The following is a 57671-nucleotide window of genomic DNA, read 5'->3' as shown; positions in this document are numbered from 1 at the left end:
GCACAGTTGATAAATCGGCTAAAGTGACAATAGTCGGCGTTGACTGATTAGCGTTGACCGTGGCACCTTGTTCTGTAGTTACTGATACTACCGTACCATCCATAGGGGCACGAATAGTAGTATAGCCTAAGTTTTCAGAGGCGGTATCGAGATCGGTTTGTGACTTCTGTAGTCCGGCTTGGTCGCTGGCAATATTGGATTGTGCGGTGATTAAAGAGGCTTTAGCATTATCAATAGCCGCTTGAGCGACGATGACATCGGCTTCGGCAGAAGATACTTTGACTGCTGCCGAGTCATAATCTTGCTGAGAAATAGCATCGATAGCTACTAAAGACTTTAAGCGGCCGAAGTCCACACGGGCTTGTTTGAGGGCCACTTGCTTACGAGTAAGGTCAGCATAAGCACTATCTAAGCTGGCTTGACGACTGCCATATTCCGCCTGCGCACTTTGCAGACCTGCACGGCTTTGCGCTAACGAAGCTTGCTGATTGGAAAGGTTGTTTTTTTGCGTCACTTGATCAATCTGAGCAATCAAGTCGCCTTTTTTGACTTCATCGCCAACTTTGACATATAACTTAGTCACTTCCCCAGATACCTGAGCACCTACATCAACGGTATTTAACGCCTTCACCTTACCTGAGGCCATGACGTTATTCTCGACATCGCCTAGCTTAGCCGTTGCGGTGATGTAATTGGGGGTTTCTTCTTTGGGTTTAAATTTGCTATATGCTAGTGCCCCTAAGGCGACTAGGATAAGGGCAATGATGCCCCATTTAATAGCAGACTTCTTACTAAGTTTGCGCATTATGACAATCCAATTTCAATCGACTAAAATATAGTTATAGTAAAGGCTTAGCTACTAAAAGTGAATGGTAATTAGTTTGCGAAAGGTTAAGCAGGTAGATAGGAGGGCAAAGCACTAAAAGGCAGTAAAAGTTATTAACAGTAACTGGGACAAACTTGCCCGCTTTTATCTATTGGCAAATAGTGTTTGGCCGGATAATTGCAGTGCAGCTTGCAATAAAAGCTCCCAAGCAGGTTGACGTATTAGACCTTTGATCGCCTGATCACAGCGATAAAGTAAGTCAGGCCATTGGGCGGTTTGCGCGGTGGTTTGGCGACGGCAGGCCTGCTGGTATAAGCCCTGTTTACTACGCCAGATACCTAATGCTTGTGGGTCTTGTCCATCCATTAATGCCATAATCTGACGCATATCTTTACTGATCGCCCATAGCACTAACGTAGTCGGTTCGTCAGTAGCCTTAAGCTGCAATATAATCTTGGTAACTTGTCTAAGGTCGCCGGCGAGCATCGCATCAGATAGATCAAAGACGCTAAACTGTGCGTCGCTCACTAGCGCGGCTTGTAAGTCAGCAATATCTAACGCTAAGGGTTTTGCCTCAGGGCTAGTATTGTTAGAGCTAAGCTCAGGCATAGAGCTTTTATCAGCATCATTACCAGAGTGATGGTCTGGTTGCGGCTGTTGCTTAGGGTTAAAAGCGCTCAATGTCGGCGCAAACAGATAAGACAAGCGCCATAAAGTCTGATAAGCGCTGAGTAAATGATGCTCAGTATGCGACATCAGTAGCTGCCAAGCATCTTGTGATAAGCGTAAACCAAACTGCTGTGCTTGAACCTGTAACAACTGCTGACGTTGGCGCTCATCATATAAATTACAATCAATAATGTGGCCGTATTGGGCAAAAGGTGCGAACCATTTGCTGCTTTGCGCACGTTTATCCTGTTTAGGCGTTAACCATAATAAACTATGACTATGTGCGCCCGTTTGGGCATCAATGGCGAAGCGTTCTAACTCAGTGATGATAGCTTTGTCCGGTTTATGATTGCCAGTGACAATCAAGGCGCTAGCATCGTCGAATAACGATAAGCTACTCAGTTCTGAAAGGACCTCTTGCCAGCTTTTTACTGATATCAGCTCAATACGTTTAATGGCATAATTTTGTGCACGCCAATGCGGTCGTAGCGCGTCGATTAACCACTGCTGTAATAATGCCTCATCACCTTGCGCTAGCCACAAGCCGGCTACTGCAACAGTAGGCTGCAGTAACTTAGGATAAGCTTGGGTAAAAGTCTCTTGCATAAGGTATAGGCTATTTAGTTCAGCAGGTTGGTTTGTTGAGCACGGTATCTTGGTGGTATTTAGTCTAGCGTTAGCATAGCTATCGGGCAACTATAACTATGCTGAGCATTTATCAACCAAAACTAAAAAGCTAAGGTTTTGGCGCAATAATCTTTGCGCTAGAATTTGCAGTGGGTTGACGCACCATCGAAGACGAGTTACTGGCACTGTTAGGCGCTATTTTTGGTAGGCTAATAGCCACATACTGATCAGTAATACGACGAGCTAAGCTGTCATATAGCCAACCACGGATTTGAGTGCCTTGCTGATCATCGGTACTGACCGAGGCCTCATTATACTGATAGCTGCGTTCAACTTGGATAGGACTGGTCAAAGTCACAGGTTGACCGTTTTTCATAGTCTGATAAGTAACGTCGGCAGATAATACTAGGCGAATCTCTGTCAATACCCCGACCAACTCATAATTTTTAAAACGCAAGTTATCGATTTTGATACTGGCAATCTGCTCTGCATCAGTATTAGCAGCAGCGCTATTAGCTGCACTCTCGATCATAGTAATGCCATCGACCACATCGACGCCTAAAGCTTCTAAGCGTCTAGTCAGTGGCAGCTTCAAAGGGAATGAGATGCGATTGTCTTCGACAATGATAGCTGTCTTAGCAACCTCAAAGCGCAAAGGCGCATCGTAACCCCGTAGATGAAAACCGCAGCCAGTCAGTAAACTGGCGCTACCGAGTACGGTAACCATTGGCAGGCTTGCCAGCAGCATAACTGCAAGCTTATTTACTGCCGATGGTTTGGTTGATGACTGATACGCCATAATCGCTATCCTTATTTAGTCTAAAAAGGCTTAGTAAGCCTAACCTACAACGACGATGTTAACTAGCTTATTAGGCACGACGATTTCTTTTTTGATCTCACCAGTGATGAATTTTGCCACGCTATCTATAGCTCGTGCTTGTGCTTTGAGCTGTTCAGGATCACCGTTAGGGGCGACTTCCATTTTGCCGCGCATCTTACCGTTAACCTGTACGATCATAGTAATAGTGTCTTGCACTAAAGCGCTAGCATCGACAGTAGGATAAGCCAAGTTTTGGGTATCCAAGCCTAAAGCTTCAAGTAGATGTTCACCGACGTGTGGCGCATATACCGAAAGCATGATTAACAAGTCCAAGAGCGCTGCATGCTTGACTTGTAAGTCTTGTTCGCCACTAGCCTTAAAGCTACTGAGCTCGTTAGCCAACTCCATAAGACTCGATACTGGAGTGTTCAATGCCAAGCGCTCGCCCAAGTCATTATCGATTTTCGCGATAGTTTCATGAGTTTTGCGACGTAAGTCCTTAGCCGCTTTACTTAAGTCGTCAGTATTTAGCGCTGTGCTATTTAAGACGGTTGGATCTATATTGGCATCAGTTAACGCCTGCATATGTTCAGTTGCGATACGCCAAACTTTTTTAACAAAGTTATAAGGACCTTTAAGGGCGTCATCTGACCATTCAAGGGTTTGATCAGCAGGAGCGGTAAATAGGGTATATAACCGAACCGTATCAGCACCGTATTGATCAATAGTGGTCTGTGGATCAACGCCGTTATTCTTGGACTTTGACATTTTTTCAATTTTGCCAATAGTCACTGGTTGGCCGTCAGCTTTTAGTATGGCTTTGATTGGCTGCCCACGTTCGTCATAATCGATATCGATATCGTGCGGGAAGTAGTAAGTGGTACTAGCATCAGCATTAACCCGATAAAAAGTACCGGCCAATACCATGCCTTGAGTCATCAGGTTTTTAAAGGGCTCATCACCAGATACTAAGTTTTCATCACGCATCAGCTTATGGAAGAAGCGTGCGTACAATAAATGCATGACCGCATGTTCAACACCGCCGACATACTGATCTACAGGCAGCCATTTGTTAGCAGCCGACTTGTTGACCATGTTTTGACTGTCATTAGGACTAGCAAAGCGTGCATAGTACCAACTAGACTCAACAAAAGTATCAAAAGTATCAGTCTCACGCTCAGCAGGATTACCACATTTAGGGCAGCTAGTATTGACAAACTCTGGAATGTTTTTGAGAGGATTACCGCGACCATCAGGCACTACGTCCGTTGGCAGTACTACTGGCAAGTCTTTCTCTTCAACAGGCACCGTACCACAATGCTCACAGTTGACCATAGGGATAGGGCAGCCCCAATAGCGCTGGCGTGACACACCCCAATCACGCAGACGATATTGAATTTTTTTATTAGCTAGACCTAGGGGTTCGAGCTGTTTGAGCATAGCTGCAAAGGACTGCTCAAAATTCATGCCATCGAACTCACCGGAGTTGACTAAGGTATTGCGTTCGGTATAAGCAAGATTGACTTCAGTGTTATCAGCTGCGGCTTGAGCTTTAAGCTTATCAGCGTAGCCGTCTGGCATCTCAATGACTTGCTTGATTGGCAAATCATACTTAATAGCGAATTCGTAATCGCGCTCGTCATGAGCTGGCACTGCCATCACCGCACCTGAGCCGTAGCTCATTAGTACATAGTTGGCCACCCAAACAGGTACTTTTTTGCCCGTTAGAGGATGCAAAACAGTAAGGCCTGTATCCATACCAATCTTTTCAGCTTTGGCAAGGTCCGCTTCTGCAACTGAGCCTTTTTTACATAAAGCACAAAATTCAGCAATCAATTCATTATGCTCAGCCGCATATTGCGCTAAAGGATGTTCAGCGGCGACTGCCACATAAGTAACACCCATCAAAGTATCAGGACGAGTGGTAAATACATCCAAAGTATTGTCTTGAGCTTCAAGCTCATAAGGAAAATGCACTTCCATACCAGCACTACGACCAATCCAGTTACGCTGCATGGTCAGTACTTCTGAGGGCCAATGACCTTCTAGCTGATCCAAATCGTCGAGAAGCTCGTCGGCATAGTCAGTAATATTAAAGTAATACATCGGAATATCACGTTTTTCAACTGCAGCGCCACTACGCCAGCCTTTACCATCGATAACTTGCTCATTAGCTAAGACCGTATTGTCGACCGGATCCCAATTGACAGTAGCAAGCTTTTTATAAACTAAGCCTTTTTTGTACAATTGTAAGAATAGCCATTGCTCCCACTGATAATAATCTGGGCTACAAGTTGCAAGTTCACGCGACCAGTCAACAGATAAGCCTAGCAATTTGAGCTGGGCACGCATGTTATCGATATTAGCGTAGGTCCATGCCGCTGGAGACATCTGATTGGCAATCGCGGCGTTCTCAGCGGGCAAGCCAAAGCCATCCCAGCCCATTGGCTGCATAACTTCAAAGCCTTTCAGGCGATAATAGCGGCTTAGGACGTCAGAAATCGTATAGTTACGTACATGGCCCATATGCAGCTTACCGCTGGGGTATGGGAACATCGACAGCATATAGCGACTTGGTTTGTCGCTAGGCTCATTGCTAACTTCAAAGCGTTTGTCAGCCGCCCATTTGGCTTGCTGCGTCGCTTCGATAAGCTGTGGCTGATAGAGGGTGCTGTCAGTAACCAGATCATTGACAGGATTATTGATATTATTAGTATTGGCTTGGTCAGAGGTCACAGCGTTGTTCATAGTTGGCTCAAGAGTAAAGGTTTTAATAAGAAAAATGGATTAATTTAGATAGGGTAGAATAGCTTAAATCGGGCAAAATTGCGATGGGGCAAAGTAATTTTGCCGAACTATTAAAGCGATAGATGCGGCAATCTCTAACTATTAATGATAAATCGATGACTAGGAACACTAATGACTATTACTATCTACGGTATCAAATCCTGCGACACTATGAAAAAAGCGCTCACTAAACTTGATGAGCTCGGGGTTAGCTACGACTTCCATGACTATAAGAAACAAGGCATCGACAAAGATAGCGTACAACGTTGGGTCGATGCTTTGGGTATAGATAAGGTGTTGAATAAGCGTGGAACGACATGGCGCAAATTAAGCGATGAGCAAAAACAATCAGCTGATGCTGAAGTAGATAGGGCTATTAATTTGCTGCTAGAGCATACTAGTATGATTAAGCGCCCGATAGTAGAAGGTAGCTATAAACAACTGCCTGTTTTGCTTTGTGGTTTTGAACAACAAATTTTTAACACAACCTTTGATTAATAACACAATCTTTGCATAAACCCACATTAGGTTTAGTGTATTCTTACTATATTCTATATTGCTCATTAACTAATCTTCACTATCAGTTCTTTATTAATAAGTTTTTATTAATCAAAAGGGGACGTTTATGAAAAAGTTATTACTAGTGACTGCGCTAGTCACAGCACCGTTTATGGCTGTGTCTATCAATGCGCAAGCTGCTGATACTTCTACCAAAATAACTTTTGTTAAAGATAGTTATTGTGGTAGCTTTTCCGGTAATATCAAAAACGGTAAGGAGTTCCGTGTATGGTTGCTACCGGAGCAAAACTTAGTCATTCGTAATATTGGCGATGATCAAGTTAGCGTAGCTTATGTCACAGGGCCTAATGGTCGCTTAGATGGTGATCGCTATGATAAGGAGACTTCTTATTTTACTGAACGTAAAGGTAATCACAAGATAAAAGTTTATGGTAACAGTAGCTATAGCTCTGTTGAGTTCTGTGCTTATTAAGTCGCTAAAAATGATAAAGATTTATTTATAAGTGCTGTTTTTACTAATGCTTTTTTAATAGTAAGCCCAAGCTTAGAGGATACTAAGCTTGGGCTTAAGTGTTTTTAGCGCTAGTGTTTTAGCGTTTTTTGAGTGGCAACAGGAAGCTAGCTTAGCGCTAAGCTTAGATCACTACTAATCAAAGTACCCACGCCTTCGTTAGTGAAAATCTCTAATAAAGTCGCATGAGGGACACGACCGTCAACGATAACCGCACTCTTCACCCCACCACGTACTGCATCTAGGGCACATTGGATCTTAGGAATCATGCCGCCTGATATAGTACCGTCTTCAATCAGCATATCTACAGTCTGTGGGGTTAAGCCGGTGACTACTTCGCCATCGCGACCTAATACACCCTTAATATTAGTCAATAACATTAGCTTCTCAGCTTGCAAAAACTCAGCTACTTTACCAGCGACTAAATCAGCGTTGATATTATAAGTATTGCCTTCGCTATCAACGCCAAGAGGGGCAATAACAGGAATAAAGTTAGAAGAGATCAGTAGTTCGATCACGTCTTTATTAACGCTAACCACGTCACCGACATAACCTAAGTCTACTGGCACCGCAACACCGTCTTCTCCTATTTTTTCCATCAGCATTTTTTTAGCTTGAATAAGATTGGCGTCTTTACCGGTCAAGCCTATAGCTTGTCCGCCATGCTTATTGATTAAGCTGACGATAGACTTATTAACCCCACCGCCCAATACCATCTCGACGATATCCATAGTGCTCTTGTCAGTAACGCGCATACCATCGATACGTTCAGATTTACGCCCCAGCTCTTGGAGTAGGTTATCGACTTGCGGCCCACCGCCATGCACTACCACTGGATGTAGTCCGACTGTTTTTAATAGTACGATGTCGCGAGCAAATGAGCTTTCAAGCTCAGGATCAGTCATCGCATTGCCACCGTATTTGACAACGATTAACTTACCAACATAACGTTGGATATAAGGCAGTGCTGTGGTCAGTACTTCAGCGGTGATCTTGGCATCATCTAGATTAAGCGACATGATAAGCTCCTAAAATAGGGTTTTAAGATTGTAATTAATTACACAGGAATAGCTTAAAAAAGCTTTAAGCAAATAGATTTAGTAAAGACGTCAAAAATCTAAGGTTAACAAGGCTTTTAAAGGATCAGCTTGAGCGAAGGTTAACAAGGCTTTTAAAGGATCAGCTTGAGCGAAGACCACTATTAAACAGCTATCAAACCTTTATCAAATAACTATCAAATAGCTATCAAACCATTATCAGAAAAACAGCTTAAAGAACTAAGCCAGTAATAGTAGCGACTTTACTGCGTTTATGGACTTTTTATCGAAGTTATTCAGGTTGAATAGCCGCTATTTGATCTGCCATATCTTCATCGAACAAGCGACATAGAGCTACTAGACGGGTTTGCACTGCTAGGAGCTCATCCATAGTGTCGCCTGCAAAGCGCACGGTCAGACTGTTACTAGTGTTGGATCGGCGTACTACCCCAAAACCATGCGCAAAGTCTAAGCGCACGCCATCTATACGAGATAATAAAGTGCCTGCTGGCAATAACTGCTGCGCTTCTGTGACGGTCTTTAAGATAGGCGGCTCAGGATTAAAGCACTTACAAGATATCGACTGAGTAAATAATGCCGTCTGAGTTAGGAGTTGATCGCCTGTATTATCAGCGACTACATGCTGTAGATACTGACAGTACTCGACTAAATGTTCAATAAAGGTACAGCTGTTAGTATTAGCATCGTTAAAAGGCAGATAGTGATCAGCGCTACTAATAAGTACAGGCAGGTTTTTAGTGATGTCAGTCAACTGATAAGGGGCTACTAGGGCTCTAGGCTCACCCCATACATCAGTGCTTAGGGGCGCAGCATAACTCAAGCTATCAGCGTCCATTAATTTGGCTAAAGCTGCAAGAGTAGGCGCAGTATGAGTTAACCAATGCAACAAGCGTAGAGCTGCATACATCGCATCATCGTAAGCTATAAAGTAACCATCATTAAATATAAAGTGGCCTGATAGCTCGCCGGCAAATATAGTCGGTTGAGTAGCCGTTTGTAGCTGCTGCCTTAATAAGCTGCTACCCGTTCTAGTCATAATAGGGGTAGCACCAAGCTTACTCAGCAAGCGAGGCAAATGATGTGAGCACTTTATATCGAATAGAACTTCAGGTGCTGCTGCTGTAGCGCCAGCTTTGACAGGACATTCAGTGACGGCTACTTGCGCTAGTAAGTATAATAAATGATCAGCGTTGATAACTTTGCCGCTATTATCAACGATCATTAGTCGATCGCCATCACCGTCAAAAGCTAAGCCGATATCCGCTTGATTAACCATCACTGTCTGTTGTAACTCAGCCAAGCGATTAGGCTCAGTAGGATCAGGATTACCTATAGGAAAACAGCCATCGGGTCTATCGTTAAGCATAATAACCCGCTGACAAAAGCGCTCGAATAAAGGCTGAGCGATATTACTAGTTGCCCCATTCATACAGTCAATAACTAAAGTCAAATCTAACTTAGCTTGGCTTATAGGCTTAATCAGCGCTAGAGACTGATGCTTCTTAATAAGGTTGCTATCAGTGCAAGGGCGATCGATTTTACGGTCATTAATTTTACTATTGCCAATAGAGTGCTCATTAGCATAACACTGATCAATAGTATTAAAGACTTGTACGATAGCCTCAATATAAGTAGTAGCAATCAGCTCAGCTGGCAAGTCAGTGCTGATAGCAGTATCAGTATCAGTATCAGTACCGATAATAGCCCCAATATCATTGCTCTTAGGGCTACCAGCGGATTCATAGTTGAAATGCGAGTTAGAGTCTAAGGTTAACGAAATATTTAGAGCGTTGCTATAGTTATGAGGCCTATTTTTGTTAAGCTCAAAGCTATGCAACTGCTGATACAGCGCTTGAATTTCTAGGCTGCTAGGAGAAGTATTAGCCACTAGCCATTTGATACCTAAAATGTTTTTGTGCGAATGACTAGCAGTGACCATAATGCCATGGCCATCATACTTTTGTGCCCAAAAGGCCATCATCGGGGTAGTAATCAGTCCCAAATTAATAACCGTTAGCCCTCGTTGACGTAAGATGTCGGCTAGCATGTGCGCTATAGTGTCACTACCTAAGCGTACGTCAAAGCCGATGACTATAGTTTTAGCCGTGGTTTCAGCCGTAGTTTCAGTAGTATAAGCCTGATTATTTTGAGACGAATTAGTTTGAGTCTTATTAGTAATAGAGGCTTTAATAAAGCGCTCATAATAGCTTCGAGAATGATAGAGGTCGGCAAAAACCTCGCCCAATGCGGCTATAAAATCAATAGTAAAGTACTGGCGCTCACCACGGATGTCATAAGCTCGGAATAAGGGCTGTTGGGCAGTAAAAGCAGGTGAATTTGGCATGTTTTTACTTCCTTATCCTAGTGACAGCCAATATTAGCAATAGCTAACATCAGGTATTATTGACGGCCTGAATGACCAAAACCACCAGCACCGCGTGCGCTTTGGTCACTAAATTCAGTGACTACTTCGAACTCAGGGCGAGCCACCGGCACTACTATATACTGAGCCATACGTTCAGCAGGATTGAGTAAAAAATCCTCGCCACTACGATTCCAAATACTTACCATTAGCTCGCCTTGATAATCAGCATCAATAAGACCTACTAAGTTACCTAAGACAATACCATGTTTATGACCAAGACCTGAGCGTGGCAAAATCATGCCGGCATAGTTAGGATCAGAGATATAAACTGCTAAGCCCGTACCGATTAAGTGCGTGCTGCCAGCCTTGATAGTTAGCGGCTCATCAATACAAGCGCGTAAATCAATACCTGCCGAGCCATCAGTAGCTCGTGTCGGTAAAGAGAATGCTGGATCTTCAATAACTTTAGGGTTTAGAACTTTAACTTGTACCGCTTGCATAACCTTCTCACTTAACAATTTAACAGGGTTTATAAAATTTTGTTTGTCGATTATTTTTATTTTAAGCAAATAGTGAAAAACGGTTCTTAATTTATAGTTTTTAGCTTCAAATTTCAACTATTCGCTAAAGGATCAGAATACTAGCTAAACCCAAAAATGACATAAAGCCGACAATATCAGTCACTGTAGTCAAAATGACAGAAGCGGATAGCGCAGGATCGATATTCATGTTTTTAAGCATCAGAGGAATGGCAATCCCTGAAGCATTCGCTGCGGTCATATTGATGGCAATAGCACAGCCAATTACGGCGGTAATCTTCGCATCCTGAAACCACAGCTGAGCAATTATTGCCATAACTAGCGCCCAAACAATACCGTTGATAGCGCCAACCCACAGCTCTTTGTTGAATAGCCACCAGCGGTTGGAACCACCGATTTGACCCATAGCCATACCACGAATAACGATAGTTAAAGTCTGTGATCCGGCAATGCCGCCCATGCTTGCCACTACCGGCATTAGTATTGCCAGCGCTACTACTTTCGCCAGCACTTCTTCAAACTGACCGATAACCGCAGCCGCTAGTAAAGCGGTACATAAGTTAATCCCTAGCCAAATACTACGACTTTTAGCACTAGTTAGAATAGGCGCAAACAGCTCTTCGTCTTGACTGACACCCGCAAGGTTACGCATAGTACTATCGACATCATCTTGAATAATCTCTGAGATATCTTCACCATTTAGCTGTCCAACCAGTTCGCCATGACTGTTGATCACTGGCGCAAAGCGAATGTCTTCTGAGCGAAAAATCGCCGCTGCATCTTGGATGTCTAAACGATCGTTAATCGTCACTGCATTATCGACGAGACTAGATACTAAAGTGCTTTGATCATGTTTGATTAAATCAGCTAAGCTCAATAGTCCCAGTAGTTGTTTACTTTTATCAACCACTAATAACTCTTGGCTCTGATCATCAAGTAAGCGTGTATCGCTGCGTAGCCATTGCTGTACTTGCGCAAGACTGCTGTCGTCTTGTACCTGAATGATATCAGGATCCATATAGCTGCCAACTTCCCAGTCCTCATAAGTATCCAGCTTATTGACTTGAATGCGGATATCTTCGTCCAAAGTTGCCATCACTGAGGTACGCACTTTCTCAGTAACGGTGTCTAATAGCTCTGAGATATCTTGCGCATCAAGATCCTGCGCAAGTAGCGATATCTCCTGTGAAGAGATATTCTCTAACAAAGGCTGACGGGTATCGAACTCTAATTCTGCTAATACTTGGCCTTTGATTTTTGCCGCAACTTGTTCCCAGATTAGCTGACGACTCGGTGAGGGAAACGACTCCAATAAGTTGGCAATCTCATACTCGGACTGCTTTAATAAAAAATCACTAATGGCTGCAAAATCGTCATTAGCCACTAAGTCCTGCAAGTACAGCAGCTTGTACTCAGCGCTATACTCAAGTGGGTTATAGTCTGGCTGCAATGTTGGTATGCGGTCAGGGCTAGAATTAGGCACGGACATAAATATTCCAAAAATGGTAAAAGCTATAACCGTTCACAATTAAAGCTATTGCTAAGCAAAAAGGCGGCGACTAACCCGCTGATAATTAAAAATAAGCAAGAAAAGCGCCAAAGGAGCAGTAAAGCCAAAGTTGCGCTAGTTGTCAGTATAGTTTGCCAGCACACTCTGTAAGCACAGTATCGCTATCAGCAATAGAACAGGGCAAAATTTGATTACTGACACTAGTATGACAAGGTTTAGTTCATACTCCACTAGGGTTCAATGGACTCTTAATGCGCTAACTGATAGGTACCTAACGTCGGCTTAACTATCGATTACCTAACAAGGCACGGATATTGGCTAAATATTCATCAGCAACGGCTTCTGGATCTTTACTGGCTTTTTTCTTCTTAGCCTTGGCAGGCCAGTCGATATGATCCTCCGGTAGCTCATCTAAGAATCTAGACTCTGAGGTAACTCGCATCTGTCCCCCTGAACGGCGCTGAGTCGCTAAGGTCAAGGTCAGCTCTCGACGCGCACGGGTTATCCCTACGTACATCAAGCGTCGCTCTTCATCTACAGTCTCGCTCAGAATAGAGTTGCGATGCGGTAACATCTCTTCTTCTAGACCCATGATATAGACATAGTTAAACTCTAGGCCTTTGGCTGCATGCAGAGTCATTAGGTTCACTTTATTAGTGTTCTCTTCTTCTTGCTGCTGCTCAAGCATATCTAACAATACCAGTTTACGAATAATAGTATCAATAGTACGGTCTTCATCTGACTCAGCGCGATTAATAAGCGACTGGATACTGGTATAGAGGATCTCAATATTATCTAAACGATTTTTCTCTTGCTGCGGGGTCTTGGCCTCTGAGCGTACTACATCGACGTAGCCAGTCTCGTCAATCATCTGTTTGACTAAAGGTACTGGATCAGGATGCTGATCGAGCTCACGGGTATAATGCTCAATAAAATCACCGAACTCTTTAAGAGTGCCATAAGCTTTGCTAGGCAATACATGACTAAGACCAGCATGAGTACAAGAGGCCAGTAGCGAGATACTATGCTCTTGTGCAAACAGTCCAAGTTTCTCAAGGGTTGCCGGCCCCATACCCCGCTTAGGGGTATTGATAATACGTAAAAAAGCACTATCATCTTCAGGGTTTAAAATCAGACGCAGATAGCCCATGATGTCTTTGATCTCGCTACGAGCGAAAAAGGACTGACCCCCAGATAACTTATAAGGTATTTGTAGTTGACGTAAATTAGCCTCTAACATCCGCGCCTGAAAGTTACTGCGATAGAGCACGGCATAATCTTCCCACTCATTGCCGTAGCGCAGTTTATGAGTAGCAATCTCCTTAGCAACTCGTTCCGCTTCATCGTCATCATTGCGACAGTTGATGATACGAATCTTTTCGCCTTGCCCTTTATCTGACCAGAGTTTCTTTTCAAATAAATGCTCGTTATTGGTAATCACGGCATTAGCAGAGGTCAGAATCCGGCTGGTTGAGCGGTAGTTTTGCTCAAGCATGACTATTTTTAATTTGGGAAAGTCTTCTTTGAGCAGCGCCATGTTTTCAGGTTTAGCCCCACGCCAAGCGTAGATAGATTGGTCATCATCGCCTACTACCGTAAAGCGCCCTTGCGGCCCAACCAGATACTTAATCATTTCGTACTGAGCGGTATTAGTATCTTGATACTCATCGACTAGTAAATAACGAATACGGTTTTGCCATTTATCACGCAGCTCTCTGTTTTCACGGAGTATCTTAGTCGGCAAAACGATTAAGTCATCGAAATCAACAGCGTTATAAGCGCGCAAATTACGATCATAAAGGGCATATAAAGTGGCAAAGATCATGTCTTCTGGATCGGTTAAGGTTTCCATCGCCTTATCAGGTTCAACTAAATCGTTTTTCCAATCAGATATCATTTTTATGGCTTTGCCAACCAGCTCACGACTCTCAGCGCCACTCAAGTTATCGCGCATCATCAGCTCCATCAGCAAGCGCTTACTATCGTCGCTGTCCATAATGGAGAAGTTACCTTTGAGCGGCGTATGTATAAGCTCATAACGCAAAAACTGTAAACCAAACTGATGAAAAGTTGACACGGTTAGGCCACGGGTCTTTTCGCTAGGCAACAACTTGCTCACTCGCGCTTTCATTTCACGAGCAGCTTTATTAGTAAAAGTTACCGCAGTGATACGCTCAGCTGGCATGTTGCATTCTTCGATAAGATAAGCAATCTTACGGGTAATCACTGAAGTTTTGCCTGAGCCTGCGCCGGCTAGTACTAGCAGCGGACCAGAGACATAGAGCATGGCTTCTTGTTGTTTGGGATTTAGTTGACTCATAGCGAAACCTTTGGGACAAATAGGGCAAAAGCAAAAGAGGGCTAGACTTTAAATATCTGTGTAATATTAAAAAGATTAAGTCTAATAAAAGCAGTAAAATATATATAAATGGCTTTATAAGTGACTAAAATTAGGTGAGTTATTATAAAGCAAAAATAATACTTAGGGGGAGTAGATAGATAATGAGCCGATATGCAGGACTGTGTAGCTTTTGCAAATTTTTGCCCAGTTAATAGCGAGGCTAACGGCTAACCACTTGGCTAATTGTAGATAATAGTCTGAGCATTTTTCAAAATACAGCCCGTTAAAATACAGTTAATTAAAATACTGCTAATTAAAATACAGCGCGTTAAAATGCACCAACTGAACGGCGTCAATTGGTGCCATAGTAACTAAGCAAGATTGTTATAACTAATGAATTTAAGCGTTATTCAATTGACGAGCGGCTTCAAGAGCAAAATAAGTCAAGATGCCGTCAGCACCAGCGCGGCGAAAGCCAATCAATGATTCTAAAATCACCGCTTCGGTTAACCAACCGTTTTGAATAGCAGCCATGTGCATCGCATATTCACCAGAGACTTGATAAGCAAAAGTCGGCACACCAAAAGTATTTTTGACTTCTCGAATCAAATCAAGATACGGCTGACCTGGCTTAATCATCACCATATCTGCGCCCTCGGCAATATCCATCGCTACTTCATGTAAAGCTTCAGCACGGTTACCAAAATCCATCTGATACTGCTTTTTGTGACCGCCTTTTAGATTGCCAGCACTACCGACCGCATCACGGAACGGGCCATAATAAGCCGACGCATATTTTGCTGAGTAGGCCATGATAGCTGTGTTGACGAAACCTTCTGCCTCAAAGGCATCGCGCATGGCTTTGATACGGCCATCCATCATGTCGCTAGGAGAGATGATATCAGCGCCAGCACGAGCATGGACTAAAGCTTGCTGCACTAGCACTTCTACTGTCTCATCATTGACTACATAGCCACTATCATCGAGTAGACCATCTTGACCATGTGAAGTATAAGGATCTAGCGCCACATCAGTCATAACCACGATTTCTGGTACGGCATCTTTGACTGCTTTGACCGCTCTTGCGCTCAAGCCATTTTCGTCATAAGCGGCACGACCATCAGCAGTCTTTAAGCTATTATCTATAACTGGGAAGATATCTATAGTCGTCACCCCTTCAGCTAATAACGCTTTGGCATGTTTGATCAGCAAATCAATAGATAAACGCTCAACACCTGGCATACTAGCAATAGCTTGGCGTTGGTTTTGGCCTTCTATTACGAATACTGGAGCGATAAAGTGTTTAGGATGCAGCTCAACTTCACGAATCATCGCTCGCACGTTATCGTTATAACGAAGACGACGTAAGCGGGTAGCAGGGAACTGGCGATTAAAGGTATAAGTCATAATGAATCCTAATGATAGTTTATTAGAGGGTGTTTATTAGCTGGCTGTTATTGAACAGGCTATTAGTAATGCTAGTTATAAAGCGCAGTGTTTATTAAGGGTTTTATTAATTAATGGCTTTATGCTTGTCTATGATATCACTGTGAATAGGGTGTTATTAATAAGATTGCTATAAGTAAAAGTTAATCATAAAAGCAAAAAACCCCACCAAAGCGGTAGGGCCAATTGTAAAATATCAATAGATAGCGATTATTAGTAATAAGCTATCTTGGCCAACCACTAAGGCTCAATAATCTGTGATACTGGCACTTGCTCAACTGGCGTGTCTTTAATCACTGTACCAACCGCCGCATCGGCTTTGCCGTCATTATTAATATCGACTATAGCCTTTGGATCAAAAGTAGCCATTGCTGGGGTTTTTGATTGCTTGATTGCGATGGCTTCTTGTAGAGAAGCTACTCGTGGTGAGCTGGCAGCATTAATAGCATAAGCCGCTTGAGATTCAGCACTGTTTTTATTTAAGTTGGCAATACCTGATAAGTTAGTATATTGAGCTACTGGAATAGCCACTGGTACTGCAAGGTTGGCACCGCCACCGAGCACTTGGTAAAGCTCTATTTGACTGATGATTTTTTGTAATTCTAAATCTAAAATACCTTGCTGCGTGGAGAATAACGAGCGCTGCGCATCTAGAACGTCTAGATAGTTAGAGATACCCGCTTTAAAGCGTGCATCAGCGATCACAAAGGTTTGGTCAAAGTTATCTTGTAAGCGATATTGCGAAGCAAGCTGTTCACCAAGCGTTGCCCGCGTTGCTAGCACATCTGACACTTCACGGAAGGCTGTCTGAATAGAGCGTTCATAATTAGCTAGGGTCTGCGCACGCTCTATTTTTGCCACATCATAATTGGCATCTAAACGGCCAGCATCAAAAATAGGCACACTAATATTAGGACCGAATGACCAGCCAACAGCGCCGCTTTTGAATAAGTTATCTAAGCTGCTACTGCCAAGACCAACACTACTAGCCAAACTTATAGAAGGGTAGTAAGCCGCACGCGCCACTTCTATGTTAGCACCAGCCGCTTTTAGGTTGTACTCCGCTTGTAGCAAATCAGGACGATAACGCAGGAGCTCACTAGGTAGACCTGCATTAAAGATTTCATGATTAGTAATATTGCTAATCGCTGGAGCTGGAATTAGATTGGTTGGAATAGGCGTGCCAATTAAAAACTGCAAAGCATTACGTGCTCTTAGAATACTGCTCTGGGCACGTAGTACTGCCAGCCTAGCATTCTCAAGTGAGGCGCTAGATTGCAGAGTAGGCAGCTTAGGATCAATACCGGCCTCAAAACGCTTATTAGCAATGAATAAAGAACGTTCACGACTCTCAACGGTCGCTTCAGCTAACTTGAGCTGCGCTAAGCTGTAACTAAGATTAGCGTAGCTTTGAGCAATATTACTGATTAAGCTGATCTGCGTTGAGTCTTTAGCCGCACTAGTTGCCAAAAAGTTCTGTAGAGCTTGATCTTTTAGACTAGCAATCTTGCCCCAAAAGTCGAGCTCATAGTTGGCTAGACCCAAATTGACATTAAAACTATCACCAGTGCTACTACCTAATGCACTGCCTTGACGTCGGCGTGAATAGCCAGCGCTGCCATCAATAGTTGGCAAGTCGCGAATATCAGTAATTTGATATTGTGCTCGAGCTTTTTCAATCGCTAAGCGTGCACTTTCAAAGTCTTTGTTATTCTGCAGTCCTAAAGCAATCAGGCCTTTTAGGCGCTCATCACTATAGAAGTCTTGCCAGCGCTGACCAGCCACACTAGGCTGCTCAGCAGTGCTTACGGTCTGATTATCAAAGGCACCGTAAGCTTGCTCAATAGGTAGATTAGGCTCAACAAGTACCGGACGCATATCAGCTTTTGGAATAGTATTACACGCAGCCATACTAAGGACTAGGGCGCTTAAGCCTAAAAGTCGAGTAGCATTTTTGCGAGTGCGAGCGGCAGATAACGAGGCAAATCGTACACCTACCACTGAGCGTTGAGCCATAGTAACTACTGGCGTAGAGGTTGAGTTAGGCGTAAAAATGATTTGAGAACTCATTTGGTATTATCTCCAAAACTTGCAGGCTGATAACTCTCAGAGGGAGTTGGATCCGGCGTATTGTCAGTTGGTGGCGTTGGCGTGTTGTCAGTTGGTGGCGTAGGTTGGTCGTCGTCACCATCATCACCACTATTGTCAGCGCTGCCATTACCTTTAGGGCTACCCGCTACTTCATGGCTTTCATTGTTCATATAAGGGAACATACTACGTATCCAAATATAGAACATAGGAATAAAGAAGATACCCAGCAAGGTAGCACTAACTACTCCGCCAAGGACACTAGTACCAATAGCGTTCTGGCTACCAGAACCTGCACCATTGGCTAGGAATAATGGCACAACCCCAATACCGAAGGCAAGTGAGGTCATAATAATAGGTCGCAAACGTTGTCTTGCGGCTAGCATGACTGCATCTTTGAGACTATAGCCTTCCTCTTGGTGATCTTTGGCAAACTCAATAATCAAGATGGCATTCTTGGCAGATAGTCCGACTACTGTCAGTAGGCCAACCTGTAAGTAAACATCATTATCGAAGTCTCGTAGCCAAGTAAATAATGCTGCTCCTAATACCCCAAGTGGAATGACTAGTAGTACTGAGAATGGAATAGACCAACTCTCATACAAGGCCGCCAAACATAGGAATACCACTAAGATAGAGATAGCGTAGAGCATAGGTGCTTGAGCACCTGACTTTTGCTCCTCAAGTGATAAGCCTGTCCACTCAAAGCTGATACCTTCCGGCAATTTATCTACCATAGCTGCCATAGCGTTCATAGCATCGCCAGTACTTAGACCTTCAGCAGCGTTCCCTTGAATATTCATTGAGGGTAAGCTGTTATAACGGGTTAAGTTCGGAGAACCATTCTCCCAGCGACTACTAGAAAAAGCATCAAATGGAATCATCTCATTGCTGTCATTGCGCACATACCACTTACCTATATCACTAGGGTTAGTACGGCTTTCAGGCTGACCTTGAATAAAGACACGCTTGATACGACCACGATCGACAAAGTCATTAATATAGCTTGAGCCCCAAGCTGTGGAGATCACACTGTTGATACTGCCAAGCGATAAACCATAAGCAGCGGCTTGTTCTTGGTTAATATCGACCTTGAGCTGCGGTGCATCTTCTTGTCCATTTGGACGTACACCAGCTACTTGATCATTCTGAGCAGCCATTCCTAGCAGCATATTACGGGCTGCAAGTAATTCATCATGCCCTAAGTTACCGGAATCTTGTAGCATTAAATCAAAGCCACTAGCATTACCAAGGCCACTAATTGCTGGCGGTATGATAGTAAAGACAGTCGCTTCATTGATTTGGCTAAAGAAGTAACCGTTGGCACGATCAGAAATTGCTTTTACTCCATTATCATCGCCTTCACGATCCGCCCAATCATTGAGCTTAACGAATGCTAGACCCACGTTCTGACCTTGCCCGACGAAACTAAAACCGGCGATAGTAAAGGCTGAAGCGACGTTATCGGGTTCTTGATTAGTATAATAGTCACTAACCTTATCGAGAACATCTTGGGTCTGATCGAGCGTAGACCCTGCTGGTAGCTGGACTAAAGTAAACATAATCCCTTGGTCTTCTTCAGGTAAGAAGGAGCCAGGAATACGTAAGAACACTACCGCCATAATACCGATAATGGCTGCATAAGCGATTAGATATAACCATTTAAAACGGAAGCTATTACCAACGAGCTTCTCATAACGAAGACTTACTTTAGCGAAGCTGCGGTTGAACCAACCAAAGAAACCTTTCTGATTTTCACTATTGCCTTTTTCATGACTTTTACTACGTTTGAGTAAAGTCACACAAAGCGCTGGGGTAAAGATAAGTGCTACTAATGCTGACAACACCATACTAGTGATTAGAGTGATCGCAAACTGGCGATAAATGACCCCTGTTGAGCCACCAAAGAAGGCCATCGGCACGAATACTGCTGACAAGATCAACGCAATACCGATAACGATTTTACTGATTTCGCCCATCGATTGAATAGTAGCGTTTTTGATGGAGATCTCAGAGTCTTCCTCCAAGATTCGCTCAACGTTCTCTACCACCACAATAGCATCATCGACCAGTAGACCAATCGATAGTACCATCGCAAACATGGTTAATACGTTAATACTAAAGCCGGCTACATAAAGCACCGCAAAGGTACCTAGTAGTACAATAGGCACTGCAAGAGTAGGGATGATGGTAGCGCGCCAGTTCTGTAAGAAGATGAACATGACGATAAATACTAAGACAATTGCCTCAATCAAAGTCATGACTACTTGTTCAATAGATAAACGTACGAACGGCGTAGTATCATAAGGTACGACAGACTTTAGACCTGCTGGGAAGTTTGCTTCTAATTCGGCTATACGCGCGCTAACTAAGTCACGGGTTTGTAGAGCGTTAGCGCCACTGGCTAAAGACACAGCGAGGGCGGCTGCATCTTGGCCGTTATAAAGTGAAATAACACCGTAGTCTTCACTACCAATCTCAACCTTAGCAACATCACCTAAACGTACTTGCGCACCAGAACTATCGGTCTTGAGTAAGATGTCTTCAAATTCATCAGGAGTTTGTAGATAGCTTTGCACGGTAACCGTGGCATTGATAACTTGCTCGTCCAGATTCGCTGGTGCTTGTCCAAGCTGACCTGCTGATACTTGAGCATTCTGTGATCGCACGGCTTCAACAACGTCAGATGGTACCATATTGAAGCTACGCAAGCGCGCAGGATCAAGCCAAATACGCATCGCATAAGAGGAACCGAATGCTTGTACTTCACCAACGCCTTCAATACGGCTGAGCTGATCGACCACATTAGAGTTGATATAATCGCCGATATCAGCGCGATCCATACTGCCATCTTCAGAGACAAAACCTTGTACTACCAAAAAGCCACTAGAGGACTTATTGACATTGACCCCTTGACGCTGCACCGATTCAGGTAGCGAGCTCATGGCTGCTTGAAGTTTATTCTGTACTTGTACTTGCGCAGTATCGGCGTCAGTACCGTTCTCAAAGAACAAAGTCACTGAGGCGCCGCCATTTGAAGAGCTTGATGACTTCATATACATCAAGTTATCAAGGCCCTTCATGCGCTGCTCAATAACCTGTACTACTGAATCTTCAACGGTTTTCGCATTAGCACCAGGATAGCTAGCGCTGACCGAAATAGTCGGTGGCGCAATAGCTGGATACTGCTCAATCGGTAAACTGATGACCGATATAATCCCGACAAGCATGACTAATATAGCCAATACCCATGCAAAGATAGGTCGGTTAATAAAAAAAAGTGACATAGTATATCCCTAGGTCTTCCTAGCTTTGAATGGAATTAATTAGCGGCTGCTGGTTGTTTGGCATCAGCTTTGGCTGTGTCACTAGCTGGCTTATTCATTGTTTTTGCAGCTTGTTGTGGTGTTTTGGCAGGAGGCTGATTTGCCGCTTGACCTTTAGCTGCTGGCGCACCGGGTTGGGTAGGGGCCGCATTAGGATCTTCTAAAGGCTTAGCTACCACTTCTTGTTCAGGTTTGACTTTGGCACCACCAATCACTACAACTTGGTCGCCGCTCTGTAGACCGTCAGTAATTACCCACTGACCTTTATAAGTGCCATTAACAGTCACTGGACGTACTTGGATTTTATTATTAGCATCCACAATATAGACTTGCGTCTCACTTTTGGTTGAGCGCATAACCGCACTTTGGGGGACTAAAGCGGCATTAGTAATAACGCTTTGAATCAAGCGTGCAGAAACATACATACCAGGCAATAACACGCTATTAGTATTAGGGAATACTGCGCGTAGAGTAACTGCGCCAGTTGATTCGTCAACCTTAGCTTCTGACAACTCCAATTTACCCGTTACTGGATATACGCTACCATCTTCTAGCACTAGCTCAACAATATTCATCCCTGCTTGCGCTTTACCTTGAGATATCTGTTGACGTAGTTTTAACAATTCAGATGAGGATTGGCTGATATCGACATAGATAGGATCTAAGCGCGAAATCGTTACTAATGGAGTCGCTTGGCTAGCATTTACTAATGAGCCTGCAGTAGCTGTTGAGCGATCACTACGACCGGAAATGGGTGAGCGTACGATAGTACGGTTAAGATCTAAAGTACTAGCATCCAAACCTGATCTAGCGCTTTGAATACCAGCTTTTGAGCTTTCTATGCCAGCTTGAGACTGACTGACTGCGGCATTGGCACTAGCAACCGCTGCTTGTGCGGTACGAACTTGGGTTTGCGCTTGATCATACTGCTGTTTAGAGATAGCGTCGATTTCGACTAGGCCCTTTAGGCGCTGAAAATCGTTTATTGCTTGTGCCAATGAAGCTTGGCGACTGGCCAATTCAGCTTTAGCATTGGCATTATTAGCCAAGGCAGTCTGATAATTAGCTTGTGCTTGTTGAACAGCAGCTTCACCGCTAGCGATAGAAGTGGCATAGTTATCAGTATTGATACGATATAAAGGCTGGCCTTTTTTGACGTTACTGCCTTCACGGAAGAGTATCTCGTCAATAATACCGTCTACTTGTGGACGTACATCTGCAGTTTCGAATGCAGTGGTGCGTCCAGAAAAGGTTTGTACTTGAGGTATAGTACCCAAAGTAACGGTTTGGACGTTGACGACGGCAGGCGGCATCTGTTGCTGAGCGGCTTCGGCAGCAGCGTCCTCTTTTTTGTCACAGCCAACCAGTACCGCTGTCGATAGTACAGATGCTATTACAATCGTAAGATAAGAGTGCTTCATCAATGTCCTCTGGAGTATTCAGTTTTAATAAAAGGTTGTAGTACAATAATTTTTAATACGCTAGGTTATAATAGGCTTAAAAAAATAGCTTTTATAAGCCTGATCGATATAACCCTAATGCTAATAACTAGTGCTAATAAAAAATAACCACGTCTTACGATTACGGTTAGCCTCAAGGAGGTATCCCATCGACTAAGGCAAGATAATAATATGAAAGCTAATGATATTAGTAATAAATTTAGTGAGCTATTATAAACTATCGGGTCTACCCTATAGTCAAGCAACTAAATAGTAGACTTATGCCATTAAGTAACTATAAGTTATTTTTTAGTTACATCAAACGTTGATAGTATAAGCGTTACACAAGTTACCTTAAATAAAACTTTAAGATAACGCTATAGTTAATATATTGTTAATTTTTGTTATATGAGTTTATTTATAGCGTACTAAGTGACGAACAGCCATAAAAATATGGCTTGTAAGCAAAATATATAATTTAGCAATAAGTTAATGTGGATGTTAAAAAATACTACAGGTAAGCGTTGATATTTGATTTGTTGATTAACAACCTATACCTTTGCTACTAGGGCATAATCTATGACTATTACCCATTAATAACTAATCAATAGTAATTAGTTGCTAGTTACAGGCTACTTATAGTTTTACGGTTGTTGTCTTAAGATCAGGGGTTTGCGAAATAGTAACAGTCGATTGAGTTATTGAATTGCTCGTTGACTAATTTAACAGAAATTACGGTAATAACTGATAGTTTAACAGCGGATAGTTCAAAAGCTGAGCGATGAATCCCTCAGCCTTCTAATCCTGACGTTTTAACAGCCATTACCTTTGTCATTGATCATTTAGCAGCTAGCAAAATTAGTTTTTAATTTTAGCTTATATCAAGCGTGAGCTGGCAAGCTCAGTCAGCTGATATAAGCCTTGGCGATAGCGATTATCCGGAAGCAGGCTTAGAGCTTGCTGCGCCAATCGAGTCTCTTCAAGTGCACGCTGAGTACAGTAAGCCAATGAGCCTGAATTTCTTACTAAGGCAATCAGTTGTTCAGCATTAGGCGTTTTGCCAGTTTGTACGGCTACACGTAGCTGGTCATAGCCTGGTTTGTCACTATCCTTTAATAGCGCAAGGGCTTTGATAGTAGGCAGGGTAGGTTTACCCTCTGCCAAGTCATCACCGAGGTTTTTGCCCATCAGCTCACTGTCACCGCTGTAGTCCAGCACATCATCTATAATTTGAAAAGCATTACCAAAGTGCTGGCCAAAATCTGCCAATGCAGGCAAGTATTGAGTTTGGTCTTGTAAAATAGCCGCACCTTGAGTGGCCATCATAAATAGTCGTGAGGTTTTGCCATCGATGATGCGTAAGTAATCGTCTTCAGTAGCCTGTGGATTATGCTGATGTTGCAATTGCAGCACTTCACCTTCAGCGATGTCACAAGTGCCATCAGAGAACAGTTGCAATAGGGGTAAACTCTTAAAGCCAACTAATAAGTTAAAGGCGCGAGCAATAAGATAATCACCTACTAGCACGGCAGTGGCGTTATCCCAAGTAGCATTAGCAGTAGGTTTACCACGGCGCTGACCTGACTCATCAATCACATCGTCATGAACTAAAGTGGCTGTATGCAGCATCTCAGTAATAGCGGCCAAATGCATCGCTTGCTCTGATGCGCTGTCATGGAGCATACGCGCACACAATAGAGTGATTAACGGACGCATACGTTTACCACCAGCATTAATGACATGCTGTGAGACGTTCATGACTAGCTGAACTTTTGAATTAAGACTACCAAACACTTGCTTATCCATAATCTCAAAGTCATCAGCAACGATGCTTTGGATATCGGCATAGCTTGGCTTAGGCAGGGCAGGAGTAGCTGCTAAAGCAGTTATTGAGGTACTGGTCATAAGAATAGTCATATTATTTGGGTGAAAAAATCATCATATAGTCGATGAGTAAATTAAGTCAGTGTAACTGATGAGGTGCAAATACCATCATAATAGCATAGCTAGTAGCTTTTATTGTTGTCTAAAATGCGTTCTTCATAACAATAGCTATCCTTTACTAACCGCTAAGTTATGGGCGTATAATAATTTTTTTTGCGCTAATGTGAATGGCTATTGGCCCTAGTCAATGTTAACTCAATGTTATATAAAAGCAGCGTTAAAGCAATATTGTAAGTTATTGAATGGATAAGCTATAATGACTGCCGTTAGACGCAGTTATAGGGCTACGGCTAAGCTAGTCTCTTGCTGAATTTGCAATAGGGTGATTGGGCTTAGTACTAGCTAGTAAAAGCTGTGACAAGAAACTTGCTTTTACGGTGAAAAAGCCGTAAAATCATGCCTTTAATTTTTCCCTGTCGTGTTCGTCGTCGAAGCGTTGGTATAATATCAGCCACGGCACACGGGTTAAGCGGAGTTAGACTATGTACGCAGTAATCAAAACTGGTGGTAAACAGCACCGTGTAGTCGTCGATGAGTTGCTAAAAGTTGAACTGCTAAAAGCAGAAACTGGCGGAACAATCAAATTTGAAGACGTGTTGATGGTTGTTGATGGTGATACTGTCAAAATCGGTCAGCCAGTCGTTGAAGGCGCTAGCGTAGAAGTGGAAGTGATTGAACATGGTCGCGGCGAAAAAATCCGTATCATCAAGCACAACCGTCGTAAGCATTATCACAAAGAGCAAGGTCACCGCCAATGGTACACCTTGTTAAAAATCAAAGCGATTAATGCTTAATTAGCTATTATCAGTTACTTACTGATAATTAATAACGCAATAAAAGCTTAAGAGTTGTCGCATAAGCGATAAGTCACATTAACAAGGAGATTTTCTCATGGCACATAAAAAAGCTGCCGGCTCGTCACGTAACGGTCGTGATTCAAACCCAAAAATGCTCGGCGTAAAAATCTTTGGTGGTCAAACCATCGTCGCTGGTAACATCATCGTTCGTCAACGTGGAACAGAATTCCATGCTGGTGAAGGCGTTGGCATGGGCCGCGACCATACTTTATTTGCACTGAATGATGGTGTAGTGAAGTTTGCAACTAAAGGTAAGTTTAACCGTCGTTATGTGATGGTTGAAAGCGCCTAGTTAGCGTTTTGCTACTGAGCTATAGGCTTGATATATCAAGTCCATAAATCGCTGTAGTGAATAAAAAAAGTCCCTGTTACCAATTGGTGATAGGGACTTTTTGCATTCATACAATAAGGCTAGGATTAAGAAGGCTAAGATTAAGTTTTACCCATTAATCTTAGCCTTACCATAGTACAAAAACTTATTAAGAGCAGTCACCGCTATCAGCAATTATAGTCAGTTGTGTTAGTTACAAGCGTGTATGGCAGGCGTAGTATTGATTGCAATTCTAGCCTAGCCGTGTAATAAAAAAGCTGGCACACTGTCCCTCATCGATCAGAAGCTATTGAATGTTCTACTATGATACTGCCTAATACAGTGTGATAAGCACCAATAATAAACACCCTTGATCATAGCAATCGACTGTACTATTTAATGACTGTATTAATTTATATTGAAATTCATAATGAGAGGAAAAATCATGACTTTATTTACTAACAATACTACTAGCACTACTAACAGAACTACGGTAAAACAAAAACTGATGAGCGGTGCTTTAGCTGGGGTGCTTTTAACTAGCCTTGGGGTTGCAGCGCCTATTGTGGCCTTGACCCAATCTGCTAATGCAGCTCCTGCTGATAACTTGACTGCTGCCAAACGTTTAAATGCCTTATTGACTAATACTAAGAGTATGACGGCTAACTTCAGTCAAACTACCAAAGGCGCAAGTAGCGGATCTTTTCAAGGTAGTATGAGTGTCCAGCGTCCAAATAATTTTCGTTGGGAGACTAAATCACCTTCTCAGCAATTGATCGTCGCTAATGGTAGTTCGATGTGGATTTATGACAAAGACTTAGAGCAAGCGACTAAGCAAGCGGTCGATAGTCAAGTGGGTAATACTCCAGCATTGTTACTATCTGGAGATCCAAGCAAGATTGACAAAAGCTTTAAAGTCACTCAGCCTTATAACAATAAGAACTACTACGTACTCTATCCGAAGTCTGGTGATGCCAGCTTTAAGACTCTGTCGATGAGCTTTAGTGGTGGTAAACCTGTAATGATGGTACTGAATGATACTTTAGGTCAGACTACCTCAATCAAATTTAGTAATATTAAGCTGAATCCAAGTATCAACAGCAGCCAGTTTAAATTTACTCCACCAAAAGGTGTTGATATTATTAATCAGTAATCAGTAATCAGTAATCAATTATCAGTAACTCATAGCTGATGGCTGATCTATTAATGATATAAAAAGACAGGTCGATTATTCGGCCTGTCTTTTTGCCTGTTTGCTACCGCTATAAGCAGGTATAAACTCAGATTTTCGGTAGCTAAATGACCATCATAATCAGTTATAAATATTTTGTTAGCTAATTATTGATCTGCAACACAACTGATTGGGCAGCATTGCGCACTTAATTGGTATTGCTCTTAAGCCAGTGTAATAGCCTGTTTTTATTTGAATTAATATTTTAATTTTTACAGTCATTGCCATGCTGATTGAGGTGTGTTTTACAATTGGGCTTAAAGTTGAGTTTATAGTAAAATTAAGGCCTTGCAAAAATTTAAATAGGGCGTACCCTATAGCATAATTTATCGCTGTAGATACATATTTTGTAGCATATAAAGTGACCGCCTGATACAGTGAAAAACTGGCTTTTGGGCACTAATATGCGTATAGTAGGTAAACCGTTTATGCCAGTTGTCACACCATTATTGACCCTTTGTAATGAGTTATTAAATCAATTAAATAAGTTGTTATTTAATTAGCAATAGAGATATTGATTTACTAAGTTTATTCAAGGCGTTTAGTAGATGTTTTTGATGACCAGCCCTTATCCTTGACTATGTCGGATATCTTTACAGTTGGTCCTATCTGATGCTAACGTCGATAACCTTGATAATTGGCCGTTACCAGCAAAGTGTTTTATAGCTTATTTTAATATTATAAATAAGGTATTAGTCGCACTTTGCATATTCGTTTGCGTTATGGTTATCGTATAACTATGTTGTTATTGAGTACTAGTTTGCGTTATACCTAACACTCGCTTGGGTGAGGAGCACGTATTATCATGTCTGCCTTTAATTGGTCAGCCGTTGCTTTTATTCTAGCCGCTATCGGTCTGGTTATATTCATGCTAGTCGTCCCGCGTTTGCTAGGTGGGCGGTCTCATGGTCTGCAAAAAGAACATGTATTTGAAGCAGGCGTTGTCGGAGCTGGCAATGCCCGTATTCGCTTGTCTGCTAAATTTTATTTAGTGGCTATCTTCTTTGTTATCTTCGATTTAGAAGCCTTGTATTTATATGCTTACGCCGTCTCAATTCGAGAAACAGGGTGGGCCGGTTTTATTGCGGCTTCGACTTTTATTATTGATCTGTTGATTGGTTTAGTCTATGCCTTGAGTTTGGGCGCACTAAACTGGGCACCTGCTGATAAACTGCGCAAAAAAGCTCGTCTTTACGCCGCGCCTGCTGGCTTTAATCTAGCGAGCATTACCAAGTTTGATGGGATTGAAGAACTGATGGTTGACCCTACGGGTAAAATACCAGCACAGTCTTCAGGACAGATCAATGTATCAAATAACATTGAAGCTAATCGTCGCCATCTACAAAGCATCGACCACATTAATACCACAGGTAATATTACTTCTGTGGATTTTGCTGCGTCTGCTCAGCGTGAAAATACTTAGTATCAGTCCTTAGCATACTGCTTGTTATAAGTAGTTAATCTCAGTTTTTAGAATAACTATATTTGCGATTAGATTGCCTATTAAAGCAAGAGTTTAGATGATAAATTCTGCAGTATCTAACAGGTAGGTGGTTCAATCGATAGTTAGTTATGAAGGTCATATTCGCAACAATAATATGATTAGCTTGCTGGCAACCTCAACGCTATGCTGCACCCAATATAAAGGTTGAATGTTATGAAATATACCTTAACCAGAGCCAATCCTGATGCAGATATTTATCCTGCAGAGACTCGGGAAACGGTCGGTGATCCTCTTGAAGATGAAGTTAATAAAAACGTCTTTATGGGTCGTCTAGAAGATTTAGTTCATTCGACGGCTAACTGGGGGCGTAAGAACTCGTTGTGGCCTTTTAACTTCGGTACTTCATGCTGTTATGTTGAATATGCTACTACTTTGACTGCCGTCCACGATTTATCGCGCTTTGGTGCAGAAGTTATTCGTGCCTCACCAAGACAAGCTGATGTCATGATCGTAGCGGGCACTTGTTTCATCAAAATGGCACCAGTTATTCAACGTCTTTATGAGCAAATGCTAGAGCCTAAATGGGTCATTTCTATGGGCGCTTGTGCTAACTCTGGCGGCATGTACGATATCTACTCAGTAGTCCAAGGCGTGGATAAGATTATTCCGGTAGATGTCTATATACCTGGTTGTCCACCGCGTCCAGAAGCCTTGATCCAAGGCTTGATGCTATTACAAGAATCGATCACTAAGGAGCGTCGCCCTTTAGGTATTCATATGAAAGATCAAGGCATTTATCAGCCACAAATGACGGCTGAGCGTGACCGCAAACAAGCGGATCGTATTGCAGTAAAAAATCTACGTAGTCCAGACAGTATTTAACTTAATAGCTTGGCTTGTTGGGCCGTTAACGATAAACAGGCGCAGGCGCTTATCATCATTTAGTGATAATAACTCAGTTATGATTAATGAAGGAAAACATCATTCATGGTCACGGTAGTCGAAAATATAGATCCTAAGATCAAGCCTGTACCTGCAGTAATTCAAGAGCTAGGGCACAAGTATGCTGGTAAGTTTGTGGTGCAGCAGACTATTGATGAGATCCCGACAGTCTGGGTCGCACGTGCTGATTTACTAGATATTTTATTATTCTTACGTAAGCTGCCAAAACCTTATGTCATGTTGTTCGACTTATCAGCGATGGATGAGCGCTTGCGCCAACATCGTGAAGGTCTGCCAGCTAGCGACTTTACGGTTTTTTATCATCTGATGTCGCTGGAGCGTAATAGCGATGTAAGGATTAAAGTTGCCCTTAGTGAAGATGACTTAAATGTGCCTAGCGCTACTAACATTTGGCCTAATGCCAATTGGTATGAGCGTGAAGTTTGGGACATGTTCGGCATTGTCTTTACTGGCCATCCGCATTTAACCCGTATCTTACTGCCTAAGTATTGGGAAGGTCATCCGCTGCGCAAAGAATATCATGCGCGCGCCACTGAATTTACTCCTTACTTCCTAAATACGGCCAAGCAAGAGTACGAGCAAGAGAACTTGCGCTTCGTTCCTGAAGAGTGGGGCATGAAACGTTCGGGACGTGATGAAGACTTTATGTTCTTGAACATCGGTCCTAACCATCCCTCAGCGCATGGTGCCTTTAGACTAGTACTTCAGCTCGATGGTGAAGAAGTTGTTGACTGTATTCCGGATATTGGTTATCACCATCGCGGCGCAGAAAAGATGGCTGAGCGTCAGACTTGGCATTCTTACATTCCTTACACCGACCGTATTGATTACTTAGGTGGGGTGATGAATGAGCTGCCGTATATTATGTCAGTGGAGAAGTTAGCCGGTATTACCATTCCAGCACGTGCTGAAACTATCCGGGTGATGATGAGTGAGTTTTTCCGTATCACTAACAACCTACTATTCGTCGGTACTTTTATTCAAGATGCTGGTGGTATGACCCCAGTATTCTATATGTTTACCGATCGCCAAAAAGCTTATGACGTAATCGAGGCAGTAACAGGCTATCGTATGCATCCGGCTTGGTTCCGTATTGGCGGTACTGCCGCAGATTTACCGCGTGGCTGGCAGCGTTTAGTCCGTGAGTTCTTGGACTGGATGCCAAAACGTTTAGATGAGTATGTTAAAGCAGCACTAAATAATAGTGTGCTCAAAGGTCGTACGCAAGGTGTGGCTCAATATGATGCTAAGCAAGCTTTAGCTTGGGGTGTGACTGGCGCAGGTCTTCGTGCTACTGGTGTCGATTTTGATTTACGTAAAGCCCGTCCTTATATGGGCTATGAAAATTATGATTTTGAAGTGCCAGTAGGGTATAACGGTGATGCTTATGATCGCTGTATGATTAAAGTTGAAGAGATGCGTCAATCCTTGCGTATTATTCGTCAATGTATGGATAATATGCCGCAAGGCCCTTATAAAGCCGATCATCCATTAGCCGTACCCCCACCGAAAGATCGTACTCTAAATGATATTGAGACTTTGATTAATCACTTTATCTCAGTATCTTGGGGTCCAGTGATGCCCGCTGGTGAGTGTGCCACTATCGTTGAGGCTACTAAAGGCTTAAACAGTTATTATATTACTTCAGATCGCGCCACTATGAGCTATCGTACTCGTATTCGCACCCCGACATTTGCGCATATTCAGCAGATGCCTTCAGTGATCAACGGCTCGTTAGTATCCGATGCTATTATGTATTTGGCTTCTATTGACATCGTAATGGCTGACTGTGATCGTTAGGGAAGTTATAAAAGACTAGTAATAAAAGAATAGTTATAAAATAAGCTTAATCAATGAGTTACCACCTAATGGTGCACCAAAACGCTATACTTGTAAGACGCCATAGCTATCATGACATTTTATAGAAAATAGCGCGATGAGTGAGGATAAGACAAAAGATATGAGAATTGTTACTGATAAAGCACCAAAGGTAGATGTAGAAAGCATCCTAACCACTGAAGAGATTACCGCTATTGGTGATTTTATTCATCATTACCCACATGCTCGTGCAGCTTCTCTAGATTCATTGAAGATAGTGCAAAAGCGTAATGGTTGGGTCGATGATGCGCAAGTGAATGCGATCGCTAACTTGCTAGATATTCCAGTGACTGATCTCGATGGGGTAGCTACTTTTTTTAATCGTATCTATCGTCAGCCAGTAGGTCGTCATGTGATCTTAATTTGCGATTCCATTGCTTGTTATTTAACAGGTTATGAAGCGTTATCTACTGAGCTTAGAGCGCAGTTGGGTATCGATTATGGTCAAACCACTGCTGATGGACGCTTCACTATATTACCAATTTGCTGTTTAGGTAACTGTGATAAAGGTCCTGCGGTATTGATAGATGAAGATACTTATGGCCCAGTTCATCCTACTGAGGTGGCGCAATTATTGGAGCTATACGCATGAGATTAACGGTTGCAGAACAAGTTGCCCTTCGTAGCCAAGGTAAAGCACCTAGCCAGCTCAATGAGCAGCGTATCCCAATATATGGTGACAAAGCCACTGCTACTAGTGAAACTAGACCGCTAACTTGGCGTTTAGCCCATCATGATGCGGTATTAGATCTGGCGACTTATGAATCACTACGTGGTTTTGAAGCGCTTAAAATGACTCTAAATCAAACGCCAGAAGCTACGCTAAAGACTATCAAAGAAGCGGTAGTCAAAGGCCGTGGTGGTGCAGGGTTTCCAGCGGGTATCAAATGGTCGTTGATGGCGCCACCTGATGGCGGTCCCCGCTATTTGGTTTGTAATGCTGATGAGATGGAGCCGGGTACTTTTAAAGATCGACTGCTGATGGAGCGCCTACCACTACAGCTTATCGAAGGTATGATCATTTCTGCTTATGCCATCGGAGCTACGGCGGGCTATATCTTTATCCGCGGTGAATATATCTTAGCAGCTGAGCGTCTTAATGCTGCTGTCGAAGAGCTTAAAGCCAATAACTTACTTGGCGATGATATTTTAGGCTCAGGTTATAGTTTTGATCTGCATGTGCATACTGGTGCTGGACGCTATATTTGTGGCGAAGAGACTGCTTTACTCAACTCTTTAGAAGGGCGTCGTGCTAATCCACGTACTAAACCACCATTCCCGCAAGTAGCTGGAGCATGGGGTCGTCCAACCGTAGTCAACAACGTCGAAACTTTGCATAACGTCTCCGCCATTATGTTACATGGTAGCGAGTGGTATCAGGATTTACCGAAGGCTAAAGGGGTAGTCGAAACTCCGGGCACTAAGTTGTTTGGCTGCTCAGGGTTAGTTAATGATCCCGGTCTATGGGAGTTGCCCTTTGGCTATACTGCTCGCGAAATTATTGAAGACTTCGCCGGTGGTATGCAAGAAGGCCGCACTCTTAAGGCTTGGTTGCCAGGCGGTGCCTCTACTGACTTCTTGACCGCTGATCATTTAGATACTGTAGTCGATTTTGATACTATTCAGGCTGCTGGTAGTCGGATGGGAACTGGACTGATTATGGTCGTCGATGAAGAGCAAGATATGGTGCCTTTGCTACGCAATCTTGAGATTTTCTTCCAACGTGAGTCTTGCGGTTTTTGTACGCCTTGCCGCGATGGACTACCTTGGGGTGTCAAGCTGCTGACTGCTATCAATGATGGCCAAGGTCAGCTGGGTGATGTGGAAAAACTAGAAGAATTAACTCGTGATTTATGGCTTGGCAAGACTTTTTGTGCTCATGCCCCGGGTGCTATGGAGCCACTTATGAGTGCGCTCAAATATTTCCGTCCTGAGTTTGATCAAAAAATTGAACAAGCGGTCGGTGCACAGGTCATTGAGGCTGTAGATAGTCAACAGCTAGTAGCGAAATAAGGAGAGCGGCATGGCAGTCATACATATTGATGGAACCACTGTCGAAGTAGATAGCGCGGACAACTTGCTACAAGCGTGCTTGTCGCTAGGTATAGATGTGCCCTATTTTTGTTATCATCCGGCTCTAGGCTCAGTAGGCTCTTGCCGTCAGTGTGCGGTCAAACAATTTCAAAGCAAAGAAGATTTAGAAGCAGGTCGCGGTAGATTAGTAATGTCTTGTATGGTCGCCCCAAGCGATGATATGTATATCTCAGTCACTGATGCTGAAGCGAAAGCATTTCGTAAGTCAATGATCGAGCTACTGATGACTAACCATCCGCATGATTGTCCTACTTGCGAAGAGGGCGGTCACTGTCATTTGCAAGATATGACTTATATGTCTGGTCATAATCATCGTCGTTATCGTTTTACCAAACGTACCCATCATAATCAAGAGCTTGGGCCTTTTATTGCCCATGAGATGAATCGTTGTATCGCTTGCTATCGTTGCGTACGCTTTTATAAAGACTATGCTGGTGGCGAAGATTTAGGCGTTTATGGCTCTAATAATCGGGTTTATTTTGGTCGTGATAAAGATGGTCAATTTGAAAGCGAGTTCTCGGGTAACTTAACAGAGGTTTGCCCAACAGGGGTGTTCACTGATAAGACTCACTCAGAACGCTACAACCGTAAATGGGATATGCAGTATGCACCAAGCATCTGTCATGGTTGCTCAGCAGGCTGTAATATTTCACCGGGTGAACGCTATGGCGAGTTGCGCCGGATTGAAAACCGCTATAATGGTGAAGTAAACCGCTATTTCTTATGTGACCGAGGCCGTTTTGGTTATGGTTATGTCAATCGCGAAGACCGTCCAACGCAAGCGCTTGAGCGCATCAATGGCAAGCATGTCAAAATAAATATTGACTACGCTTTAGATGAAACTATCAAGCGTCTAGAAAATAAAAAAGTTATTGGTATTGGTTCGCCACGGGCTAGCCTTGAGACTAACTTTGCGCTGAAAAATCTAGTTGGTTTTGATAACTTCTCTACTGGCCTCAATCATCAGCAGCAAGCGTTAGTTAATAAATGTATTGAAGTGCTCAGTACCGAAGGGGTTTATAACCCTGGAATGACTGATATTGAAAGTCATGATGCAGTGCTGATTTTAGGCGAAGATATTACTCAGACGTCTTCAAGAGTTGCTTTGTCTATCCGTCAAGCTGCTAAAAATGAAGCGATAAAAATGGCTGCTGCTGCCAAAACGCAAGCTTGGCTAGCAGAACCTGTACAACGTATAGCTCAAGGGGCGCTAAGTCCTATTTATATTTTGGATGTCTGCGAAACTAAACTTGACGATATCAGTAAGGTCAGTGTAGTAGCCACTCCAGAAGATATTACCGCGCTTGGTTTTAAAGTAGCCGATGAGATTGATAAGTTAGCTAACGATTTAGCGGACATCATCGATCCGCAAACCACGGATATTGCTCCAGAACAGGCAGCGACTCAGCAAGTAAGTCCGATGCAAGCCTTAGCGCAGCAAATTGCTTATGATTTAATTCAAGCTGATAAGCCGCTGATTGTAGCGGGCACTAGCTTATCATCTATAGCGATGATTGAAGCTGCTGCTCAAATCACTCAAGCTCTGAGTCAAAAACGTGCAGCGATTAAAGCTACTGAGCAAAGTCAAGTTGATGATCATAATGCCAAAGTACAAGCAGCTAATGTGGCTGCCGCTGAACAACAAGCACAAACCACGCAGCCTACTGAAGATCAAGAACTAGCGGCGAAGCCAGCAAGCGGCACTAACAAAGAGACAGAAGATAATCTCGAGCGCCAACCTGCTAAAAAGCTTGAGCTTAGAGAGCAAAACACTCGCTATAGCGCTCAAGCAGGTATTTATTTAACGGTGCCTGATGCCAATAGTATTGGGGTCTGCATGTTAGGTGGTCAGTCTGTAGAAGAGTTGCTAGCCTCTGATTTTGAGGTAGTAGTAGTTGCTGAAAATCAGCTGACTGATGCTATTGATGCACAAAAACTTAGCCAATTATTAAGCAATAAGACAGTCATTGCCCTTGATCATCAGTTATTGGACTGGCATGAACATGTCGATATCGTCTTACCAGCGGCTAGTTTTGCAGAAGCAGATGGTACTTTGGTATCTGCCGAAGGCCGTGCGCAACGCTTCTTCCAAGTTTACGATAACAATTATTATCATCCGCTCAGTAGCATTAAAGAAGGCTGGCGTTGGTTGCATGCAGTACATAGCAGCTTACAAGGTAAATCAGTCGATTGGACTCAGCTCGACGACGTCATCAATGCTTTGATAGCCACTCATCCTAAGCTTGCTGGTATTAAAGGCGCGGCGCCCGATGCAGATTATCGTATAACTGGTCTGAAGATAGCTCGTGAGCCACGTCGCTATTCAGGTCGTACTGCTATGCGTGCACCGTTATCAGTGCATGAGCCAATGCAACCAAAAGATTTGGATACGGGCTTAACCTTCTCAATGGAAGGCTATAGTGGCACTGAAACGCCAAGTTCGATGATTCCGTTTGCTAACACTCCTGGTTGGAACTCACCACAAGCTTGGAATAAATACCAAGATAAAGTAGGGGGTAGCCTTAAAAATGGTGATCCCGGTGTACGCTTATTTGATCAAAACGAGCGTTTGGCCCTACGCCAGTATATAGCTCCAGAAGCTAGCGCTTTACCTAGTACTAATATTCAACAAGGGCACGCCAAATTAGTGCCTATTTATAATATTTATGCCAGCTCTATGATGGCTTCACGCAGTCCAGTAGTAGCGGAACAATTACCTATCGCTACTTGGCGTATCGGTATTGAGGATGCTCAGGACTGGCAAATTACCGCTGGTGATTATTTGGCTATTGAAGTTGATAACCAACAGATTACTTTACCTGTGCAGCTAGTGCCTTATTTAGCAGAGGGCTGTATTGGCTATCCAGTCGGGCAGGTAAGTATTATCCATCCTTCGCTACCAGCATCGGTAAGTAAGGTTGCTGCGCCAGTAGAAGTGATGACTATCGTAGGTGACATGGCAAATGTCATAGATTTAGCAGCGCCAACTAGCATACAGGAAGTGTAAGATGTCGTTTACTCGTATTATCCCTGATGTGCCAAGCTTTTTGGCTGGTATAATGACTTTTGACAGCTGGTCCATTCTATTTTTGGTCATACAGTCATTAGTTATTTTCTTAGTGGTGGTTATTGTTGCCGCTCTGATGATCGTTTATGAGCGTCGGATGCTGGCGCTTTGGCAGGATCGTTATGGTCCGAACCGTGTGGGGCCTTTTGGTTCCTTACAGTTAGTTGCCGATATGCTCAAGATCTTCTTTAAAGAAGACTGGACGCCGAATTTTACCGATAAGTTTATGTTTACTTTGGCACCAGCGGTAGCGATGTTTACCGCACTGGCGTCATTTGCCATCATTCCTATATCGCCAACCTTTGGGGTTGCTGATTGGGATATCGGGATTTTATTCTTCTTTGCTATGGCAGGTCTTGCCGTTTACGCAGTAATGTTCGGCGGTTGGGCATCAGCGAATAAGTTCTCATTATTAGGGGGCTTACGTTCAGCCGCACAGACCATCAGCTACGAAGTATTCTTAGGCTTATCATTGATGGGCGTAGTGGCATTAACAGGCTCCTTTAACTTGCGAATGATCGTCGAAGCGCAGAGTGATGGCTGGTACATCTTCCCACAGTTCTTTGGCTTCTTGACTTTTGTTATAGCGGGCGTGGCAGTTACCCATAGACATCCTTTTGATCAACCAGAAGCTGAGCAAGAGCTTGCCGAAGGCTATCATGTTGAATACTCAGGCATGAAGTTTGGTATGTTCTTTATTGGTGAGTATGTCAACGTGGTACTCATTTCAGCCTTGATGACTTGTCTGTTCTTCGGTGGTTGGTTAGCCCCTTTTAATTTAGATATTCCATTTATTCCACCAGCTTTTTGGTTCATGATTAAAACGCTATTCTTTATGACCATGTTTATTTTGGCACGGGGCTCGCTCATGCGCCCACGCTATGATCAGGTAATGAATTTTGGCTGGAAGGTCTGTTTGCCCATAACCTTAATTAATTTATTAGTTACTGCGGCAGTAATTTTGATCTTTTTTCCAACGCCGATAGTGTATTAATTAGCGGCTAGGGCAGAGCTGATAAGGATAATAACCCCATGTTTACTAGCATAAAAAAGATCATCGTTGGCTTTTATACTATCATCCGTAGTATGTGGATGGTGAATAGTCATGCTATTAGGCCACGCGATACCATCTTATATCCAGAAGTACCCGTACCTGTACCACCACGTTTTCGCGGACGTATTATTTTGTCTCGTGATCCTGATGGTGATGAGCGCTGTGTCGCCTGTAACCTTTGTGCGGTTGCTTGTCCAGTGGGCTGTATCTCACTACAAAAAGCTGAGCGTGAAGATGGTCGCTGGTACCCAGAGTTTTTCCGTATTAACTTTTCACGGTGTATCTTTTGTGGACTCTGTGAAGAAGCTTGTCCAACTACAGCTATTCAGATGACCCCTGATTTTGAAATGGCTGAGTATATTCGTCAAGATTTAGTTTATGAAAAAGAGCATTTGCTGATATCCGGGCCAGGTAAGTATCCTGATTATAACTATTATCGGGTGTCCGGTATGGCGGTAGCAGATAAACCAAAAGGCGCTGCACAAAACGAAGCGGCACCTATTGATCTAAGGAGCTTGCTGCCATGATGAATTTTTTAAATAATCCTGAGTTGGTCGGGTTTTACGCGTTAGCAGCGGTGGCTATATTTGCCAGTCTACGTGTAGTAATACTGGCCAATCCAGTACACGCTATTTTATCGATGATCGTTACCCTGATGGCTATTGCTGGGATATTTTTTATCATCGGTGCATCCTTTGCTGGGGCGCTTGAAATCGTGGTCTATGCGGGTGCTATCTTAATCTTATTTGTGTTTGTGATTATGATGCTCAATTTAGGGATGGCTAATGATGCTCGTGAAGAGCGCTGGTTAGATGCCAAAACTTGGGCAGTGCCGACAGGGCTGACGTTTATTATTGCTGTGGTTCTTTATGCGATGATAGGTAGTAACTCTGATCCAGCAGCAATGATTGGCGGTGTTAGTATTCCTGCTAAAGCAGTAGGTACCGCATTATTTAGCAAATATATCCTATTGGTTGAGATTGCCGCCTTACTACTGTTAGCAGCTTTGGTTGCTGCTTATCACTTGGGTAAAGAGTCTATTGATGATGAGATCATCAGTAATGAAAGCTTAGACTCTCAGCCGAGCGTAGGTAGTGTTAAAGAATACGATGGTCATACTTCGGCTGATGTTACTGACGCTGTGACAACAGTTGAGCCTTATGAATATAAAGATGTTGATCCGCATGACTATGTTGGTAAGTCAGTGAGTATGCAGCGAGTCAAGCCTGCCTTGCATAAGGAGTTAGACTGATGGTACAAGCAGTAAGCGTGGCAACGGAAGTAGCGGCTGTGCCATTTGCCCATGAAGTAGTAGGCTTAGTACAGCCTACTGTCGAGGTGCAAAACGTCTTGGGTATGATCCCCATGAGCCATGGACTTATATTAGCTGGAATTTTATTCTCTATTGGTCTTTGCGGGGTAATGGTCAGGCGTAACTTCTTATTTATGCTGATGAGTCTTGAGATCATGATGAATGCGGCCGCACTGGCATTTGTAGTTGCAGGCAGCCGTTGGGTTGATCCAGATGGACAAATAATGTTTATTTTTATATTAACCCTCGCAGCAGCTGAAGTCTCTATTGGGCTAGCAATCTTATTACAGTTTTATCATAAGCGTGGACATCTCGATGTCGATAGCGCCAATGAGATGAAAGGATGATGTCATGAGTCTATTACCATTAACCTTTATATTCCCGCTCGTTGGCTTTTTGATATTAGCCTTTATGCGTGACAGGTTGACTGAACAAGCAGCAGCGCTCGTTGGGGTAGGTAGCATGGCGCTATCAGCTCTTTGTGCGTTGTTTGTTAGCTTTACCTTTTTGACCACTTATCCTGCAGGTACAGTAGTCACTGTACCGATGTGGACTTGGATGCAAGTTGGTGATTTTGCGCCGACTTTTGGTCTTAGCTTTGACGGCCTAGCGCTGACTATGCTTGGGGTCATTACTGGCATTGGCTTTTTGATCCATCTGTTTGCCGCTTGGTATATGAAAGGCGATACAGGTTTCGCGCGCTTTTTTAGTTATATGAATTTATTCGTTGCCAGTATGTTATTGCTAGTACTAGCTGACGACTTATTATTGTTATATCTCGGTTGGGAAGGCGTTGGTATCTGCTCTTACCTATTGATTGGCTTTTATTTCGATGATCGGGCCAATGGTCGGGCAGCGATGAAAGCTTTTACTGTCACCCGAGTTGGCGACGTATTTTTGGCCTTTGGCTTATTCTTGCTGTACCGCGAATTTGGTACACTCAATATTCAAGAGATCATTACTCGCGCCCCAGATATGTTCGACATTAATAATCCTATTATGGTTTTGACTACCATGATGTTAGTGGGTGGAGCGATGGGTAAATCCGCTCAACTACCGCTACATACTTGGTTGGCTGATGCAATGGCAGGTCCTACGCCAGTATCAGCGTTGATTCACGCAGCAACGATGGTAACAGCAGGGGTTTATTTAATCGCCCGTATGCATCCATTATTCATACTGACCCCAGAGGTTTTATTATATTGGGTAGGTGGTGTTGGGGCGTTAACCTTAGTAGTCGCTGGTTTCTGTGCGCTGGCACAAACGGATATAAAACGTATTTTAGCTTATTCGACGATGAGTCAGATTGGTTATATGTTCCTAGCGCTTGGCGTTGGTGCTTGGCAAGGGGCTATCTTTCATCTGATGGCTCATGCATTCTTTAAAGCCTTGCTGTTTTTATCATCAGGTGCAGTCATCCTATCGGTACATCATGAGCAAAATATCTTTAAAATGGGTGGCTTACGTAAGAAGATCCCATTAGTGTTTTGGTGTTATGTGATTGGTGGTGGTGCCTTAGCAGCGATTCCTTGGGTAACGGTTGGTTTTTATTCAAAAGAAGCTATCCTGTGGGAAACTTATGCTACTGGCCATCAAGTATTATTCTATATGGGCGTGTTCGGTGCTTTCTTAACTGCTATTTATACTTTCCGTATGATTTGGATAGTATTCTTTGGCGAAGAGAAGACCCATGCGCACAAATTGACAGGAATGTCATATTGGCTACCGCTTAGCGTGTTATTGGTACTATCGACTGCTGTGGGTGCGCTAATTGTGCCACCACTACAAGGCGTACTGCCAGAGAGCGTTGGTCACTTATTAGAAGTTGCCGGTCAAGCACATGGCAAGCACACCGCTGAATTTATAGCGATGGGGGCGATGGTAGCAGGTTTACTAGTGGCAGCATTATTATATGTAGTCAATAAAGGTCGTCTGCTCACTAGCTTTAAGCGTTCAAGTATCGGTGGTGCCTTATTTTACTGGTGTTATCACGGTATGGGCTTTGATGCACTATACGATATAGTTTTTGTAAAACCCTTTTTACTCATCGGTCGTTTATTCAAGTCCGATCCTGTCGATAAAGCTTGGTTAATATTACCTAGGCTGGCGTCAGCGGGTAATAAAGTGTTGTCCGCGACGCAGACAGGGTCACTTCGAGGTTATGCTGCAAGCTTCGGCTTGGGAATGGCTGTATTGCTAGTGCTGGTAATGATGACGGTGGTATAAGATGATACAGTTACAACAAACATGGATGCTACCAGCATTAATTGCAATTCCATTTATTGCCGGTTTATTATGCTGGTTGGTAGAGCGTTACAATAAGCGTTTGCCACGCTGGATTGCCTTGATCGGCATGCTGCTGACTTTTGGCTTATCTATAGTGCTATGGCAGTATGGCAACTTTAGTGGTATGAGCAAGCAAGTGCTCGCACCGCAAGCTGCTATACCTTGGTTCGCTGAATTTAGTGTGCCTTGGATACCTAGATTGGGTATCAGCTTTCATTTGGCAATGGATGGTATGTCCTTGCTAATGGTAGGTTTGACTGGACTATTGGGGGTCGCAGCCGTTGCTTGTTCTTGGAACGAGATTCAACGTCGGGTTGGCTTCTTCCACTTAAACCTATTGTGGAGCTTAGGCGGCGTCATTGGCGTATTTATGGCCATTGATATGTTCTTATTCTTCTTCTTTTGGGAGATGATGCTGGTTCCTATCTATTTCTTGATTGCCATTTGGGGTCATGACGTAGTGGGCGGTAAGACCAAAGAGCAGGCAGCTACTAAGTTCTTTATCTATACTCAGCTCTCTGGGCTGATCATGCTGATTGGTATCTTATTATTAGTGCTATTTAGTCAGGCACATACTGGTAGATTTAGCTTTAACTATAATGATTTACTTGGCACTCCTATGGGAGGCTGGGAATATCCCATTATGTTGTGCTTCTTTATTGGTTTTGCCGTCAAGCTACCGATTATACCTTTTCATGGTTGGTTACCTGATGCGCATGCACAGGCACCTACTGCCGGTTCGGTTGATTTGGCAGGGGTACTAATTAAGACCGCCGCTTATGGGTTGATTCGTTTTGTGCTGCCTCTATTTCCGGTAGCCTCCCAAGAGTTTGCACCTATAGCGATGACTCTAGGAACAATCGGTATCTTCTATGGGGCGTGGTTGGCCTTTATGCAGACTGATATGAAGCGCTTATTGGCTTACACTAGTATCTCGCATATGGGCTTTATCGTTCTCGCTATCTATGCCGGTAGTTTGCTCAGCCTGCAAGGGTTGATGATACAGATGTTAGCGCATGGCCTAAGTTCAGCGGCGCTATTTATTATGGCAGGACAGTTATACGAGCGTTTGCATACTCGTGACATCACTGTAATGGGCGGTATGTGGGGTCAGTTTCGTTACTACGCTCCGTTACTGATGTTCTTCTGTGCCGCCTTGCTAGGTATTCCTGGCACTGGTAACTTCGTCGGCGAATTCATGATTTTATTCGGCTCATTTGCTGACTATCCAGTATTCGTAGTCTTTGCCACCTTTAGCTTAGTATTAGCGGGTTTATACTCATTACTACTAGTGTATCGCACGCTATTTGGTGTTAATAATATTAAAGAAGTCGCTAGCCACGAAACTAAGTCACATGGCCTACCTGAGCGCCGACTAAGAGACTTAGGTCGACGTGAGGTATCATTATTATTAATACTGGCTTTTGGGCTAGTTTGGCTCGGGCTATATCCGCAGCCAATATTGGATACTTCGAGCCACGCTATGCAGTGGATTAATAATGCTTATATCTATAGTGAAGTAACTCAAGTAGATGCATCGCAATTACTTGATGCAACGGAGGCACGTTAAGTCATGACTGAATTTACGATGAATGATTTGATGGGGCTGATGCCTTATGCGCCCATTGTTGCGGTGATAATTACAGTATTGCTAGTGATGATCGCTATCACTATTAAACGCTCACATGTCATCGCTGGTACTATTACAGTAATAGGACTTAACGTTGGTCTATTTACTTTAATAGGTCAGATGACTGGGATTATTGACAGCGGTCCGGCACTTTTTGAGGCGAGTCAATTATTTGCTATTGATGGTTTTGCCCAGTTCAACATGCTAGTTATCTTTATCTGTGCGCTGGCATGCTGTACTTTATCATATGCTTATTTTGATAATTATCATGACAATAAAGATGAGCTGTATTTGTTGATGTTGTTATCGACTTCTGGCGCATTATTGATGGTATGTGCTCAGCATATGGCCTCATTCTTTGTAAGCCTAGAGCTATTGTCAGTGCCGTTATATGGCATGTTGGCTTATACCTTTTTGCGTAGTCGCTCGCTTGAATCAGGGCTTAAGTATCTGGTGTTGTCAGCGACGGCATCAGCGACATTGTTGATGGGCATGGCCTTTATTTATGCGCAAGTTGGCTCACTAGGCTTTAAGCCTATTAGCTTACAGTTAGCCACTATGTATCAGTCGCCACTATTGATACTAGGTGCAGCGCTGATGATGTTTGGCATTGCCTTTAAGCTATCTGCGGCACCTTTTCATATCTGGACACCAGATGTTTATGAAGGGGCCCCTGCGCCTGTCGCCACTTATTTGGCTTCAGTGACCAAAGTGGCAATGATGGCGTTGGCTATCCGCTTCTTATTAGATACCAAGCTATTAGTATTGCCTTCAGTACAAATGCTGCTTATGGTGATGGCCACCCTATCTATTCTAATCGGTAACTTATTAGCAGTTCGTCAGACTAATCTTAAGCGTTTATTGGGTTACTCTTCGATTGCTCATATGGGTTACGTATTGATTGTGATCGTTAGTATAGGTCCTGGGGCTGATTCGGTCGTCACCATGTATATGGCGATTTATGCCTTTACTTCTATCGGTGCTTTTGGGGCTGTGACCCTGATGTCAAGTCCGTTTAGAATGACTGGCGAAGCAGACGAATTAAGCCATTATCAAGGTCTATTCTGGCGTCGACCAGTATTGACTGCAGTGATAACTATTATGATGTTATCCTTGGCAGGTATACCGCTGACTGCTGGCTTTATTACTAAGTTCTTTGCTATATTTGCTGCCGTGCAAGGCGCACAATGGTTCTTAGCAGCGATGATTATTATCGGTAGCTCTATAGGTCTGTACTATTACTTGCGCGTGATGTTAACCCTATTCAAACGTCCGAAGCAGTTTATCGAGTTCGATGTAGTAGGGCATTGGGGCGTACGTACAGGGGGTATCATGGTGATTGCAGTGACAGTAGTTATTGTATTCTTTGGTATCTTGCCAAGTACTTTGATTGAATGGTCAACGCTTGCTCGTATTTGGTAAGCACAGCTCAGCTAGATTTTAATAACTAATGAAGGTTGGCGCAGGCTGGCCTTTTTTATTTTTGGCTTATCCATTGTCTAAACAAGTTATTATTTTTTTAAAGGTACTGTATTTTTAAAGATACTATGTTTTTAAAGGTGCTATATTTTTAAAGGCACTGTATTTTTAAAGGTACTATAAAGCCTGTTTCGATAGGCGCTTGAATGACGAGCAGCCAACCACTAATTTATCAATAAATGAATGATAAAATAAATAACTAAGGGCGACTACTACTTATGAGTGATAATATTCAAACCGTAACAGTGCTTAGTAAAACCACTTGGACACCTAACTTATTTAGCTTTACTGTCACCAGACCGGATAGCTTCAAATTTACAGCTGGACAGTTTGTACGCTTAGGGGTTAATCCTAGTCAGTTGCAATATTATCAACAGCAACGAGCAGCAGCTGACCAAGCTGTCGATGAAGAGGTGTTTCGAGCTTATTCTATCGTCTCGTCACCTTTTGATGAAGTGTTGGATTTTTTTTCAATCGTCATTCCTGATGGGGCTTTTACCTCGCAGTTGCAGCACCTACAAGTCGGTGATAAGCTATTACTGAACACTATGCCCTTTGGCTTCTTGACTCTAGCTCGCTACCAAAAACCGCATCCTAAAGACTTGTGGCTATTAGCAACTGGCACTGGCCTAGCGCCGTTTTTATCTATGCTGCAAGACCTACAAACTTGGCAGGACTATGAGCATATTGTACTAGCTTATAGTGCGCGAACTGTAGAAGAGCTAGCCTACGTGGAGAAGATTGAGCAACTGCAACACAACTTTGGCTCCTTAGTAGATAATCCCGCTAAGCTAATCTTCATTCCTATTGTTACTCGTGAGTCAATGACCGATGCTTTAAGTGAGCGTCTGCCTAAGTTATTGCTGGATCAAAGCTTGCAACAGCGGGCCGGTATAGCCTTAGATATTGACAGCGCTCATGTTATGGTATGTGGCAACCCTGAAATGGTGGAAGATACCAAAGAGACGCTAAAAAGCTTAGGTATGGTGATGAATAGACGTGGTGAGGGTAATATAGCGGTAGAGAATTACTGGTAAGAGCGCGGCAATATTTTTTGATAACTAGCCATTATTACGTTGATAGCTATGACTATGCTGTTAGCCACTGTTATGCTTGTCGCCTCTACTATAAACGAAGACAGTCAACAAAAAGCCGCAATAGTCTTGCTAATAAAGACAGTTGCGGCTTTTTGGTTTTTTAACGACTAAGGCTTAGAGGTGTTGAGTATTACTCTTTTTATAGAGCATAAATGACAACCTTGCAAAGCATTGTCTAGACGTCTTATTTAGCCTTTTGGGTTAAGCCTCTTGACTGGGCTCAGTAGCATCAGCTATAGGATTGATCGGGCCTTTCATTAATTCCGGCTCATCTTCATCTCTAATAATATGTTCGCCATTACTACCACCTAATAAGTCACGATAGTTGATTTGTGCTTTTAGGACCATCTGCTCTTCTTCAGATTCTCCATAATTCACTTGAACTTTATGCAGAGTGCTCATGATTTTGTCATTATTCTTCATCCAGCGATGAATATCTAGATAAATAATATCATCTTTAGCACGAGCAATATTGATATAAGTTAAGATAACGCCTAACGGGTCTTTTTTTAGCACTTTATGATAAAACCAAACGGCCAGCTTAATGCCTTGACGCTTGATAAAAGACTCACAGCGTAGATTAAGCACATCAGTAAAGGTCAGTTGACCAAACACAAAGCGCTGCACATTACGATCTAGTTGCACGTGAACTAACTTAAAGTTACTCGCCACTTCGACATAGATACCAGCGACATTGATAGTACAGAATAGTCGAAACCATTTATCATGCAGCTCAACACGCAGCTCTAAAATGGCGTTGACATTATCAGTGACGAATTTCTGTAGCGCATCGTTGACATATTTTTCTGGAACGGGCAGCGATATTTCGTCTTCTATCTTATCGGTAGTTTTGTTATATAAGTTTTTGATAACTTGAGTGAGGCTATCCCAACCATTACCAAAAGACTCACTAAAACGATAGCCGAGATTTTCTACAAAATCATCGAAGTCAGTGATGCTATCAGTACTGCGTCGATTGTTGTCGTTGTCACTATTAGATCTGTTGCTATATCTAGGGTCAATGTTTTCAGAGTCGCTCAAGCTCTTTATCCTTGTATTCGATTATCCGTAAATTAGATGACAGCTATAAAGCTGTGTGATAGAGAATGAAATTAGTATATAGCAAAATAGCTAAGGGCAAAACTGATGCCGCCATATTGTAGCAAATCAGCTAAATAACCTACTAATAAACATCACATTATTGACCATTAAAGCACTAAGCGATCAAAATTAGAAGCCTGTGGCTGTGTTGCGCGCTATCATTATTAACCATAGCCGTCTAATTGGTGCTCATGTTATGATAACCTTTAGCATTAGTTAGTAAGTGCTGTTATTAGCCATTGCTGCATAAGTAGGCGCTGGTAGTGTTGATAAGCAGAGGTGTAAAGACAGCGCACAAAAAACCTTACTTAGTCAAAACCTTACTTAGTCAAAAGTACAAATAACTCTCATAAAGTTGAAATAAAGAATTGATATGGAATTTTTAGGATTTACCTTAGATGTAGCTACCTTGACAGATAGTGTGTTGAGCTTATTGTTTAAAGTTTTATTGGCCTTATTGATATTTACTGTAGGACGCTGGCTAGCTCAGAAAGCTACCAGAATTTTGCATGGTATTATGATTCGTAGCCGAGTAGATGTGACGGCTGCTAACTTCCTGAGTCGTATGCTCTATGGAGTGCTGATAGTCATCGTTGCTTTGGCGGCGCTAAATCAAGTCGGTGTTCATACTACTTCAGTAGTGGCTATTTTGGGTGGTGCAGCGGTCGCTATAGGACTGGCACTCAAAGATCAGCTGTCAAACTTTGCTGCTGGTATTATGATTGTGACTTTTCGCCCCTTCGTTAAAGGCGATTATGTACAAATTAGTAACTTCACTGGTACAGTAGGCGAGATTACTTTAGTCAATACTCATCTTACTACTATCAATAATCACGATATTATTATCCCAAATAGCAGTATCACCACTTCGGCAGTGACCAATTATACTTCGCTGCCCAACCGCCGTGTCGATATTACTATCCGTATTGGCTACGATGCCAACATCAAAGTCGTCAAAGACCTGATATTAAAGCTAGCCCATGATAATCCGGTAGCTTTCAATGATCCTGAACCTATCGTTCGCGTGACCAACTTAGGGGATAACTCTGTCGACTTGACTTTGAATGTTTGGACTACCAATGCCGACTGGTGGTCGATGCAGTGCGACTTGCTTGAGCAATTCAAAAACGTATTCGACGATGAAAACATAAACATTCCCTTCCCGCAGCGTAGCGTACATATCAAGGGATTAGATCAAATGATCAACAATATGGATCAGTCACAAAAGCTACCTATGACTAAAGACTAATGATGTTTGAAGCCCTGTTAAAATGAATGATGGTCACCTTTATCTATAGCCAACCTCATTTTATAACCTATACTGCAGGGCATTTTTTAACAAAGGTTATAAGTCACGCTATAAGCAATGTGATAAAGCTATAAATAAGGATTAGCTAAGCCTAGTGCTTGTAAAATATCTATCTCAAAGCTCTCCATCTCGTCCTGCTCATCTTGACCTAGCTCATGATCGAAACCTAGCAAATGTAGGATGCCATGTATTAATAAATGGCTAATATGCTGGGCCACGCTTTTATTCTGCTCTTGCGCCTCGCGTACCATCACTTCATGACAGATAATCAACTCCCCTAATGGCAAAGTCGGCATCAGCTCAATAATGCTGGCAGGCATCTGGCTGGGATAAGATAAAATATTAGTCGGCTTATCTTTACCACGAGCCTCCATGTTGAGCTCACGTCCTTCGCTAGCGTCAGTTATATAGACCTCTAAAGCTTTAGGTTTTTGTTGCCATGTGGCGTTATCAATATCTGCAAAGTACGGCAGCTGTAGACCGTCCTGCATACGCTTATCAATATAAGCTAAGGTTGCGCTCAGTGCAGTTTGTAGGATCTCTTCAGTATAAAAACTATTGATGAGTTGCTCGTCAATAGTGTCGATAGCACTAATAGTTATCTCAGCTGCTTGAAGACTAGTAGCTACAGTAGGGTCGTTATTAGTATGGTCAGTATTGGCATTGTCAGTATTGGCATTAGTAGTGCCATCATCATTAGCTTGTGTCATATCTGGCTCTTTTTATCAATTAATACAGCTTATATGGTAGTGTCTGAGCTATGCTTAAGCATATCAGCTGTCGATGTTAGGTTAATCATAATAACACGCCCTAATCTAAAGCATAAAAAACCAGACTATTATTAGTCTGGTTTTTCGTTTTTTAACAGTAGTGATGCAAAAAGCTAAGCGTTTAACTATTTGCTTATTCAAAAATTTAAAAGTTAAAGCTGCTAATTATAGCTTAGCAGCAGCGTTAGCAATGGCTGCTCTACGATCTTGCTCAGCTAAACGCTCTTGCTTGCGCTTTTCTTCAAGTATCAGTTGCTCATCATCGAATACATCATAAGCTTCAACGATTTTTTGTACTAACTGATGGCGTACCACGTCTTTTGAGTCAAACTTAGTAATATGAATCTCTTCAATACCACTTAAGATTTCCAAAGCTTGGGTAAGGCCTGATTTGCTACCTCTTGGTAAGTCGACTTGAGTAATATCACCCGTAATCACTGCTCGTGAGCCGAAGCCTAAGCGAGTCAAAAACATCTTCATCTGCTCAGGAGTAGTGTTTTGTGCCTCATCTAAAATGACAAAAGAGTTATTCAAAGTACGACCACGCATATAAGCCAAAGGCGCTACTTCAATCTCTTGGCGTTCCAGCATTTTGCCTACTTTTTCAAAACCTAACATCTCATACAGAGCGTCATATAAGGGGCGTAAATAAGGGTCGATTTTTTGTGATAAGTCGCCTGGTAAGAATCCTAGCTTTTCACCCGCTTCTACCGCTGGACGCACTAATAAAATACGTTCAATCTCGTTACGCTCAATCATATCTACCGCACAAGCGACGGCCAGATAAGTTTTACCAGTACCAGCAGGGCCAATACCAAAGGAGACATCAGAGGTTAAGACGTTTTTAACATAGCTTTGTTGGTTACCGCCGCGTGGAATGATTCTACCTTTACGAGTCCGTAAACTAATAGGAGTGAATTCGCTGGCAGCATCGGGATGCTCATCATCATTGCTAGCGGCTTGTTTTTCGTCGTCTTCTATATCTTGATCGCGCGAAATGCTAGATTGGATAATAAGATGTAACTCTTCTGGAGTAATGTCTTTAGAGTTTTGCGCTTCGTCGGCTAATTTATATAAGATACGTTCACCACGCTCAATACCCGTTAGATCCCCAGTTAGGCAGAAGTCACCTTGGCGTTGGCTTATTTTAATATCGAGACGAGTTTGGATATATTTTAGGTGATGATTGTATTCGCCGAGCATGGTTTTTAGGTGGGCTTGGGTCAAATGTTCAAATATTACATGGCGGTTCATGGAGTCAGTCAAGCGAATATCCTTATGATGTTTGCCCATTATTGGCTAAGGGCTAAATAGATAAAGTAGTGAGTGAATCTGGCTTATGGTTAACGGCTTTGCTATTGGTTTATTATGCTAAAAATGACGGTCGGATTTATTGGTTATTAGTAAGGATAAAGTTAGGGTTAGTAAATAAATAGCCTACATTCATTATGGTTGATAATATTTAAATTTCAAGGCATTAGCGGTTTACAGTTGGGCTGTTTTGTATATAGAGTGCAACCACTTAAGCTATTATTTACCGCTTACTAAGCTAGCCTGCACTCCAGTCTTCAACAAGGCTTAGCAGTAGCGTTAAGTTCACAGAAACTAAGATAATTTGTGGTAACCTAGCAGATAGTTTATAGCTGATTAACCGCTATCGTATAGCCAATCGATGGACGCATTCAAAATCGTAATATAACGATGAATGCATCAAACGGTGCGACAACTATCAAGCCGGTGATTAGATTTTGACAAAATTTTAATCGGCCATTAACTGGCTGTGAAATACCTTTTAAATACTTCTTAAATAAAAGCGATTAGGAATAATAATGCAAAATTCTAATGTTAATAATGATCCTACCTATTCAGCCTCTCACCATAATAAAACTCAGCAAGTTGACCAGCAGACCCCTAAAGCAAAGCTTACTGAGCAGCATGTACTGATCGTTGGCGGCGGTCACGTTGGCTTATCTTTTGCTTTGCTATTAGCGCATAAGGGTATCGCTAGTACTTTATTAGAAAAAAACCGCTATCCTGAGATTGGTCCTGAGAACGATCGCACGCGCAGCCATTATTTAGACAGTCGTAATACGGCATTATCACGGCGTACGGTACAGATTTATCAAGAGATAGGTCTTTGGTCTGAGCTGCAAAGCCATGCTTGTCGTATCGATGCGGTACAAATTAGTGAACAAGGCAGCTTTGGCAAGGCACAACTGAACAAGGCTGAAGAGCAAGTTGAATCTTTTGGACAAGTAATGGAGAACGCTTGGCTGGGGCGTAAGCTGTTATTAGCAGTACAAAACCAGCCGTTGATTACTATCATAGACAATGCTGAGGTGATTACTATCGATCAGCAAACTGATGGGGTGACGGTTACTTTTAATTATTATACTGGCGAAGAGGGTGAGCAGCAGTTACAAGGCAGCGTACTAGTCGCTTGTGATGGTCGTGATTCCAACGTGCGCCAGCTATTGAATATTGGCATTAGTACTTATGACTATCAGCAAACCGCTATCGTTGGGGTAGTAGAAACTGATCAGCCACACAACCATGTCGCTATTGAGCGCTTCAGTCCTGCCGGACCACTAGCGGTATTACCATTGACTGATCCTGAGGGTGATGGCAATGATGATTATCAGACCGGCTTTAGACGCTCAGTGGTTTGGGTCTGTCCGAACGGTGAAGAGCAGCAGTACTTAGAAGACGATGCGCACTTTTTAGCGACCCTGCAACAAGCCTTTGGTACTCGTGCTGGTACTTTTACCGCCGCAGGTCGCCGTGGTGCTTATCCATTGACTAGAGTACTAGCCAAATCACAAGTTGACGGTCGTTGTGTGATTATGGGCAATGCTGCGCATACTTTGCACCCAGTTGCCGGTCAAGGCTTTAACCTCTGTATGCGTGACGCCCATGTGCTGGCGCAGATGATGAGCGCGCAAGTGCTAAAGGGCGACGATCTTGGTGACAGCCAACTATTGAAACGTTATGAAAAAGCACGACAAACTGACCAAAAACGGGTGATTCGCTTCTGTGATGCGGTAGTCCATGGCTTTACTCATCCTAATCCAGTGATTAAGCTGGCCCGTAATGTGGCGCTAGTGGCTTTTGACAAATTACCTAATATCAAACCGTTAGTCGCTACTTATGCGATGGGGTTAAAGTCTTAATACTAATAACTAATTTTTATATTTATTGTCATCTCTCAACTTGATATAGATTATCGTAGGCTAAGTGACCCATTCACCCTATAACCGTTGCTTTATATTTAGGAATATCTTATGAAAAATAACCATACGCTCATCATCGGTGGCGGTATCGTTGGGGCAACATTGGCGTTAAAATTAGCACAGGCTAAGCGTCCAGTGACTTTGGTAGATGCCACACCTGAACGCAGCGCTGAATCTTGGACAGAAAAGTTAAGCCAGCGTGATGCTCGGGTGTATGCCTTAAGTTTAGCCAGTATTAACTTGCTTAAAGAGATTGGTGTGTGGCAAAAAATAGCACAGTCACAACGCAAAGCGGATTACTCACAAATGCAGGTTTGGCAACTTAATGGGATCGGCGAGTTACTGTTTGGTGAGAGCAGTGATGCTGATGCTGATGCTAATATTGATACTAATACTAGTCCTCCGACCATACTAGGCAGTATGGTTGAGCCAGCAGTGATTGAGCATGCATTATGGCAAGGTCTCCAGCAACACGACGTCAGTAACTATCTGACTGTGATCTCAGGACAGAAAGTAGTAGCGATGGACTGGCTAGGGGCGCAGCAAGGCTATAACGTGACTTTAGATGATGGTCGTGCTATCAAGGCAATGCTAGTAGTAGGCGCTGATGGTCGCGGCTCGTTCGTCCGTAAGCAGGCAGCGATCGAGCTTGATACTTTGGACTATAAGCAAACCGCTATTTGCTGTGCTATTCAGACCGATAAACCACATCAAGCCACTGCTCGTCAAGCGATGCTGCCTACAGGTACTTTGGCGCTATTACCTTTGGCTGATATTACAGAAGAGGATAAAGCCAATCCGCAGCATTGGCAATCCGTGGTTTGGACTTTGCCACGCAATAAGGCTTTGGCGCTGATAGAAGAATCGCCACGTTTTATCGCTGATCAATTGGCTGCTGCTAGTACTTACGAGCTGGGTGCAATTAACAAAATTGAGTCTATCGCTAGCTTCCCATTAGCGGCGCAACAGGCGAAGTCTTATGTTGCTGATAATTTAGTGCTAATAGGGGATGCCGCTCACGGTGTACATCCGCTGGCAGGGCAAGGATTGAATCTAGGGATGTTAGACGTACGAGCGTTATGTGAGCAGCTAGAGCATGATTATGTCCGTAGTGGCAGTCAGCTATGGGGTAGCAATCAAACCTTGCGCACTTATGAGCGCCTGCGCCGTCCGCATAATAGTCTAATGATGCATAGCTTCTCGGCACTGAACTGGCTATTCGCTGGCGAGTTGGCGCAAACTCGTCCTATACAACAAATCCGTAATGAAGGCATGTCAGCGGTTAGCAAGATAAAACCATTAATGCGGCTATTCGCCAGGCAGGCTAGTGGGGTTTAAGGGTTTGCTTATAAGGAGAATAAGCTATGAAAAATAGGTTATGGACAATGATGTTGGTTTTTTCTAGCTTTTTGATGTTAACAGCTTGCCAAAATTCAATGCAAAACCCTACATCAACCAATCAAATAGGACAGCTTGTAGATATACCTGTAGCTACGGTCAGTGTTGATAGCGATGGTGATGGCGTTAATGACGAATTAGATATGTGTCCAAATACACAACAGAATGCTGTAGTTGACGAGAGAGGCTGTCACTTTACCACTGGCCCTGAGATAGGTTTAAAAATGGAAATCCGCATATTTTTTGCTCAAGGTAGTAGTGATTTATTACCAAAGTATCAGCCTGAACTAGATTTAATAGCAGAAAAATTGCATGAATTTGATACTGCTACCATGCTTGTTAATGGCAATATTGCAGAAAATGAAATAGATGGTAATAGCTTAACGGCCAAGTCAAATACCTTAGCAAAAAACAGAGCCATGATTGTCAAAAGTTATCTGATAACGCAGCATCAAATCGCTCCTGAGCGTATAACAACATTTGATTGTAGTGCTAGAGCGCCTATCGCCCCTAATGATACACAAGAGCATAGGCATATGAATCGCCGAGTTTATGGCTTAGTCACTAGATCTGATGAAGATATCTATAAGACTTATCAAAAGTACTCAAAAACAGATCAATGTGTTGAGTTTAAACAAGATTATCACTATCGCTGATTAGCAATGTTGAGTAATATATTGAGAGTTTCAAAAAGATTGAAAATAAAGAATATGCGATAACTGAAAAAGGACATTGATATGAAAGCAGTTTTATATTTAGTCAGCACTACTCTTTGTAGTGCTTTGGCATTATCAGCGTGTCAAACTGCGCCAAAACTAGCGATTGATAATATAGTGAAAGCGCCAATGCCAATATTAATGGTGAGCCTCGATTCTGATAGCGATGGATATTCTGATGAGTTAGATGAATGCCCAGGCACTCCAATGAATATAGTAACAGATGAAAGAGGTTGTCCTTACTCTGGTGTTGGGATAGGACTAAAGATGGAGTATCGTGGTTTTTTTGCTAAGGGCAGTAGTGAGCTATCAAAAGAGTATCAGCTTGAGCTTGATAAAGTGGCCCAAAAGCTGCAAGAGTACTATACCGCTACTATGAGTATTGAGGGGCATGCTTCAACCGATGAAGTATCAGCTACTGATGCAGTCTTGCAAACAAATGCTCTAGCAAGAAATAGAGCACTTATCGTTAAAAATTATCTAATAATGCAGCATCAAATTAATCCTGAGCGTTTAAGTACTACCAGTTATGGCGCCAAGCATCCTATTGCCTCTTCTGACACTGAGGAAGGTAAGTCTATGAACCGCCGAGTTTACGGGATAGCTACTGCAGATTTTGATACTGAAGAGGAGATGTCCATGAACCGTCGTGTTTACGAGGTAGCTACGGAGCCTAAAGATTAATTATTTAATATTCAATCAGCAGATTTCGATGTAAAACAACTATCCAAAGGCAAACCACATGCTCATTCCAAAATACTGGGCGCACTATAAGCAGCGCTTTGACGCAAAAACTGAGTTTGATAATACCAGAAAGCAAGCCACTATCAAGCGTTATGGTTGGTCAGAGGTTAGCCAAGTGGATGCAGTGAATCATGCCAAAGCGCGGGTTATAGAGGCGCATAAGCAATGGCTGGCAGGTGAGGACATCCTCCGTCGTGAGCGTGCGGAGCAATATAACCAAGGCAATGGCATTCCTATTCGTGAGCAAATTATCTCTGAGCAGTCTTTATCATCGTCCGTACGATCAAAAGCCACTACTCATCTGATCGTTACGCGCAACAGCTATGGCGCACAAGTAGCGAACGTCGATAACATTGCCATTGTCGATGTTGACAATGATGACTTACTACAGCAAATATATCCCAATGATTACCATAAACAAAGTCTTATAGGCACATTAATAACCGATAAAAACAAACCGTCATCGATGAAACTTCAAGTTTGGGGCTTTGTTATTCTATTTATTATTATGGCTAGTATCATTGCATGGCAGTCGTTATCTTGGCTTTGGCTCATTGGCGTGATGCTACTAGGTACGGCGTTTTTATGGTGGCAAGCGGACAAAAACGAGCAATCCCAACTGCAAATAAATAAGCAGAAGTATGAGGCGCATTTGGCCGAGTTAAAGCCATTTATGACTGCGCTGCTTCAAAAACGTGTTGCTAGTCACCCCAATGAGCAGTTTCGACTGTATGAAACGCCGGCAGGATTTCGATTAATTGCGGTCCATGATTTAGTTTTGCCAAGCGATGACGTCGTTGCAGAATGGTTGACCTACTTCCACGCCGATGATAATTATGTACGTCTATGCCAAGTACAGCAGTGCTTTCGTGCGCGTTTAACTGCCAAGCCGTGGCGAATGCTTGAGGTCACTGAAAGTCAATTAAATAAGAAAATCCCGGCTAATGATTTCTGGTTTATAGATATTAGCCTTGATGATGCCAGCTTGGACGCGATGGATGAAGAGCAATATGAGAATTTTGAACAGCAGCACAATGAGATAAAAATGCGTCAGCAGTGGATTGAGAGCTACGATAAATTTGCTAAAAATTATAAAGCTTGTCGTTATGTTAAAAGTTTTGGCAATCCACAAATGAGTAATAGCTTAGCGCCAAAAGCTATTGATGAGTTTGTGCACTGGCATGATAAGGCTTGTCAGGTTGATAAAGACTTGCTGATGGCTTAACTGTTTTCCAATTTTATTCATTCTTTATAAATAAGTACTGAATTTTTATCATATCAAGGAAGATAGCAATGATGATTAAACTAAAATGTTATAGCGCTTTGTTATTAACGGCATCTATAAGCTTAATAGGTTGTCAAACTACCGAAATTGTAGCGCCTAAAACCACACCTATTTACGAAAATGCGCTCGCATCAAAAATAGATACAGATGGCGATAGCGTACTTGATGAGTTAGACGAGTGTCCAGGCACTCCCCATAACATAGTGATAGATAAAAGAGGCTGTCCGCATTCTCTACTTTTTGGTGAAAATGAATTCAGAATGGAAGCTAGAGCATACTATGCTGAAAATAGCAGTGAGATAAAAAGTGAATATTATGAGCAGTTAGATAAAGCTGGCAAAAAGATGCAAGAGCATTCTGACGCTGTCATGCGTATTGGAGGGCATATATCAAAACATGAAGACAATAGTACCAACCAGACATTATCAAGGTATCGCGCGGAAGGAATCAAAAATTATATGATTATGAAGTATGACATTGATCCTAACCGTATCAAAACTTCTTATTATGGTTCAGATCGCCCAATTGCGTCGAATGATGCCGAAAACAGTTGGTTAAATCAGCGTATTTATGCACTCATTAGCAATGTTGAGTAGAATAACGAACGCTTTAATAATAGTAATGGCCGTCAGTTGTTTTGAACGTAGCTGTTTTAAAGGAACTTGAAGGATATTAGCGTTGATGATTAAACTAAAATGTTATAGCGCTTTATTATTAACGGCATCTATAAGCTTAATAGGTTGTCAAACTACCGAAATTGAAGCCCCCAAAACTACACCTATTTATGAAAATACTGCCGCATTCACGCCAGATATTCTAGATGGCGATGGCGATGGCGTGCTTGATGGGATAGACGAGTGTCCAAGCACGCCACCTCATAGGGTGGTCGATGCTAAAGGGTGTTTAGTAGAGCTTGACGTGGGCGGGCTTGAAATAGAGTTTGTTGGATTTTTCCCATCAATGAGCAGTCATTTACCTGCTATTTACGATGCAGAATTTGCGAAAGTGGCAGAAAAGCTTAATGAGTATCCAAAAGCTAGTGCTTTTATTTTTGGTCATGTAGCTACAAATGAAATTAGTGAAGGGCCTTTAGAGACTTTAGATTTTGATTCTTTATCACGCAATCGAGCACTTATCATTAAAAATACTTTAGTCTTGCAACATAATATTGATGCTAAGCGTATCCGTACTTATAATTGCTCCAATAAATTATTATTTAAAGACACAGATTATATAAATCCTAGTTTTAAAGCGCTTGAACTAGAAAGTTTTGAATCAAAACAGCGCCGCGCAACTCTGATGGCAAGCAGTAGCGTGAGTAACTTAACGAATCTTAAGTATGAGTATTACATAAAAAGATATGGTGAATACGCCAAGCATTGTGTCAAGTTTGAATAGTGATAATTAACTATTATTATTTATTTCTACCCCAAAGCTGAAAAAACCACCATCAATACTGGCGCTACTATATTAATAATAAAGCCAAAGCTAATGGCTAGTGGGATAACTTTTAGACCGCCGGATTGTTGAATAATTGGTAAAGTAAAATCTAAGCTAGTCGCCCCGCCCAGTCCCACTGCAGCCGACGGGTATTTACGCAT

General features: G+C 42.7%; 45 protein-coding genes (2 of these 45 running past the window's edge). 27 read left to right on the top strand and 18 right to left on the bottom strand.

From position 1 onward, the window contains the following. From KZA12_RS06020 to leuS, 4 genes are all read right to left on the bottom strand, one after another. Positions 1 to 805, bottom strand: the 5' portion of a protein-coding gene (locus KZA12_RS06020; RefSeq protein ID WP_218689578.1) for an efflux RND transporter periplasmic adaptor subunit. The gene continues 650 nt to the left of window position 1, outside the view; 805 of the gene's 1455 nt are visible here — the first part of the coding sequence; the start codon lies at positions 803 to 805; its stop codon lies off the left edge, out of view. A 165-nt stretch (positions 806 to 970) separates the two neighbouring features. Continuing rightward, positions 971 to 2101: a DNA polymerase III subunit delta gene (locus tag KZA12_RS06015; protein WP_218689577.1), complete on the bottom strand. Its 1131-nt coding sequence runs from the start codon at positions 2099 to 2101 to the stop codon at positions 971 to 973. Between the two features lie 130 nt (positions 2102 to 2231). Beyond that, positions 2232 to 2921, bottom strand: a complete 690-nt coding sequence (locus tag KZA12_RS06010) for a hypothetical protein (protein WP_256932844.1) — start codon at positions 2919 to 2921, stop codon at positions 2232 to 2234. Positions 2922 to 2960: 39 nt separating this feature from the next. After that, a complete protein-coding gene (gene leuS / locus KZA12_RS06005) occupies positions 2961 to 5690 on the bottom strand; it encodes a leucine--tRNA ligase (RefSeq protein ID WP_218689576.1) in 2730 nt (909 codons plus the stop codon). 171 nt (positions 5691 to 5861) lie between these two features. Between leuS and KZA12_RS06000 the strand changes: the two genes are divergently transcribed. Together KZA12_RS06000 and KZA12_RS05995 are read left to right on the top strand one after the other, a co-directional pair. Beyond that, positions 5862 to 6227 carry an arsenate reductase gene (locus tag KZA12_RS06000; protein ID WP_218689575.1) on the top strand — a complete coding sequence of 122 codons (366 nt, stop codon included), beginning with the start codon at positions 5862 to 5864 and terminating at the stop codon, positions 6225 to 6227. A 127-nt stretch (positions 6228 to 6354) separates the two neighbouring features. Further along, positions 6355 to 6720, top strand: a complete 366-nt coding sequence (locus KZA12_RS05995) for a hypothetical protein (RefSeq protein ID WP_218689574.1) — start codon at positions 6355 to 6357, stop codon at positions 6718 to 6720. Positions 6721 to 6866: 146 nt separating this feature from the next. On the opposite strand, the gene argB is transcribed toward KZA12_RS05995, so the two are convergent. The 10 genes from argB to KZA12_RS05940 all read right to left on the bottom strand — a co-directional run bounded on the left by argB (position 6867) and on the right by KZA12_RS05940 (position 24677). Then, a complete protein-coding gene (gene argB, locus KZA12_RS05990; RefSeq protein WP_201623186.1) occupies positions 6867 to 7778 on the bottom strand; it encodes an acetylglutamate kinase in 912 nt (303 codons plus the stop codon). A 310-nt stretch (positions 7779 to 8088) separates the two neighbouring features. Continuing rightward, the gene (locus tag KZA12_RS05985) at positions 8089 to 10161 is read right to left on the bottom strand and encodes a phosphomannomutase (RefSeq protein WP_218689573.1); all 2073 of its coding nucleotides are present in this window, start codon (positions 10159 to 10161) and stop codon (positions 8089 to 8091) included. Positions 10162 to 10217: 56 nt separating this feature from the next. Then, complete coding sequence (gene dut, locus KZA12_RS05980) at positions 10218 to 10682, bottom strand: dUTP diphosphatase (protein WP_218689572.1); 465 nt, start codon at positions 10680 to 10682, stop codon at positions 10218 to 10220. A gap of 124 nt (positions 10683 to 10806) precedes the next feature. Further along, positions 10807 to 12210 (bottom strand): magnesium transporter, encoded by a 1404-nt coding sequence (mgtE, locus tag KZA12_RS05975; protein WP_201623189.1) that lies wholly within the window; start codon positions 12208 to 12210, stop codon positions 10807 to 10809. A 307-nt stretch (positions 12211 to 12517) separates the two neighbouring features. Then, entirely contained in the window at positions 12518 to 14551 is a 2034-nt protein-coding gene (locus KZA12_RS05970; RefSeq protein WP_218689571.1) for a UvrD-helicase domain-containing protein, read from the bottom strand. Positions 14552 to 14971: 420 nt separating this feature from the next. Further along, the gene (hemB, locus tag KZA12_RS05960) at positions 14972 to 15979 is read right to left on the bottom strand and encodes a porphobilinogen synthase (protein WP_218689569.1); all 1008 of its coding nucleotides are present in this window, start codon (positions 15977 to 15979) and stop codon (positions 14972 to 14974) included. A gap of 279 nt (positions 15980 to 16258) precedes the next feature. Then, positions 16259 to 18088, bottom strand: a complete 1830-nt coding sequence (locus tag KZA12_RS05955) for an efflux transporter outer membrane subunit (RefSeq protein WP_227677246.1) — start codon at positions 18086 to 18088, stop codon at positions 16259 to 16261. Beyond that, positions 18085 to 21393, bottom strand: coding sequence for an efflux RND transporter permease subunit (locus KZA12_RS05950; RefSeq protein ID WP_201623192.1), 3309 nt, complete (start codon positions 21391 to 21393; stop codon positions 18085 to 18087). The genes KZA12_RS05955 and KZA12_RS05950 overlap by 4 nt, the downstream gene beginning before the upstream one ends. 35 nt (positions 21394 to 21428) lie before the next feature. Further along, entirely contained in the window at positions 21429 to 22853 is a 1425-nt protein-coding gene (locus KZA12_RS05945; protein WP_201623193.1) for an efflux RND transporter periplasmic adaptor subunit, read from the bottom strand. A gap of 894 nt (positions 22854 to 23747) precedes the next feature. Next, positions 23748 to 24677: a polyprenyl synthetase family protein gene (locus KZA12_RS05940; RefSeq protein ID WP_218689601.1), complete on the bottom strand. Its 930-nt coding sequence runs from the start codon at positions 24675 to 24677 to the stop codon at positions 23748 to 23750. Positions 24678 to 25297: 620 nt separating this feature from the next. Between KZA12_RS05940 and rplU the strand changes: the two genes are divergently transcribed. The 17 genes from rplU (at position 25298) to KZA12_RS05855 (ending at position 45457) form a co-directional block, all read left to right on the top strand. Beyond that, positions 25298 to 25609: a 50S ribosomal protein L21 gene (gene rplU / locus KZA12_RS05935; RefSeq protein WP_218689568.1), complete on the top strand. Its 312-nt coding sequence runs from the start codon at positions 25298 to 25300 to the stop codon at positions 25607 to 25609. 97 nt (positions 25610 to 25706) lie between these two features. Beyond that, positions 25707 to 25964 carry a 50S ribosomal protein L27 gene (gene rpmA, locus KZA12_RS05930; protein WP_193011160.1) on the top strand — a complete coding sequence of 86 codons (258 nt, stop codon included), beginning with the start codon at positions 25707 to 25709 and terminating at the stop codon, positions 25962 to 25964. Positions 25965 to 26427: 463 nt separating this feature from the next. Next, positions 26428 to 27135, top strand: a complete 708-nt coding sequence (gene lolA / locus KZA12_RS05925) for an outer membrane lipoprotein chaperone LolA (RefSeq protein WP_218689567.1) — start codon at positions 26428 to 26430, stop codon at positions 27133 to 27135. A gap of 883 nt (positions 27136 to 28018) precedes the next feature. Further along, entirely contained in the window at positions 28019 to 28636 is a 618-nt protein-coding gene (gene ndhC, locus KZA12_RS05920; protein ID WP_218689566.1) for an NADH-quinone oxidoreductase subunit A, read from the top strand. Between the two features lie 234 nt (positions 28637 to 28870). Next, complete coding sequence (locus tag KZA12_RS05915; protein WP_218689565.1) at positions 28871 to 29539, top strand: NADH-quinone oxidoreductase subunit B family protein; 669 nt, start codon at positions 28871 to 28873, stop codon at positions 29537 to 29539. A 105-nt stretch (positions 29540 to 29644) separates the two neighbouring features. Continuing rightward, on the top strand, positions 29645 to 31420 hold the full coding sequence (gene nuoC, locus KZA12_RS05910; RefSeq protein ID WP_201623198.1) for an NADH-quinone oxidoreductase subunit C/D: 1776 nt from the start codon (positions 29645 to 29647) through the stop codon (positions 31418 to 31420). A gap of 160 nt (positions 31421 to 31580) precedes the next feature. Then, a complete protein-coding gene (nuoE, locus tag KZA12_RS05905) occupies positions 31581 to 32090 on the top strand; it encodes an NADH-quinone oxidoreductase subunit NuoE (RefSeq protein ID WP_201623199.1) in 510 nt (169 codons plus the stop codon). Then, complete coding sequence (nuoF, locus tag KZA12_RS05900) at positions 32087 to 33511, top strand: NADH-quinone oxidoreductase subunit NuoF (RefSeq protein WP_201623200.1); 1425 nt, start codon at positions 32087 to 32089, stop codon at positions 33509 to 33511. Before nuoE ends, nuoF begins: the two co-directional genes overlap by 4 nt. Positions 33512 to 33521: 10 nt before the next feature. Next, the gene (gene nuoG, locus KZA12_RS05895; RefSeq protein WP_218689564.1) at positions 33522 to 36599 is read left to right on the top strand and encodes an NADH-quinone oxidoreductase subunit NuoG; all 3078 of its coding nucleotides are present in this window, start codon (positions 33522 to 33524) and stop codon (positions 36597 to 36599) included. Positions 36600 to 36651: 52 nt separating this feature from the next. Beyond that, complete coding sequence (nuoH, locus tag KZA12_RS05890; RefSeq protein WP_373416589.1) at positions 36652 to 37653, top strand: NADH-quinone oxidoreductase subunit NuoH; 1002 nt, start codon at positions 36652 to 36654, stop codon at positions 37651 to 37653. Positions 37654 to 37691: 38 nt separating this feature from the next. Further along, entirely contained in the window at positions 37692 to 38240 is a 549-nt protein-coding gene (nuoI, locus tag KZA12_RS05885; RefSeq protein ID WP_256932843.1) for an NADH-quinone oxidoreductase subunit NuoI, read from the top strand. Continuing rightward, entirely contained in the window at positions 38237 to 38965 is a 729-nt protein-coding gene (nuoJ, locus tag KZA12_RS05880) for an NADH-quinone oxidoreductase subunit J (RefSeq protein ID WP_218689563.1), read from the top strand. The genes nuoI and nuoJ overlap by 4 nt, the downstream gene beginning before the upstream one ends. 98 nt (positions 38966 to 39063) lie before the next feature. Continuing rightward, the gene (nuoK, locus tag KZA12_RS05875) at positions 39064 to 39372 is read left to right on the top strand and encodes an NADH-quinone oxidoreductase subunit NuoK (RefSeq protein ID WP_201623248.1); all 309 of its coding nucleotides are present in this window, start codon (positions 39064 to 39066) and stop codon (positions 39370 to 39372) included. A gap of 4 nt (positions 39373 to 39376) precedes the next feature. After that, a complete protein-coding gene (gene nuoL, locus KZA12_RS05870) occupies positions 39377 to 41251 on the top strand; it encodes an NADH-quinone oxidoreductase subunit L (protein ID WP_218689562.1) in 1875 nt (624 codons plus the stop codon). Between the two features lies 1 nt (position 41252). Further along, positions 41253 to 42881 (top strand): NADH-quinone oxidoreductase subunit M, encoded by a 1629-nt coding sequence (gene nuoM, locus KZA12_RS05865; RefSeq protein ID WP_218689561.1) that lies wholly within the window; start codon positions 41253 to 41255, stop codon positions 42879 to 42881. 3 nt (positions 42882 to 42884) lie between these two features. Continuing rightward, on the top strand, positions 42885 to 44363 hold the full coding sequence (locus KZA12_RS05860; protein WP_201623206.1) for an NADH-quinone oxidoreductase subunit N: 1479 nt from the start codon (positions 42885 to 42887) through the stop codon (positions 44361 to 44363). A 275-nt stretch (positions 44364 to 44638) separates the two neighbouring features. Then, positions 44639 to 45457 carry a ferredoxin--NADP reductase gene (locus KZA12_RS05855; protein ID WP_218689560.1) on the top strand — a complete coding sequence of 273 codons (819 nt, stop codon included), beginning with the start codon at positions 44639 to 44641 and terminating at the stop codon, positions 45455 to 45457. Between the two features lie 261 nt (positions 45458 to 45718). On the opposite strand, the gene KZA12_RS05850 is transcribed toward KZA12_RS05855, so the two are convergent. Continuing rightward, positions 45719 to 46558 (bottom strand): hypothetical protein, encoded by an 840-nt coding sequence (locus KZA12_RS05850; RefSeq protein WP_256932842.1) that lies wholly within the window; start codon positions 46556 to 46558, stop codon positions 45719 to 45721. Between the two features lie 433 nt (positions 46559 to 46991). Between KZA12_RS05850 and KZA12_RS05845 the strand changes: the two genes are divergently transcribed. Next, positions 46992 to 47867 (top strand): mechanosensitive ion channel family protein, encoded by an 876-nt coding sequence (locus KZA12_RS05845; RefSeq protein ID WP_218689559.1) that lies wholly within the window; start codon positions 46992 to 46994, stop codon positions 47865 to 47867. Between the two features lie 128 nt (positions 47868 to 47995). On the opposite strand, the gene ybeY is transcribed toward KZA12_RS05845, so the two are convergent. Both ybeY and KZA12_RS05835 read right to left on the bottom strand, forming a co-directional pair. Next, positions 47996 to 48637, bottom strand: coding sequence for an rRNA maturation RNase YbeY (ybeY, locus tag KZA12_RS05840; RefSeq protein ID WP_218689558.1), 642 nt, complete (start codon positions 48635 to 48637; stop codon positions 47996 to 47998). Positions 48638 to 48862: 225 nt separating this feature from the next. Then, on the bottom strand, positions 48863 to 49951 hold the full coding sequence (locus KZA12_RS05835) for a PhoH family protein (protein ID WP_218689598.1): 1089 nt from the start codon (positions 49949 to 49951) through the stop codon (positions 48863 to 48865). Positions 49952 to 50526: 575 nt separating this feature from the next. Here KZA12_RS05835 and KZA12_RS05830 point away from each other — a divergent pair. The 7 genes from KZA12_RS05830 (at position 50527) to KZA12_RS05800 (ending at position 57468) form a co-directional block, all read left to right on the top strand. After that, on the top strand, positions 50527 to 51867 hold the full coding sequence (locus tag KZA12_RS05830; protein WP_218689557.1) for an FAD-dependent monooxygenase: 1341 nt from the start codon (positions 50527 to 50529) through the stop codon (positions 51865 to 51867). A gap of 111 nt (positions 51868 to 51978) precedes the next feature. Then, the gene (locus tag KZA12_RS05825; RefSeq protein ID WP_218689556.1) at positions 51979 to 53265 is read left to right on the top strand and encodes an FAD-dependent monooxygenase; all 1287 of its coding nucleotides are present in this window, start codon (positions 51979 to 51981) and stop codon (positions 53263 to 53265) included. A gap of 26 nt (positions 53266 to 53291) precedes the next feature. Further along, complete coding sequence (locus tag KZA12_RS05820) at positions 53292 to 53981, top strand: OmpA family protein (protein WP_218689555.1); 690 nt, start codon at positions 53292 to 53294, stop codon at positions 53979 to 53981. 81 nt (positions 53982 to 54062) lie between these two features. After that, a complete protein-coding gene (locus tag KZA12_RS05815) occupies positions 54063 to 54725 on the top strand; it encodes an OmpA family protein (protein ID WP_218689554.1) in 663 nt (220 codons plus the stop codon). A gap of 58 nt (positions 54726 to 54783) precedes the next feature. Next, positions 54784 to 56010 carry a hypothetical protein gene (locus KZA12_RS05810; protein ID WP_218689553.1) on the top strand — a complete coding sequence of 409 codons (1227 nt, stop codon included), beginning with the start codon at positions 54784 to 54786 and terminating at the stop codon, positions 56008 to 56010. Positions 56011 to 56078: 68 nt separating this feature from the next. Further along, positions 56079 to 56666 carry an OmpA family protein gene (locus tag KZA12_RS05805; RefSeq protein WP_256932841.1) on the top strand — a complete coding sequence of 196 codons (588 nt, stop codon included), beginning with the start codon at positions 56079 to 56081 and terminating at the stop codon, positions 56664 to 56666. An 85-nt stretch (positions 56667 to 56751) separates the two neighbouring features. Then, complete coding sequence (locus KZA12_RS05800; protein ID WP_218689552.1) at positions 56752 to 57468, top strand: OmpA family protein; 717 nt, start codon at positions 56752 to 56754, stop codon at positions 57466 to 57468. 26 nt (positions 57469 to 57494) lie between these two features. On the opposite strand, the gene KZA12_RS05795 is transcribed toward KZA12_RS05800, so the two are convergent. Further along, a protein-coding gene (locus KZA12_RS05795; RefSeq protein WP_218689551.1) for a lysine exporter LysO family protein crosses the window boundary here: on the bottom strand, positions 57495 to 57671 show its 3' portion. The gene runs 735 nt beyond the window's last position; 177 of the gene's 912 nt are visible here — the last part of the coding sequence; its start codon lies off the right edge, out of view; it ends in the stop codon at positions 57495 to 57497.

The sequence above is a fragment of the Psychrobacter sp. BF1 genome (assembly GCF_019279065.1).
GTDB lineage: Bacteria > Pseudomonadota > Gammaproteobacteria > Pseudomonadales > Moraxellaceae > Psychrobacter > Psychrobacter urativorans.
Note: the sequence above shows the minus strand (reverse complement) of the source record. Positions and strands in the feature narration are given on the sequence as shown.

Excerpts from the sequence above, each read along its gene's own strand:
- KZA12_RS06015 (WP_218689577.1), bottom strand. The coding sequence starts at position 2,101 with ATGCAAGAGACTTTTACCCAAGCTTATCCTAAGTTACTGCAGCCTACT.
- KZA12_RS06010 (WP_256932844.1), bottom strand. The coding sequence starts at position 2,921 with ATGGCGTATCAGTCATCAACCAAACCATCGGCAGTAAATAAGCTTGCA.
- leuS (WP_218689576.1), bottom strand. The coding sequence starts at position 5,690 with ATGAACAACGCTGTGACCTCTGACCAAGCCAATACTAATAATATCAAT.
- KZA12_RS06000 (WP_218689575.1), top strand. The coding sequence starts at position 5,862 with ATGACTATTACTATCTACGGTATCAAATCCTGCGACACTATGAAAAAA.
- KZA12_RS05995 (WP_218689574.1), top strand. The coding sequence starts at position 6,355 with ATGAAAAAGTTATTACTAGTGACTGCGCTAGTCACAGCACCGTTTATG.
- argB (WP_201623186.1), bottom strand. The coding sequence starts at position 7,778 with ATGTCGCTTAATCTAGATGATGCCAAGATCACCGCTGAAGTACTGACC.
- KZA12_RS05985 (WP_218689573.1), bottom strand. The coding sequence starts at position 10,161 with ATGCCAAATTCACCTGCTTTTACTGCCCAACAGCCCTTATTCCGAGCT.
- dut (WP_218689572.1), bottom strand. The coding sequence starts at position 10,682 with ATGCAAGCGGTACAAGTTAAAGTTCTAAACCCTAAAGTTATTGAAGAT.
- mgtE (WP_201623189.1), bottom strand. The coding sequence starts at position 12,210 with ATGTCCGTGCCTAATTCTAGCCCTGACCGCATACCAACATTGCAGCCA.
- KZA12_RS05970 (WP_218689571.1), bottom strand. The coding sequence starts at position 14,551 with ATGAGTCAACTAAATCCCAAACAACAAGAAGCCATGCTCTATGTCTCT.
- hemB (WP_218689569.1), bottom strand. The coding sequence starts at position 15,979 with ATGACTTATACCTTTAATCGCCAGTTCCCTGCTACCCGCTTACGTCGT.
- KZA12_RS05955 (WP_227677246.1), bottom strand. The coding sequence starts at position 18,088 with ATGAGTTCTCAAATCATTTTTACGCCTAACTCAACCTCTACGCCAGTA.
- KZA12_RS05950 (WP_201623192.1), bottom strand. The coding sequence starts at position 21,393 with ATGTCACTTTTTTTTATTAACCGACCTATCTTTGCATGGGTATTGGCT.
- KZA12_RS05945 (WP_201623193.1), bottom strand. The coding sequence starts at position 22,853 with ATGAAGCACTCTTATCTTACGATTGTAATAGCATCTGTACTATCGACA.
- KZA12_RS05940 (WP_218689601.1), bottom strand. The coding sequence starts at position 24,677 with ATGGATAAGCAAGTGTTTGGTAGTCTTAATTCAAAAGTTCAGCTAGTC.
- rplU (WP_218689568.1), top strand. The coding sequence starts at position 25,298 with ATGTACGCAGTAATCAAAACTGGTGGTAAACAGCACCGTGTAGTCGTC.
- rpmA (WP_193011160.1), top strand. The coding sequence starts at position 25,707 with ATGGCACATAAAAAAGCTGCCGGCTCGTCACGTAACGGTCGTGATTCA.
- lolA (WP_218689567.1), top strand. The coding sequence starts at position 26,428 with ATGACTTTATTTACTAACAATACTACTAGCACTACTAACAGAACTACG.
- ndhC (WP_218689566.1), top strand. The coding sequence starts at position 28,019 with ATGTCTGCCTTTAATTGGTCAGCCGTTGCTTTTATTCTAGCCGCTATC.
- KZA12_RS05915 (WP_218689565.1), top strand. The coding sequence starts at position 28,871 with ATGAAATATACCTTAACCAGAGCCAATCCTGATGCAGATATTTATCCT.
- nuoC (WP_201623198.1), top strand. The coding sequence starts at position 29,645 with ATGGTCACGGTAGTCGAAAATATAGATCCTAAGATCAAGCCTGTACCT.
- nuoE (WP_201623199.1), top strand. The coding sequence starts at position 31,581 with ATGAGAATTGTTACTGATAAAGCACCAAAGGTAGATGTAGAAAGCATC.
- nuoF (WP_201623200.1), top strand. The coding sequence starts at position 32,087 with ATGAGATTAACGGTTGCAGAACAAGTTGCCCTTCGTAGCCAAGGTAAA.
- nuoG (WP_218689564.1), top strand. The coding sequence starts at position 33,522 with ATGGCAGTCATACATATTGATGGAACCACTGTCGAAGTAGATAGCGCG.
- nuoH (WP_373416589.1), top strand. The coding sequence starts at position 36,652 with ATGACTTTTGACAGCTGGTCCATTCTATTTTTGGTCATACAGTCATTA.
- nuoI (WP_256932843.1), top strand. The coding sequence starts at position 37,692 with ATGTTTACTAGCATAAAAAAGATCATCGTTGGCTTTTATACTATCATC.
- nuoJ (WP_218689563.1), top strand. The coding sequence starts at position 38,237 with ATGATGAATTTTTTAAATAATCCTGAGTTGGTCGGGTTTTACGCGTTA.
- nuoL (WP_218689562.1), top strand. The coding sequence starts at position 39,377 with ATGAGTCTATTACCATTAACCTTTATATTCCCGCTCGTTGGCTTTTTG.
- nuoM (WP_218689561.1), top strand. The coding sequence starts at position 41,253 with ATGATACAGTTACAACAAACATGGATGCTACCAGCATTAATTGCAATT.
- KZA12_RS05860 (WP_201623206.1), top strand. The coding sequence starts at position 42,885 with ATGACTGAATTTACGATGAATGATTTGATGGGGCTGATGCCTTATGCG.
- KZA12_RS05855 (WP_218689560.1), top strand. The coding sequence starts at position 44,639 with ATGAGTGATAATATTCAAACCGTAACAGTGCTTAGTAAAACCACTTGG.
- KZA12_RS05845 (WP_218689559.1), top strand. The coding sequence starts at position 46,992 with ATGGAATTTTTAGGATTTACCTTAGATGTAGCTACCTTGACAGATAGT.
- ybeY (WP_218689558.1), bottom strand. The coding sequence starts at position 48,637 with ATGACACAAGCTAATGATGATGGCACTACTAATGCCAATACTGACAAT.
- KZA12_RS05835 (WP_218689598.1), bottom strand. The coding sequence starts at position 49,951 with ATGAACCGCCATGTAATATTTGAACATTTGACCCAAGCCCACCTAAAA.
- KZA12_RS05830 (WP_218689557.1), top strand. The coding sequence starts at position 50,527 with ATGCAAAATTCTAATGTTAATAATGATCCTACCTATTCAGCCTCTCAC.
- KZA12_RS05825 (WP_218689556.1), top strand. The coding sequence starts at position 51,979 with ATGAAAAATAACCATACGCTCATCATCGGTGGCGGTATCGTTGGGGCA.
- KZA12_RS05820 (WP_218689555.1), top strand. The coding sequence starts at position 53,292 with ATGAAAAATAGGTTATGGACAATGATGTTGGTTTTTTCTAGCTTTTTG.
- KZA12_RS05815 (WP_218689554.1), top strand. The coding sequence starts at position 54,063 with ATGAAAGCAGTTTTATATTTAGTCAGCACTACTCTTTGTAGTGCTTTG.
- KZA12_RS05810 (WP_218689553.1), top strand. The coding sequence starts at position 54,784 with ATGCTCATTCCAAAATACTGGGCGCACTATAAGCAGCGCTTTGACGCA.
- KZA12_RS05805 (WP_256932841.1), top strand. The coding sequence starts at position 56,079 with ATGATGATTAAACTAAAATGTTATAGCGCTTTGTTATTAACGGCATCT.
- KZA12_RS05800 (WP_218689552.1), top strand. The coding sequence starts at position 56,752 with ATGATTAAACTAAAATGTTATAGCGCTTTATTATTAACGGCATCTATA.